The sequence below is a fragment of the Streptococcus varani genome, from assembly GCF_001375655.1.
Classification (GTDB): Bacteria; Bacillota; Bacilli; order Lactobacillales; family Streptococcaceae; genus Streptococcus; species Streptococcus varani.
Window position 1 is genome coordinate 57,672 of sequence record NZ_CTEN01000001.1, and the last position, 57,671, is coordinate 115,342.

Below are 57,671 nucleotides of genomic sequence, written 5' to 3' on the forward strand. Positions count from 1 at the left end.
CCTGACAGAAATCACTCGTCTCGGTGTAAAAATGGGGGCCAACCCATTGACTTATTCCGGCCTATCAGGTGTAGGAGATTTGATTGTTACAGGAACATCTAGTCATTCTCGAAACTGGCGTGCTGGTGATGCACTGGGTCGCGGTGAAAAACTAGAAGACATCGAAAAGAATATGGGCATGGTCATTGAGGGCATTTCAACGACTCGTGCTGCCTACGAATTAGCTCAAGAATTGGGTGTTTATATGCCCATTACTCAGGCTATCTACAGTGTCATCTACCAAGGTGCTCGCATCGAAGATGCGATTAAAACGATCATGGCCGGGGAATTCCGCCAAGAAAATGAATGGTCATAAGCTAGGAGAATACCGATGAAAAAACAAGTTAGAAAAGCTGTTATTCCTGCTGCTGGTCTTGGTACACGCTTCCTACCAGCTACTAAGGCTCTCGCCAAAGAAATGTTACCTATCGTAGATAAACCAACTATTCAATTTATCGTTGAAGAAGCCCTTGCTTCTGGTATCGAAGATATCTTGGTGGTTACGGGCAAATCAAAACGATCCATTGAGGATCATTTCGATTCAAACTTTGAATTAGAACACAACCTGAAAGAAAAAGGAAAAACTGAACTCCTCAAACTAGTGGATGAGTCAACTGGCATCCGCCTCCACTTTATCCGTCAGAGTCATCCACGTGGCCTAGGCGATGCTGTCCTTCAGGCAAAAGCTTTTGTAGGAAATGAACCTTTCGTTGTTCTCTTGGGGGATGACCTCATGGATATCAACGGAACCAATCATCCTTTAACCAAGCAGTTGATTGAAGATTATGAAGCAACCCATGCTTCTACCATCGCTGTTATGCCCGTTCCGCATGAAGAAGTCTCTTCATACGGTGTCATCGCTCCTCAAGGAGAGGGCGTGAATGGACTATACAGTGTTGATACCTTTGTGGAAAAACCAAAGCCAGAAGATGCTCCATCTGATTTGGCCATTATCGGTCGCTATCTCTTAACACCAGAAATCTTCGCTATTTTGGAAAATCAAAAACCAGGTGCGGGTAATGAGATTCAATTGACGGATGCTATTGATACGCTCAATAAGACCCAACGTGTTTTTGCTCGTGAATTCAAGGGCAATCGCTATGATGTTGGTGATAAGTTTGGTTACATGAAAACATCCATTGAATACGGTCTCAACCATCCTCAAACCAAGGATGATTTAAAGAACTATATCATTCAATTGGGAAAAGACTTGGACAGCAAAACAAAAAAAGCTGACTAAAATAAAAAGCCTAGAAACCTTGATTTCTATGGCTTTTTCTATTTTATAGAGCAAGGAAGAGCATGCCCAGACTAAGGACTACATAGAGAGCCAGCGCTAAGAATCTCTTTTCTTTCTTAAACATATGTTTTTCACTAATGGTCGGCAAGAATACCGCTGCTAATAAACCGCCAACTAAGCCTCCCAGATGACCAACAAAGCTGACATTTGGCGTAAAGAGATTGAAAATCAAATTGACAACAATAATAGCTTGATAGGATTGGCCCATTTGCTTCAGATAAGGATTACGACCGAAATAGCCCACTACTGAGACAGCTGCAAAAACGCCAAAAATTGAAGTAGAGGCTCCAGCTGCTACAACGTCTGGTGTAAAGAAGAGAGTCACAGTATTTCCCATAACACCTGACAGAAGGTAGAGAAGCAGAAAACGCCAAGAACCCCAGATTTGCTCTGCTAGTTGTCCAACGATGTAGATAGCAAAAATATTAAAGAGAAAATGTTGCCAACCGATATGAACAAAAACCGGAGTAAGAAGACGCCAAATCTGGCTCGGATCATACTTTAGATAATGTCCGTACATGCCACCAAATTCAAAGATAGTTGGGCTACTCGTTGTGTCACCAAAACGAAAAATTTGAATGGCCATAAAAACCACCGTAGTAACTAACAAGAGGCTAAAGGTAACCGGTTGTCTTTTAATTTCATTAATCATCTACAAATCACCTCCTGAACTGGAATATCATGCTCTTCTTCTTTAAATGTTGCCTGCTGAAAATCATAGATGGTGCTAACAGTTACACCTTGATAATCAGCTAAATAACGGTCATAATAACCCCCACCGTGTCCGATGCGGTAACCTTCCGCATTAAAGGCCAGACCGGGTACATGAATCAAATCGATGGCTTCTTTTGAAAAAACCTGGCCATGAGAGGGCTCCAAGACGCCGAAGTATGATTCTTGCAGATGTTCAGGATCATAGGGCAAAAAAACCATTTGTCCAGGACCGATTACCTTAGGAACTAAGACTCGTTTCCCGTCTGCTTGAGCTTGGGCAATCAGGAAATAACTGTCAAACTCATGGTCCATAGGCAGATAAGTCGCAATGGTATGGGCAGACTGATAGACAGCTTTGTCAAGTAATTCCTCCGTCATAACACGATCTTTTTCAGACTTTTTTTGTCTATCTTGTTTATCTAATTGCTTTAAAACAGCTTGACGAATCGATTCTTTCATGCGTTCCCTTTCAAAGATGATTATTTGCTCATTCTACCATTTTCTGACAGTCCATTCAAGAAAAAGAAAGGGCTGATTATATTAACCCTTTCATCTTATAGTCCTTTAAAAATTAGTTTGCTCGAAACTGGAGAAAGGCAGAGATTTTTTCTACTGCAAAGGGGAGAACTTCTTCCTTAGGGCTCATCTTTGGATGATGAAGGGCATAAGGGGTATCCACTCCCAACCAAAACATAACGCCTGGGATCTTCTGCAATAGGTAACCAAAGTCTTCTCCCGTCATGGCAGGTGGACAAGCGATCAGATTGGTGGCTGCATCTTGTTCAAAGAAAGTCATTAGTTGACCTGCCAAGTCTGGATTGTTTTCTACAGGCAGATAGCCGCCTTGATTGAGGACCACTTCCACTTCCATATCAAAGGCCACCGCTACACCTTCCGCGATTTTTCTCAAGCGTTTTTGCATGAGAAGGCTATTGTCTTGGGTCAAACTGCGGATAGTCCCGTGCAGTTTCGCTGTGTCTGCAATGACATTGTTGGTGGTACCCGCATGCATCGACCCAAAGGTCACGACACCACCCTGAATAGGATCCACATTACGGCTGACAATGGTCTGCACCTGGGTCACGAAGTGGGCAGCCGCCACCAAGGCATCATTAGCCTCATGTGGAAAAGCGGCATGACCGCCCTTGCCTTTGAAGGTCACCCATACTTCACAAGTTCCGGCAAAAAGAGTCCCTGTATTGGTCGCAATGTCTCCCACCTTGAGGTCAGGTCTCACGTGTAGGCCGTAAAATTCATCCGGTTTCCACTCACCAAAAGCCCCATCTTCATAGAGCAGCATCCCACCTGCCAAGTTTTCTTCAGCTGGTTGGAAGAGAAACAGAATATTGTTTTTGGGTTGTACTTGCACCAGTTCATGGAGAAGACCGAGACCAATGGTCATATGGAAGTCATGCCCACAGGCATGCATGCGACCTTCATGTTGACTCTTGAAATCCAAACCTGTCTCTTCTGTCACTGGTAGGCCATCCATATCTGCCCGCCATCCAATGGTTTTTTCAGGGGCAAATCCCTTTACAAAGACTAGAATGCCCGTTTGCCAAGTCTTTTGCTCTACAAAGTCTTTGCCAGCTGTCAGCTTGGCAATTTTTTCCAAGAGGTAGACTTGTGTTTTAAACTCCTCCAAACCAATCTCTGGAATTTGGTGTAAATCACGGCGGATAGCAATTAGATCAAGTGTCATAAGAAGTTTTCCTTTTTATAATACATTAGTAGAAAAGCCTGTGTTGCCACAAGCCTTAATCTTTACAACTTCATATTTAAGATTTAGATTTTTGCCTTTAATCTAGGAAACGCAGTCTTAAATAGGACTGAGGGTCCATTAAGACAAGTTGACGACGAATAAAGACAAAAAGATAATCTTAAAGGTTTCTTAGTGCATCTTCCAAAGCTGTCTTCTGTTGGGTTTTTTCATCGATTTCCTTGATGATACGGGCTGGAACACCTGCAACGACAACATTTTCAGGAACATTTTGCGTCACGATGGCACCAGCAGCAACAACAGAGCCGCTACCGATTTGCACGCCTTCGATGACCACCGCGTTGGCACCGACCAAAACATTGTCCCCCACACGAACTGGATCCGCTGAAGCAGGCTCGATGACACCAGCCAGCACAGCACCCGCACCGATATGGCTGTTTTTCCCAACCGTTGCACGGCCACCCAGAATAGCACCCATGTCAATCATAGTTCCTGCACCGATTTCAGCACCGATATTGATGACGGCTCCCATCATGATGACTGCATTGTCTTCAATCGTCACCTGGTCACGGATGATAGCACCGGGCTCAATCCGAGCATTAATAGCCCGTTTATCCAGCAATGGTACAGCAGAATTGCGACCATCTTGCTCCACCACATAATCCTTGTTCTCTGTCAGGTTAGCAAGCAAGGGCTGGATGTCTTTCCAGTCACCAAAGAGAACGTTGCTCAATTTGACAACCGAAGCTGGAAGAGCTCCTGCCAATTCCCCTTCAAAAGTCACCTTAACATTGGTTTTCTTCTCCGCGTTGCCGATAAATGCGATAATTTCTTGTGCAGTCATTTTTTGTGCAGTCATTTTTTGTGCAGTCATAATGATGATACCAAGAGCGTTGACAAGGTTCGGGGAACCTTGTCAATCGGGAAATGAGATCAAGCAAAGCTTTCTACTCACGCCAAGCAAGTTTTCCCTTTTAACTCGGGTTCAGTTCTTCAAAACTCCCCTTGCTAATACTCAAATCCTTCCAATTCAAATTCTATTTTTCCTATTATATCAAATTTTCAGACAATTTGGAAAAGATAGGGTTAAAAAAAGACCTCACTAGGAGATCTTATCTATAAAATTTTGTATCGTAAATTTAAATCTTATCTCTTTGTCAATTTTAGCTTTGCGGGTTCTGGAATTTCTACAAACCTCCCATTAAGTACTTCTATACTATCTTTCTTTCCGACTTCAATTCGTCTTGTATTATCACTATTTATGTCATCATCATAGCCAGATTCTCGAATTCTTGTGAAAAAACCCGGAAAATCCCAGGTTTTATTTTTTTATTATAGTAACGATTTGAATTGGATATTGGAATCTTCTAAGAAGTGATCATCGAAGCCTCGTGGGTGATGGTATTCGATTTTTTCTTTGTCCATTGGATAGGTGTATTTGCCACCAACTTCCCAAATGAATGGATGGAAGTCGTACTGGAGGCGTTCTTTTCTCATCTTCCAGAGTTGAATGATTTCATCTGTTGAAGCCATGAAGTTAGACCAGATGTCATAGTGAACTGGAATGATGACTTTGGCACGTAGGTTTTCAGCCATACGAAGGAGATCGATAGAAGTCATCTTATCTTGGATACCGATCGGGTTATCGCCGTAATTGTTAATGGCAACATCGATATTGAAGTCACGGCCATGTTTTGCAAAGTAGTTTGAGAAGTGAGAATCTGCCCCGTGGTAAATGGTTCCGCCAGGTGTTTCAAATACATAGTTAACCGCCTTGCTGGCCATGAGTTTATCTGTTATTGGAAGACCTTTGAGACTATTTCCATTTTCTTCATAACCTTCAATCGGAAGAGTAACTAAGCAGGTTCGGTCAAAGGATTCAACAGCATGAATTTTGATGTCTTTAAATTCAAAGCTATCTCCTGGTGCAATGGTGATGATGCGATCTTTTGGTACTCCCCAACCTTCCCAAATCTTTCCACAACCTACTGGACCAACAAATTTCACATGGTCCAATTTTGGATTGTTAAGAATAGCTGCAGCAGTAGAAATGTCAATATGGTCAGAATGAACATGTGAGACTAAATAGTAATCCAATTCATTAATGGCGAATGGATCAATAACCATCGGTTGCACGCGCAAGTTTGGTTGCAATTTGCGGACACCAGCCATATTCGCCATTTGGTGACCCCAAACCATATCCTTGACTTTCTTAGTTGATTTTCCACGAGAGGACCAAAGATCCATGACCACATTGGCCCCACCAGGAGTTTTAATCCAAACACCACAGTTACCAAGCCACCACATGGCAAAGTTGCCTTCTGGCACCACTTCTTCTTCGATTTCTTCATTGAGCCATGTTCCCCACTCTGGGAATGTGCTCAAAATCCATGATTCACGCGTAATATCTTTTACATTTGCCATAGTTGATTGCCTCCGATAAGTTTTTTATATTTTATACTCAAAGAAAATCAAAAATAGATGCGGCAAAGCGACACAGACATACCAAATGGTCAGCATGGAGCTTTAATAAACTATACTGTTGATTTTCAAAGAGTATTATTTCATTATCAGTATAAACCCAATCATCTATTCCGGAAAGACCAAGATATACACAGCCATGTGTACAAAAATAGGCTGAAATAGAACTCGACTAGATACAAAAACACCCTATAATATCTTTACAGGATGTTCTATCTGATTTACCGATTAATCTTCAATCAATTCTTGTCGCACTAAGTGTTCAATTTTGGCCACTAATGCATGCCTTTCCTGACATTCAGGAACGTAGGCTTGAAGGTATTTCACCAATTCTTGGCTAAAATTCGATTCCACTTGTCCACTATTTGTTTTTGAAAAACGAAGCAAGCGTACCATGTCATTGATACTAAGAATGGGATGAATAAGGATACTTGGAAACTTGGTTTCAAGTGCATCACCAGTAGTGACAACCATATCCGTTTCTAAAATGTCACTGACACTATAAAATTGTTCGGATGTAAAAATATTGATATCACAGTTGGGCAGGCATTGTTTGCACTGACTAAGCAATAGTTTCTGAACACCGACACCTTCATCACAAACAAGAGTAACGCTTTTTTTGCTGTAACTGCTCTTAGAATTTTCTAATTCTCCACCTAAATGAATCGCAATGTAGGCGATATCGCTATCCGACATCTTAATTCTCCAGGCTTGTTCAAGGATATAGATACTTTTCTGAGTTGCTGTGTAGAGTTCTGGATACTTTCCTATGATATGGTTCGTAAGGGGATTAATAGACAGGATACCGTAGGTCTTGCGATAAATCATAGCCTTACAATGCATGAGTAGCTGATCCAGCAAACCACTATAGTTGTTAAAAGCAAAACCAAAATTTACTTGCAGATGCTGTAAAAATAGCTTTAAGTTTTCTTTCATCTCTGCGTAGTCTTTACTGTCCAGATGCACATCTTGGTCCTTGCGAAAAGACAGCAATAACATGGCAACTAGACTGATTTCAATTGTATCTAATTGTAAATCAAATTGTGCTGTTAATTCTTCTGCAATCTCTGTTGCCAGCACAAATTCGATCCGTTGCCAGGTTGATGCAAATTCCTTGCGAACAAAATCTCTTTCCTGATCAGTCAAGTCAATGCTTTTATAACTTAAGAGCAGGTAAGGCAATATTTGAACCATAAATTGGCTATCATTGGGATTGATTTTTTTACCCATACGTTCTTGGGCAGATGAGATCTTAATACTTAAGTAATGATTCACTTCATCAGAAAAATAGCGTCCGAATTCTGTTAAATCAAGAATCTTCTCTTTAACGATCGCAATAAAGCCTCTATTGCCCTCTGTATAAATGGAGTAGAGCAAGCGATAGAGATATTGAATTTTAGACAAAGGGTGACATTCCAGATAGTAGCCACGTGCCTTTGTTACTCTGAGATGAATATCGTATTCCTCATTGGAGAGTTTGTTGCGAATATCATTGAGGTCATTGAGGATGGTATTTCGCGAAACATCATGCAAGGCCATCAGTTTCTCAATTGTCACTCGCTCCTTAGAAATGGCTATGTAGGTCAAAGTCAACTGTAGGCGTTCTCCCACGCTCATCACATAGGAATAATCGTCTAGTTCATCCAAGAGTTCCTGACAAATTTTCTTCTGTTCACCTGTCAGTAGAATACCGACTCGTGGATAAGAAACAATTTGTTCCACCTGCTCTGGTAAGACTTCGTTAATTTTTTCCAGATGATAATAAATCTTTCGACGAGACTGTCCAAGTTCTTTCGAGATAGTCATGACGGTCTCTGGTTCATTGAGATTCACCAAATAAGACAGAAGATGGTAACTTTTTTTATCTAGTAAAATCATAATGCCCCCTTAAATTAAATACTTCCTATTATAACACATTAATGCTGCATTTATCCTCTGACAAAAAAGCAGACTTCCCATTTGAAAGTCTGTCTTACCTTGACAATTAGTGGTTATCCCCTTTTTGACCATAATAGGCATTTGGTCCGTGTTTGCGGAGGTAGTGCTTGTCTAAGATATATTGTGGTGCCGGCTCAACCCGTGGGTTAATTTGCTCTGTAAAGCGGCTCATCTTGGCTACTTCTTCCAAGACAACGGAATGATAAACTGCCTGAGCCGGGTCCTTGCCCCAAGTAAATGGTCCATGATTGCGGACAACAATACCTGGTACCGCTACTGGATCTAGACCACGACGAGCAAATTCCTCGATGATGACCGTTCCAGTTTCCATCTCGTAGGCTAATTCCACCTCATCTTTGGTAAGAGAACGTGCACATGGCACCGGCCCGTAGAAATAATCCGCATGAGTGGTTCCGTAGAAGGGAATATCACGTCCTGCCTGCGCCCAGCCAACTGCTTCGGTTGAGTGAGTATGAACAATCCCACCAATAGCTGGCCATGCCTTGTAGAGTTCCACGTGGGTTGCTAGGTCAGATGATGGGTTGAGGTCTCCTTCGACCACCTGACCATCTAAGTCTGTCACCACCATGTTTTCAGGTGTTAATTTGTCATAGTCCACACCCGATGGTTTGATGACAATTCTGCCCAATTCACGGCAAATTTCAGATACATTGCCCCATGTGAATTTGACCAGGCCGTGTTCTGGCAAGGATTTGTTGGCTGCACAGACCCGTTGCCGCATTTCTTGTAAATCTTTTGGCATTAGCGTAAACCTGCTTTCTCAATGAATGGGTAAAGAAAGGCTTGTGCTTCCTGAATGGCTACACGTGTTTCTTCCACCGTTTCACAATTTTCAGACCACATTTCAATCAAGAATGGCCCCTTGTAATTGCTGCGTTTGATAACATCAAACATTTCTTCCCAATTGACACATCCCTGACCAAATGGCACATCACGGAACTGCCCCTTAGAGTTTTCTGTGACTGGATAGGTATCTTTCAAATGAAGAGCTGCAATAGAGCGGTGTCCATTGTAAAATTCACTCCAGAGGTCATTGTGCCAAGCAGAGACATTGCCTGTATCAGGATAAACGAAAAGATAAGGTGAATCAATTTCTTTTTCAATGGCTAAATATTTCTCAATCGAATTAACAAAAGGATCGTCCATAATTTCGATAGAGAGAATAACTTGAGCCTCTTCTGCCCAATCACAAGCTTTCCGAAGATTTTTGATAAAACGTGCTCTTGTTTGAGAAGACTTCTCCTCATAATAAACATCGTAACCCGCTAGTTGAATAGTGCGAACGCCTAAATCCTGAGCCAACTCGATGCATTTTTTCATCATGTCTAGCGACTTAGCTTCTTTTTCAGGATCATTTGACCCCATAGGATAGCGACGGTGACCAGAGAAACAGATACTTGGAATGCGGACACCTGTTTCATAGATAGCCTTGACAATATCCAAGCGCTCTTCCTTGGTCCATTCCAAGCGGGCGAGGCGGGCATCTGATTCATCCACAGACATTTCCACAAAGTCAAAACCGAGCTCTTTTGCAAATTGGAGCCGCTCCAACCAGGTAAAATGCTTGGGAGTCGCTTTTTCATAAATACCAATCGGACGTGTCATAAACTACCCCCAGATACGCTTGATTTCAGCCTTAAATTCACGCGCTGCAGCTGCTGGATCTGGTGCTTCGGTGATACCACGACCCGCGATAAAGGTAAAGACATCCACTCCTTCAAAGAGTTTAAGAGTATTTACATCCAAACCGCCTGTTACAGACACACGGAAGCCCATCTCAATCAATTTCTTGACTTTGTTTAAGTCTTTTTCGCCCCAAGTCTCGCCAGCAAGAAGAGCATCGCGCGATTGGTGATAGATAGCTTGAGAAATTCCTGCATCCAACCATTGTTGGGCATGATCATAGGTCCAATCTCCATAAAGTTCGACTTGGATTTCCCCCCGGTCACCACGTTCTTCTCGGATAGCCTTGAGAGCTGCCTTCATAGTTGGGATCGTTGCTGAACAGATACAGGTCATCCAGTCTGCACCGCGTTTCGCATTGTTGGCCGCAACCGTACCACCAGCATCCGCACATTTGGTATCCGCTACAATCAATTTATCAGGGAAGAGGCTGCGAAGAACTTCAACCAATTCTGAACCAACTTGGAGAAGACAGACCGTTCCAGCTTCGATAATATCAACTTCTGCACCTACAGATACAGCAGCTTTAATAGCTCCTTGTAAGTCAGAGTGGTCGAGGGCAACTTGTAAATTTGGGATATGTTTTGTCATATATTTTCCTACTTTCTAATTGATGGAACATCTTTCTGTTTAAATAATTTTTGCTAATTGAGAGAACCCCTTAGAATCACGGACTGTGCACTTTATTTTACCTCTAATACAAGGAACGAAACCGCAGATATATAATGGTCAGCAAGGTAAGGTGACAAAGTAGTTAAAGGTAATAATAAGTTACGCATCAGCCTTCCAAGTCAAGTCCTTCAAGATACGGGCTATTTTTTGACTCTTCTACCATCGCAAGCACTTGTTCTGGACTTTGGCAATCTACTAAACGCTGAATGGAATTTTCCAATTCAAACAGAGCGATAATTTGTGGAATGGCTACCGATGTGTGAATAGCTGCACTGGTTGCCGCCAAACAGAGAAGAACTGAAACTTCTTTCCCATCTGAGAAAGCAACCGGCTCTTTCAAAGTGACCAATGAAAAGGCATCACGGTTGACACCGTCACCAGCCATGGCATGAGGCATCGCCATTCCAGGCATGAGGACATAGTAAGGACCGTGTTCCTCTGTAGAAGCGATAATGTTTTCATAGTATTTTTCTACCACAGCTCCACTTTCAATGAGTGGTTCTACTGATAACTTGATAGCTTCTTGCCAAGTTGTGGCTTGTAGCCCCAGTCGAATAGAATTATTTTCTTTAAAGGCTTTTGTTAAATTCATAATCATTTCCTTCCCTTCAAGTCTCTTCCTTTTAAAGAGGGAGGTGCCTCCAAGCTATGAAAGCACCTCTATTTTCTAAAAGATTACAAAACAGCTTGTAATTTTGTTTTAATTTCATTGTCATCCATCAGGTTATCAAGACCAACCAGGTGGCCTTTTGTACGCCCTTCCAATTCCTTGATGAGGTGGTTTGAAGCAACGACAATATCATAGCTAGAAGCTAGACCTTTGGCTTCACCAACTGAGCAAGATGCTGATTGGATATCTGTTACGCCCAATTGACGCAAAGCGTTTTCAACTTTCATTTTGATAACCATGGATGAACCCATACCATTACCACATGCTGTAAGAACTTTAACCATATTATTTTCCTCCAATATTTATTTTCTATAAAGGAACCAAGGCTAGGATATGCTTATCCAGCCTAGGTTTTCTGTTTTTTTATTAGTCAGCTTGGACTTCGCCACGATAGTAAGCTTCTTTATCTTTTGCTTTTGCAAATTGTAATTGAGGGATAAGCAAGAAGAAGAGGCAGACAAGACCGTAGCCGATAACTCCAAGGGATTTGAAGATGTAACCGATTGGCAACCAAGGAAGAACGAGGTCGATATTTCCATGATAACCGCCTGTTAAACCAAGAAGGGTTACTGCAATCGCACCAAGGGCAACTTGGAGCACTCCTGAGATAAAGGACAAAGCAACCGCTGCTTTCCAACCACCCCGTTTGTCAGCATAAACAGCAATGGCTGCATTATCGAAGAATACTGGTACGAAACCGGTGATAATCAAGACTGGATTTTTAAAAATAACCAAGAGAGCAATAGTGATCAATTGACCAACTAAACCGAAAGCAAATCCTGACAAGACTGCATTTGACGAACCAAAGCCATAAGATGCTGCTACGTCAACCGCTGGGAACGAACCAGGAAGAAGTTTACTTGAGATACCTTGGAAGGCATTGGTCAATTCTGTTACAAACATCCGAACACCTTGCATCAAGATAAAGAGATAAACTGAGAAGGTAAAGGCTGTTTGAATAACATACATGAAGAAAGCTTGTTTAGCTGGGTTGTAAGCACCTGCACCAATCAATTCTGCATTAGACATCATTTCTGGTCCGAGGACAAGAAGGATACTACCGAAGAAAACGAGCATGAGAGTTGCAGATGCAACTACTGTATCATGGAAGACACTAAGGAAAGATGGTAATTTAAGATCGTCTAGGTTATCTTCTTTTTTACCTAAGAATGGAGCAATTTTATCTACAAACCAAATAGCAAATTGTTGTTGGTGACCGATAGCAAAACCACCACCGCCTGTTAAGCGTTGTGTTGGTTCCACCGTCATGTTTGAACTAACAGCCCAGTAGAGACCACAAATAATACCAACTGCCCAAGCACCCCAACTATTTTGCAATTGCGGAATGAGAATAAGAACAAATACCGAGATAGTGGCTGCTTGTTGCACCATGATGTGACCAGTGATGAAGAGAGTTCTCACTTTGGTCAATTTACGAAGAGCAACCAAGAGAATGTTGACCCCAAAACCAATCAAGAGGGCTATTGTAGCAACAGAGATAAAACCAATTCCCTCCAATTTAGCATTGGCAGCTGCCAAACCAAAGTAAGGGTCAATAACTGCAGCTTCAAGACTAAACTTTTTAGCAAGGGCAACCAAGATGGGACGGAAAGTATTTACCAATCCTCCAGCACCTACGTTAAGAATCAGATAACCAACGGTCGCTTTCACGAAACCTGCAAAAACATCATGCAGAGGCTTCTTCAATAGTAGGTATCCAATTAATACCAATAAACCTACGAAGAAGGCTGGGTTTTGCAAAATATTTTGCGAAAACCAATTTAATGGGGTTAGTAATGCATCCATGATAGAATCTCCTTTTAATATTGTTTTGATTTCCTATGGCTTTATTATAGTTTTTGTAAGCGTAAACAAAAAGACCAAGATACACACAACTTTGTGTGCAAAAATAGGCTGAATGAAGCAATGGAAGAACAAAGCCTGTCAAACTAGCGGGCTGAGCACTTCAAATGGGAACTTTTCACATGCAAAAAACCTGGATTGACCAGGTTTGGTTTTTTATTTAGCAATCATTTTCTTGAAGCCGAGGCTTAAATTGAATCCAAAGGTATAAGGAAATAAAGATGACCAGAGCTAAAAAGGCATAAAGCGCTAAGGTTAAATTGAAACCTAACCAACTTCCCAAGTAGCCACTGATAAGAGGAGTCAGTAGAGAAGAACCACCCATATAGATACTCATGGCTATCATCTGGCTACTACTTTGCAAATTAACTGGAACCAATTCCGCAATAAGAAATTTAGAAGTAATGAGGATAATAGGAGTCGTGAGGGCTTGGAGACTACTAAAAAGGACAATATAGAGACTCCCCTGAGCCAATGAAAAACCTAAGAATTGCAGAACAAAGATAGCAGAGGACAGAAGTAAGAGATGCTGATTACCATATTTATGAATTAGCTTCATACTATAGAAGTACATCGGAATTTCCAATAGTGATCCCATAGCCCATTTAAGAGAGATTTCAAATTGACTAGCTTCTAGAGCTAGCATTTTGTCAACCACAATTCCTGTGTTAGCCACTACCAAACCATAGAGTAGAAATAAAATGAAAACTAGAAAGAGATAGGGCTTGTTTTTGATCAGGTTAACAGCAGAAACTGTCTCTGGATCCTTTCTTCTTTGGTGACAACTATCAGGCAAACGGCGAGAAAATGATAGAATACCTAAAGTAAAAGTCAGAACCGCCAATGTAATACCCTTAAAACCAAAATAATTAATGAGGAGAGTAGAAGAAAGACTACCCAGAGTCCAACCAATAGAACCAAATACCTTTAGGCGCGAAAGGTTCTCAGCCATAGTCAAATTGACACCCATAATCCAGGTATCAATGAGGCTGCAGAGGCTATTCACCAGACCACCGCAAAAACCCACTAGGAGGACAACTAGGACAAGAGAATCCTGGTTGAGTCCAAAAAGAAGACTAGCAAAGAATCCCAAAAGAAAAAGGGAAACTAGAGAAATCCATTTGGAAGTTTGGAAGGCATTTGATAGAAAACCAAAAAATAGTTGCAATAGGATTGTCAAAACAGCGTAGGCCGACAGAGCATAACTTCTTTCTAGGCTGCTGTAGCCCATTTGTGCCATATAAGGAATAAAATTTGACATGCAAAGGCTGAAAGTAATGTAGGCTAGTAACTGCAGACCAGCAAATCCTATTTTTTCTTTTTTCATCATCGTCTTTATCCAAACAGAAAGAAGGCAGCAATATACACTATATCGCCACTCTTTCTTTTTTCTATTTTATTATTTCAATTCTGGCCAAAATTCCTTGTTGACTTCAATCATTTCATCCAAAATCTTTTTGGCCAACTTAGCACTCGGAACAGATTTGTTCATCATGAAGGACTGCCATAGCTTTTGGTAACTTCCTTCAATCCAAGCTTCAACAGCCAATTTCTCAGAAGAAATCTGTTGTTCCATGAGACCTTTTTGGAAGGAAGGAATGTTACCAATAGACATAGGTTCGTACTGATCCTTACCGACGATACATGGGATTTCAACCATGGCATCGTATGGGAAGTTGGCGATAGCACCATTATTTGGCACAATAAGGAGGAAGCGCTCTTGTGTATTGAAAGCCAGGGCACAAGCTAAGTCAACGATAAACTGGGCATGTTCATTGGAAGCAAACCAAGTATCCTTAGCGGTTCCAGCTGCAACGATACGCTCGCACTCTTCATTGGTATCTTTCTCACGGCGGTCCATAATTTCATTAGCACGAGTATAGTCGTGGTCTGAATGTTCGACTGTTTCTGGAGCCATAAGGTAATATTTCAGATAAGTGTTCCAGAGAACAGTTGGATCCATGGCATATAGGTCTTTAGCTGCCCGCATCGTTTCTAGCCAAGAAGACTCTTTATGCTGGCCTTGTGGTGTGTATTCTTCATAACCATGGTCTTTAACATAGTCCATTAGTTTAGGCATGAGGTCATTGCCTTCGTGATCGCGAATCTGTGTCCACCAACCAAAGTGGTTAAGACCGTAGTAGCGAACATCAAACTCTTTGCGCGACTTCATACCCAAGATACGAGCAAAGATCTCTTCCAAACAAACCGGCATGTCACAGATATTGATAACACGGGCTTCTGGGCGAAGAACGCGACAAGCTTCTGCTACGATAGCGGCTGGGTTAGAATAGTTGAGCATCCATGCGTTCGGAGAATATTTCTCCATATAGTCAATGAGCTCAATCAAAGGACCAATGGTTCGCAAGCCGTAGGCAATCCCACCAGGTCCGCAAGTTTCCTGGCCCACAACTCCATGTTTGAATGGAATTTTTTCATCCTGCTCCCGCATAGCAAAGAGTCCAACACGCAACTGAGCCATAACGAAGTCCACATCCGTGAAGGCTTCAACAGGATCTGTCGTGTAAGAAAACTTGATTTCTGGATAACGTTCACGAACGATAATTTCACAGGCCTTGGCCACACGAGTTTGTCTTTCTTCTAAGTTGTCATAGAGTTTAATAGACTCAATTGGAAAGGTAGCAAAATTGTCCAAGAGCATGGTGACAATTCCTGCTGTATAAGTACTACCACCACCGGCGATAACAATTTTTTGCTTTTTACGATTTTCTACTGATACTGACATAGTTTCTCCTCTGTTTCATCTTAATTTTCTAATAATGCTTCAAATTCTTCACGGACATAAGGTACTGATAAACCGACAATAACCTGAACTGCTCGCCCTTTAAGAACCAAGCCGTGGGCACCAAAGTCTTTGAAGTTTTCTTCTCTAGCAATCTTACTTTCATCTTTTACGGTGATACGTAAACGAGTGGCACAATTGGTTACATCCTGAATATTCTCCGCACCACCCAAGAGAGTTAGGTAGGCTTCTGCTTGTTCAACTGCTGGTGATTTAGCCTTAGTAGTCGTAACTACCTTGTCAGCTTTTTTCTCCATATATTCTGACTTGCTGTAGAGTTTGGTTTCTTCATCATCGTCCTCACGACCCGGTGTTTTAAAGTCAAACTTGCGAATCAAGAAGACAAAGAGGAAGTACCAGATTGCTCCGAAAACCAGACCCAGAATTACCTGAGTAACATAGGTCATATAGTGATTTTGACCAAGTGGCAACCAGTTGACGAAGAACCAGTTAATCAAACCACCACCAAAGTCACCAACAACACCGAGAGAGAAAGCCAAAGCTTGAAGAGTCGCATCCAAGATAGCATGGACCACAAAGAGCATAGGTGCCACAAACAAGAAGGTAAATTCAAGGGGTTCTGTTACACCAATCAGAACAGCTGTCAGGGTAGCTGGAATCATGAGACCAAGTACCTTCTTACGTTTTTCAGGTTTAGATGTTTTGAGAAAAGCTCCCATTACACCTATAGATCCAAAAACCTTACACATACCGGAAAGAGAGAAACCAATTGGGAAGAGTTCTTTCAAAGGCTGAGTAGATTGGGCAAATTCGTGCAAATGTGTTGCCCAGTAAGCGGATGTTCCACCCTGAACAATGGCATTATCATAGGTAAATGGCGCGTAGATGAAATGGTGCAATCCTGTTGGAATCAAAATCTTTTGCAGGAAACCGTAAACCCAGATTCCTACCGGACCACTGTTGATAAAGAAACCTTGCATCCCTCTAATACCCTCTTGAACATGTGGCCAAATAAGACAGGTCAACCATGCAACTGGTAACATGATGAAGAAGGAAATTGCAACAACAAAAGATGATCCTCTGAAAATGCCGACTGCATCAGGGAGTTCCGTATCGAAATAACGGTTGTGAGCCCAAACAACGATACCCGAGATCAAGAGAGCTCCCAACATACCTGTATCCAAAGTTTTGATCCCAGCAATCATGGTCAAACCAGAACCGGTGCTCACTTCAGCAGCAAAATCAACACCGAAGAAGGAACCCCAATAGGTCAACATGCCATTAATAAAGTAGTTGAAAGTGAGATAGGTTGCCAAAGCTTCTAAACAGGCCCGAGCTTGTTGTTTTTTGGCTAAGGCAATGGGTAGAGCCAGGGCAAAGAGGGCAGGCAACTGCATAAAGACCATCCAACCGCCGTTGGCTACGATTTGCCAGAATTGGTACCAGACATGGTCTGGATTGGCTAAGGAGCCAACAATGTTTGGATTCGTAAAGACGATGGACAGACCAACCATAATACCCGAGAAGGCAAAGAGCAGGGTCGGTGTGAACATAGCTCCACCAAATCTTTGGATTTTTTGCATCATAAGAGAAAATCCTTTCATTTTCTTTTTTTGTGGGATATCCGATAGTTTTAGTATATAGAAAGCGTTTTCTAATTACAATAGAATTTCCTCTTCTTGTACACTTGCACCGGCATAAAAAAAAATTCACATTAAGCGTGAATTTTTCACAGGATTATATTGAGTTTTCTTGACTCTTAAAAATACTATATTTAATAAAGAGTAATTCAACCAAAATATAGTAGAGCATGGTTAGTTTGTAATCTGGAAACCGATCAATAAAGTTGAGTTTGGCAGAAGAAATATAAAGGGATTCATCGCTCATATCGGCCAAGGGATTGTTTTTAAATTCTGTGACAGAAATAATGGTCACACCCTTAATCTTAAGGTGACGAGCAATATCCAAAACCTGAGGATTAGTACCACCTAAAGAGAGGAGAATCATAGTATCGCCAGCCTGTAAAAGATCAAAGAGGGAACAGTCGAAGGTAACTCCACCCACATCATAGACTAACTCATTGCAGGATAGAAACATGCGCTTCAACTGCTTAGCAACAGCATTTTGAACATCGCCAGAACCATAGATAAAGAGACGGTCTGCATCATGAATCAGCTGGCAGATCTCACTATAATCTTTACGTTGTAATTCCTCAATGTACTGAATCATGAGACTACAAGCATCGTCGAAGGCTCTCTGATCCAGCACCTTTTCAGAACTAGCATCCAGATTGAGCATGACCCGAAATTCACTAAAACCCGAGAAACCAATCTTCCGAACAAAACGAGAAATAGTCGTCCGTGAGACATTGGTCAAATCGGCCAGCTCATTGATAGTAGCCTTAAAAACTTTTGCTTGGTTAGACTTAATAAACGCCCATATTTGCAGATCTGTTTCATTGAGGGCTGCATAGTGCTTATAAACACACTCTTCTACTTTCATAATATACTCCTCTTTCTTTACATGTCTCTCTCTTCTATCATACCCTTTTCAGGTAATATATGCAAACCCTTTCAGAGAGGAAAAACCTGGGTTTTGACCAGGTTTCATTCCCTTTATGAAGTCAAAACCACCCGTGAAAACGGGTGGCTTGTACACCAGCTATAAGCCGTTAAACTCCAGCGGCGTCTAAAGACGCTCGCTGAACTTACGTTCAGGTTATGCTTTGATTACTTGACTAATGCCCGTAACAACGGGCTTTTATCTTATTCTAAAGCCTCTATCCGAGAATGGATCTTCATATTCTTTTACACTTAGCTTATCAAGTGCAATGTCATCCTTCTCTTGCTCACGAATATATTTCGCAACAGTTTTCTCGTTTAATCCAACCGTACTGACGTAGTATCCCCGTGCCCAAAATTTGCGATTTCCATATTTATACTTTAAATTGGCATGCTTATCGAATATCATTAGAGCACTTTTACTTTTTAGATATCCCATGAAATCGGAAATCGCAAGTTTTGGTGGAATCAGAACAAGCATGTGAACATGATCTGCCATCATATGACCTTCTACTATTTCAACACTTTTATAGTGACATAGATGACGGAAAATTTCGATTAAGTCCTGTCTAATTTTGTAGTAAATGGACTTGCGACGATACTTTGGTGTAAAAACAATGTGATATTTGCACATCCATCTGGTGTGTGATAAACTATAGCTGGTTTTAGCCATTTATTTTCCCTCCTTTATCTAACCTGAACAATTAGATTATACATGGAAAAATAAATGGAAGCTAGAAGCCTTGTTAGCCACCAGCATAGCTGGTGGTTTTTTCATTTTTCTCTACGAGAAAAACTGGCTGGAAGCCATAATAGAAAATGGCCCATAGGACCATTTCGACTCTAGTTTATTCACAATGAAATAAGCTCTGTATGAACAAAATAAATAGATTCCAGTTTTAAATAATATTAGTTAAATTCATTACGCCACTGATTCATGCCAGCTTCTCGATAAAGGCTAGCTTTCCCAACAGAATTAAATAGTTCCATTTTGTGCTTGATAACTGCTTTGCCAGCTTCAATACACTCAGGATTTATAACATTCGCATCCCACAATTCTGTAGTGGATAAAATCTCTCTACACTTTTTATAGTAGGCATACTTATAGTCTGAAGAAATATTAACTTTCTGAATACCAATTTGGACTGCCTCCGCAATTTCTTCATCTGGATTAGCAGAACCGCCATGAAGAACTAGCGGAAGATCGACTTTTTCTTTAATAGCTTTTAAAACATCCATTTTTAATTCTGGTTTAACATCTTTTGGATAAATACCATGAGCTGTACCAATCGCCACTGCTAAAGTATTAATTCCCGTTTTTTCCACAAATTCTAGAGCATCTTCTGGATTGGTATAGATGATTTTACTAACTCCTCCTTCAACACTATTACCTGTATTCCCAATAGTTCCTAACTCTGCTTCTACTGAAACGCCGATGGTTTTACAAACATCAACTATTTCTTTTGTCAAAGCAATATTTTCCTCGAAAGGCAGCAGTGAACCATCAATCATAACTGAACTAAACCCAGCATGGATCGCTCTCATAACTGATTTTAGACTATCTCCATGATCTAAATGCAAAACAAATGGCACTGGACTATTTTTAACACGAGAAAGTACGTATTGAAAAAAATCATCCTTAGCGTACTCCAATTCAGTTGGATGAACTGCGATAATTGCTGGCGAATCATTTTCTTCAGCTGCTTCAACAACTGTTCTTAAAAAATTACTATCTGCAATATTAAAAGCACCAACCGCAAATTTATTTTCTTTTGCCACTTCAAGTAACTGTGTCATATTAATCAACATAATAAAACCTCTCAAAAAACTTTCTATTTAGCTAAAACTCAATCCAGACAAATCAATTTCTTCTTCAATATCCTCGACTATACCATTTGCTTCTTCCTCACTAATTTCTTTTTTTAGTACAACTAGTAACAGCGCTGTTACTAGTGAACCAACCAGCAGTGCAATAATTGCAACAATAGGTCTAGTCATTGCTGGAATAACAAATACGCCACCCGATGGAACCGGTGAACCATTTCCAAAATAATATGAAATCATGCCAGTAATGCCACATCCAATTGAGGTAGCTGTTACCGTTCTCAGCAAATCATTCATTGCAATTGGAATCACACCTTCACTAATCATACACAGTCCCATGGGAAAAGCAACTTTAATATTTTCAACTTCCTGATTTGTAAAAATGCGTTTCTTTGCTATTTTTGAAATAATCAGTCCAAATGTAACACCAATCGGGGGGACCATAGCAGCTAAAACCTTAATTCCCTCAGGTTCTAGAATTCCTTCTAAGAGCAAACCATCTGCAATCAAGTTCGGAACTTTAGAGATTGCTCCACCATAATCAATACAACCAATGAATCCAATAATAAATCCATACAATGCTTTTTGTGATTGGTCCAGACCCGTAATAAAGTTTGTCAAACCACTTGTCATCGCAACTAGTGGAGTTCCTAAAACAAAGAACATAATCAAGCCACCTAACATTGCTGTAAGAGTCGGAATGATCATCATTGGCATCAAGGCATCAGCCCAACTAGGAACTTTAAGTGATTTTCGAATAAATTTAGCTATATAACCTGCAATGAAACCACCAATGACACCTCCTAAAAATCCTGCCCCTAAAAAACTAGCAATCTGCCCCATTAGAAATCCTGGCGCAATTCCTGGTCGGTCAGCAATCGAATAAGCAATATAGCCTGCAATGAAGGAAGGCAATAACCCCATACCAAATACACCTAAGGTTGTCAAAGAACTTGCAAATGTCATTTCAGAAAAATCAGTAATATATGCCCCACCCATAAGATTCCCAATTGCAATTAACAAACCTGAAGCTACAACAAGGGGCAACATATATGATATAGCTGTTAACAAATGTTGCTTTATTTCGTTTATAACTTTCTTCATTATAAATTCTCCTATCATCTTCTTAATTCTTCTTCAACCTTGAGAATAAGTTGTTTTGGTGCTTTGGTTACAATTGATGTACCAACTTTTATAGTTTTTTTACCTTTAAATCGTTCCATTCCTGTTATAGCAATATCAATAGCTAAAATTACTACATCAGCTTCTCTAATTTGCTCCTGCGTCAATTCATTTTCAGTCCCAATTGTTCCTTGGGTTTCCAAATGAATTGTATGACCAAGCGATTCAGCTGCACGAATCAGCTTTTCTTTTGCAATATACGTGTGTGCTATCCCAGACGTACATGCAGCAACACCAACAATTTTCATTTAAACTCCTCCTTATTTGAGTTTTTATTTTGAAAATAAATCTAATAATTCCTCACTACTACTTACCTTTTGAATGGTTTCTATAAATTCATCATCTGCTAATTTAATAGCAACCTGTTGCAATAATTTGATATGTTTCGTATTAGCTTCTGTGTTTTTTACTGCAAATAAAATAATGAAGTTAACCGGATTCTCGTCCAAAGTTTCCCATTCGATTGATTTCTTTGTTCTTCCAATTGCAATAGAAGTATGGCATACACTTTCTGATTTCCCATGTGGAATTGCAATACCTTGACCAATTCCGGTTACTCCTTCAGTCTCCCTTAGATACACATCTTCTATAAAGGAATGTTTGTCTGAAATAGCTCCGTTCTCAAATAACAATTCTGACAAAGATTCAATCACTTCTTCTTTTGTTGTTGCTTCTAGTTCAAGATTAATTAAGTCCTCATTGATGACTGCAAAAAAATTGATATCATCTTCAATATGCTCATTCCTCATATTTGTTACCTCCTAAAAAACTTCTGACCCTATTTGCGTCACGTTCATTGAATAGAACACTTACCAAAATTGATGGAATTGCATCAAATTCATTGTAATTGACGGTAGTCAAAATTAAGTCAATATTTTTATAATTATTTTTCTTTTTTTCATAAAGGTGTACAGATAAGACATCCACAATTTCTATGTCAGGGATTGATTTTAAAACCCGTGTTTTTAGCAATTCTGAAGTTCCGACACCGGATGAACACATAATTAAAATACGTTTTGGTCTCTCCATCTCTACTTTGTATTTCACAAAATATAAAGTTAAAAAACCTATCTCATCATCTGATAAACCAACATATCCGTAAGACTCTAGAATTTCACTTGTTTTTTGTCCAACTATCATGAACTCTTCGGGATACTCAAGTTTTATCTCTTCTAGCAATTCATTCTTAACTACAAATCTTTTAGTCAATCTATATGTTAATGCTCTAAGGTGAGTGATAAGGTCTGAGATCGTTTCGGGATTAATTAGTTTTACATCAAACGCTAAGCCTATGACTTCTAAGAGCTGACTTGCAATTTGTTTTATCAATCCGTCCTTCTCATCCTCTAAAAATTCTTTCTGATCAAACCTAGACGATAACAAATGAAAGAACAAGTAAAAATTTTCGAAGGTAGAAATTGTGATATTAAGATAATTTCTGATAGAATTGATTGTTTCTTCAGCTACAGAATATAGTTGTCTATTTTTATCAATCAGCATTCTCTCGTCAGTTGTAAAATCCTCTTTAATTATATTTCCATTAATAAAACCATGACGTCCCCTTTGAATTAAAATGTATAAATGAGAAAAAATATTTACATTATAAGGATAGTTTAGGTGTGCACCAATCTTCCCTTCCATCTTTTTAAAAAGTCTTGTAACATAATCAACATCCGAAGAATTACGTCTATTATTGTTTTCGAGAAAAATCTGCTTATAGATTCCAAGTTTTTGATTAATATCATCAATTGCACTTCTAATTGATATCTCCTCTCCGCTAATTGATAATCTACTAGACTTCTTGTTCAAGATTAGATTATAATTTGTTAATACATCATACATCTTACCAATATCATTTATCACCACGGCTTCACTCAAGTAATAACTTTGAAAAAGATAATCAATATCAACTGTTTTTGGTGATAAATAAAGTAACTTAAGTAGTATTTCAAATCGTCTTTTCTCAGCATCGGAATGTTGATATGATTGGTGATTTATTTTTAGATAGGAATCATAATTCAAAGAAATTCCCTTTCCTGTATAGGAAACCAGCACTTCCTCTCCTGCTATCTTATTAATTCTTTTCATCATCCTGTAAATGGTTTTAGTAGATACCTCCAAGATTTCCGAGAGTTCCCCAGCAGGTAGAGGAGAATGATAGGCACTCAGACTTGACATTAACAACAGTTCTTTTGAAGTAAACTCCATCTTTTCCCCTCCTTCTATTTTTATTATAACAGCAAAAAATGTAAGCGATTGTTTTTGTTTGTCCATAATAATGGACAGCATCTTTTCTTTATGGGCAATTTCTTACTAGTACAGAATATTTAATTTGTAAAAATTAAAAAAGAAGAGAACTGTTCTAGTTCTCTTCGGATTTTTTTCTTATAATAATTGAGCAAATGTGGAGTATTTTCTTACAAACTCTTCACAACTGCTTTGACATTTTCTACGGTGAAGCCGTAGTTGTCGATAACTGTTTGAGCTGGTGCTGAAGCACCGAATTTGTCGATACCGATGACTTTACCGTCAAGACCGACATATTTGTACCAGCTTTGTGTCGCTGCCATTTCGATTGCGACACGGCGACGAACTGCATTTGGTAAAATTTCTTCCTTATAGGCTGCATCTTGAGCGTCAAAGAGTTCAGTGGATGGCACGGATACGACGCGTACTTTTGCACCTTCAGCTACCAATTCTTTGGCTGCTTTGACTGCCAAGTTCACTTCTGAACCAGAAGCAAGGAGGATAGTGTCAAAGCCTTCTGTATCAAAGACCACATAGGCACCTTTTGCCACTTTTGCAAAATCAGTTCCTTCTTCAACCGTCAAGTTTTGACGTGTCAAGACAAGAGCTGTTGGAGTAGAAGTGCTGTTCACTGCTAAGTTCCAAGCTGCTTGTGTTTCACGCGCATCTGCTGGACGAAGAACGTTCAAGTTTGGCATTGCACGAAGACCAGCTAAGTGCTCGATTGGCTCATGGGTTGGACCATCTTCACCAACAGCGATAGAATCATGTGTGAAGACATAAGTCACTGGCAATCCTTGAAGAGCGGACAAGCGAACGGCCGCTTTTACATAATCAGAGAAGACAAAGAATGTTCCACCAAATACGCGAAGTCCACCATGAAGGGCCATACCATTTAGAATAGTTCCCATTGCAAATTCACGGACACCAAATTGGATGTTGCGGTTAAGCGGGTGAGTAGCATCCTGAAGCCCTTCACCCTTGATGATGGTCATATTTGAATGCGCCAAGTCAGCCGAACCACCCAAAAATGTTGGGAGTTTTTCAGCAATAACATTGAGAGCATCTTGTGACGAATTACGCGTTGCTTGTGAGAAGCCGGCTTCAAGAGCAGGGAAGTCTTCAGCAGTAATAGCAACTGGATCTTTACCAGCAAGGATCGCTTCGACTTCTGCACCTTCAGCTGGGTAAGCAGCCTTGTAGTCCTCTACTAATTTAGTCCAAGCCTCGTATGCTGCTGCACCACGATCTGCAACATTCATCTTAAAGTCTGCGTAAACAGATGATGGAATATCAAATGCTTCATATTCCCAGCCAAGGTTTTGGCGAGCCGCAGCTGTCTCTTCAGCACCCAATGGAGCACCATGAGCGGCATTCGTACCACCTTTAGTTGGGGCACCATGTCCGATGACTGTTTTAATCTCAATAAGAGATGGCTTACCGGAAGCCTTAGCCGCTTCAATAGCAATATTGATAGCCTCAATGTCTGTTCCATCTTCTACAAGAGCTGTGTACCAACCATAGGCATCGTAACGAGCACGGACATTTTCAGTCATGGCATCGTCCAATTCACCATCCAAACAGATGTTGTTTGAATCGTAAAGAACAATCAGTTTGTCCAGTTTTTGATGGCCTGCGTATGAAGCTGATTCAGAAGCAACACCTTCCATAAAGTCACCATCACCAGCGATAGCATAAGTGTAATGATCGAAGATTGGGAAACCTTCTTTGTTGTATTTCGCTGCTAGGAAACGCTCTGCTTGTGCAAAACCGACAGCAGTTGAAATACCTTGTCCAAGAGGACCTGATGTCGCATCTACACCCGCTGTGTGGCCAAATTCTGGGTGACCAGGTGTTTTTGAATCCCATTGGCGAAAGGCTTGTAGTTCTTCCATTGGTGTATCTTCAAAACCAGTTAGGTGAAGAAGAGCATACAACAACATGGACCCATGGCCAGCAGACAAAACAAAACGGTCACGGTTGATCCAGTTTGGATGTGCTGGAGTGATGTTCATTTGCTTTGTAAAGAGAGCATAAGCCATTGGCGCTGCACCCATAACCACTCCTGGATGACCTGAGTTTGCTTTATTGATAGCATCTACACCCAAAAAGCGGATAGCGTTTACTGATAAGTTTGACATAGTTTCCTCCTGTCTTGTGATGGTCCTATTATAGCATAAAAGAGAACATTAAAAAAGCGTTTTCGGTATTTGAACATAGCTTAATTTTCAATGTGGATTTAGTAAAATACACTACTGTATTATACTCAAGGCAAATCTCCCATGTCTTCTGTAAGAGCAATAATCATATCCTCTAACATTTTTGGGGGATTTTTAGCCGTTGTGATACCACTGGTACAACCTACACCATCTGCTCCCAATTCCATCACTTCATATACATCTTGCGGACTTGTAATTCCAGCGGCTTGCATCACTAATGTCTTTGGAGAGACTGATTTTATAGCTTGATTTGTACTTTTAATATACGAAGCTGTACTAGTTTGCCCAGTTCCAATGAGCGCTGTCGGTTCACAAAGGATAATGGACGGTTTTAAGGTAGCAATGGCAATCGCCTCTTTTAGGGAATTGGCACAGACAATTGTCTCCAATCCCAAATCCTCGGCTCTCTCCATCGCTCGAATAATCGCATCCATTGTCATAGGGTGTTCCGCATGGTTTAATAAGACCACTTGAGCTCCTGCATCTCTTATGCCTTCTGGCAAAATGGCACCCATCCCTCTTCCTGGGACAATCGCATCCATATGTTGTGCAACTATTTTTACATGTTTTACACGAGGAGCTACTAAACGCATATCCACATGTTGACATGTCAGTAAAACTGTTATGGAAGGATATTTTTTTGCTATTTCTTCCGCAACATCAGCCATTTCAGTTATTTTCTCTCCATATAAATATGATTTTGGATTAAACATAAAAAACGGAGTCTGAATCTTTTTTCCCATAAGTTTCCCTCTAAGCGACATTATACAATATCACAAAACACTAATTATCAACCTCTGCTAATAATAATGTTTTTATCTAAAGAAAGAGAAGATCAATGACCTTCTCTAAATTTTACATTACTTTCGTCAAGTAAGGAATTATAAGAAGCATGACAAAACAAATCCTGCAAGAACCCCTCCAACCAGAGCAGCTACTATATTAGGAATAGCTTTGTTTATTTTTCCTCCCCGAACCGCAGAAGCAACAAATACTCCCACACCGGCAGCAAGCCCCATATCAATCCATACATCACCTGACTGAGTAATCATTGGTTTTGGTATACCGTGATTCATTGCCCATACTGTCCCAACAATCATGGCAGCAGCTACCCAGCCACCAATCGGCCCCCAATTATCTACCATTTTCCCCCATATCATGCGAATCACGAAAGGAAAAACAAATCCACCCACGAGTGTTGCAATTACTTGTGTTGTACTCATAGTCACACCTCTCCTAATCCTTTTCCATATCTTCTTCAATTTTTGCTGCAACGAATCCACCAATCGCAGCACCGATTGCAACCAAAGCCAAAGTTGGAAAAGAAGTAGCAACTTTATCTAATCCCAGTAAAAAACCATCTCTAAATATTCCTGCGATGGCTATTCCTAGCCCCATATCAACGAATGCAGCATCATTATCTTGTTTAATCAACCCAACATAGTGATTCATAAACCACATTGGACCAATTATGATAAATGCGGCGAAATAACCACCGATAATCCCATAAGCATTTCCGAATGCCCCCCAAACACTCATAACAATCATACCGGCAATCATATAACCAATTGTTGAACGTAAAAATTTCATATCAAATCCTCTTATTTCAAAGCTTTAAGAAAACATTCAAATAATTTCCATGAAGATTCCGAGCCTGGATCACGATGTCCTATTGCACGTTCCCCTAAACGCATTGCACGACCTTTCTTGGCAATCAACGGTTCCGTACTCTCAGCACCTTTTTTCATGATAGCAATTGTTTCTTCTAGAGTCTTCTTAATATCTTTTGAAGTCTTTTGTTGGTTTAAATAATCTTTCGCAGGAAGTAAAGCGTCTAACATAGTTTTATCACCAAGTTCTGCTTTTCCTCTCATTTGAATAGCCTCTACACCAGTAGAAAACATCTCAACAAATGTACAAAAGTCAACATCTCTTGCAGAGTTAGCTGGAACCCCAAATTTCATAAAGAAACTACCATATAGTGGTCCCGAGGCTCCCCCAACTTTCCCAAGCAAGGCCATACCGACCTTTTTAAATAAGGTCGTTAGATTCTCATTTTCAAAGTCAAATGTTTCAAATTGCTTTGTAACCTCTCGAAAACCGATACTGAGATTAATTCCATGATCACCATCACCAATGTCCGAATCTAAGGATGTCAGATAATCGCGTTCTGCTTCCACCATACTCGCCATCTTTATAATGGATAATTTGAAATACTCCATATCAAATTGATTCATATTTCTCTCCCTATTGCTTGTAGTACGGTGTGTCACAATGTGAATCCAATAACTCCTTCAGCTCATCATTCACACGCATCAAAGTAATAGACATTCCCACCATGTCCATTGAGGTTGCGTAATTTCCAACTAGTGATTTATGTACTTTGATATGGTCAGCAACTAACAATTCATCCAATTTACGGTAGCAGACATATTGGTCCATAACAGGTAAGCCACCCAGACCATTTACCAACACTGCAACTTCGTCTCCAGAAGTAAGATCTGTATGCTCTTTTAAGTAATTATAGATTTCAGCGACTACTTCATCAGCTGGACGAATTTTTTCACGACGAATGCCTGGTTCACCATGAATACCCATACCAACTTCCATATCGCCATCTTTCATTTCGAAAATTTCTTTTCCAGTTACTGGCAAAGTAGCAGATGATAATGCAACTCCCATGGAGAATGTATTTGCATTTGCAAACTCTGCAATTTCTTTAACTTTTTCTAGATCATATCCCTTAGCTGCCGCACTAGCTGCCACTTTAAAGACAAAAACATCTCCCGCAACTCCTCGGCGATCTTCAAAATTCTCTGAAGAAATAACATCATCCTTGACAGTCACAGTTTCAACGCGAATACCTTCATCAGCAGCCAGTTCCGCACCCATATCAAAATTTAAGACATCTCCTGCATAGTTACCATAAAGGTATAGGCAACCTTTCCCACTATCGACAGCTTTTACAGCTTTGTAACATGGCTCTGGAGATGGAGAGGTATTAATATTGCCAATAACTGCTGCATCCGCAAAATTTTCACCAACATATCCTAAGAATAATGGCTCATGCCCTGAACCACCACCAATAATGATACGTACTCTTGGTTCTTCGCTAATTTTCTTGCTAATAACCACTCTCCCTTCATCAGGAAGCAAAGTAGCATATTCAGAATTTGCCGCCACATAGCCAGCCAACATCTCTTCAACTACATCGTAGCCATCATTAATTAAACGTCGCATTATTTTTTCCTCCGAAAAATTATTTATTTAAAGATATTTCTTCCAAAATTTCATTTGTACTGGCACCTATTGATGCCTGCACAACTCCAATGAATGCTCCCTCAATCAACGGAGCATCAAATAAGGTAACTTTTGCCCTAAGCTCATCCGAATCTAACATATCCATCGCTGTTTCCGAACTTAATATTGAACTACCTATATCTGCAAAGATATAAATATCTTCACACGCTTCTAATGTATTAATTGAATCATAGATCATAACCGCATTCGTTCCTAGTCGACCATCTCCAGTTCCTCCTGCAGAAATAATGTCAACTACTGATGAATCCACCATTTCCTCTAACATCTCTTTTAATCCTAATGAGATTTTTTCTGAATGAGAAACTAAAATAATCCCTTTCATTTACCTACCTCCAAGACTATTCGTCTAAATTCATCACTTGTTTAATCTTTTCACCGGACGGGCTATCCACATATTTTTGAGATAAAAATTCTAAAACTAATTCTCCAGCTAATGCTTCTCCCACAACTTTAGAACCAATTGTGATAATATGTGCATTATTGCTCAGTTCCGCTCGTTGTGCAGAATACATATCGTGTACTTGTGCCGCACGAATTCCCTTAATTTTATTTGCAGCCATGGCCATCCCAATGCCTGTTCCGCAAAATAAAATCCCTTTCTCTATTTTTTTCTCTAGAATTGCATGAGATACCTGAGCAGCTACTTCTGGATAATCAACAGTATCCTTGGAGTAACAGCCAAAATCTACAATTTCATGACCAGCATCAAGGAGTCTAGTATTGATGTATTCTTTGAGATCATAGGCATTATGATCAGAACCGATTCCAATTTTCATTTTTTCTTATCCTTTCTTTTGTTGTCTTTATTTTATCGTTTGCTTTCTTTTTTGTCAAGTTGTTTTTTTAAAAAAAGCAAAAAGAATAACTATACAAATGATAGTTATTCTTTTTTAAATAAGAGTAAAACTAAATCACTACTAAACCCCTTTGTTTATATGATTCTAAAATAGTTGAAGGAATCTGATTATCTGTAATTAATAAATCAATATTATCAAAATCTAGAAATGTAGCTACAGATTTCGTCTCAATTTTAGTCGAGTCTACTAGGGCAATCACACGTTTCGATTGTTCCACCATAATCTTTTTCAATTCAACTTCATACAAATTAAAATCAGACATGCCGTCCTCAAAATTTAAAGATTGAGCTGATATAAATAGCTGAGTTATATTCATATTCTTTAAAAGAGCTGCACCTAATGTACTTTCAATTGCATTCGAACGTCCTTTTAAAATACCGCCTAATAAAATAGTTGTTATATTAGGATTATCTTTTAAAAGTTCTGCTGTCATTATCCCATTGGTAATAACTGTAAGGCGAAGATTCCGTTCATTAATCAGCCTTGCTAACTCGTAAGCAGTAGAGCTTGCGTCAATTATAATACATTCATTGTCAACGACGGTTTCAATTGCTTTTTTAGCAATAATCTTCTTTAATTCAGAATTTTTTTTGCTTCTAAAGTCGTAAGATATAGTAGTGGAAATTAGACCAGTTTCTATCAAACTTGCACCACCGTGTAAACGATGAATTAACTTTTTATCAGAAAGAAAATTCAAATCATTTCGTATGGTTACAACCGAAACGGACAAGGCTTTACTTAATTCATTAACAGTAGCATTTTTTTGTTGAGAGAGGATATCTAGTATCTTTCTATGACGTTCTTCAGGATACATAATTTCTCCTTTTCTCCATTAATTATTTTCTTCATTGATTAGATATGTAAATCAATTCTAGCACTATTTCTCCCTTTTTTCAAATGTTTCCCAATCTTTCATAAATTGTTCAATTCCTTGAGTTGTCAAAATGTGACTTGACATTTTTTCAAAAAGACTATCTGGAATAGTGGCAATATGAGCACCGAGTTTTGTAACTTTTTCTAGCTGTTGTACACTTCGGATACTAGCTGCAATTATCTCCGTCTCATATCCATAAAAGTCAATAATATGCCTTAAGTCAGCTATTAATTGGTATGCATCTACCCCAATATCTTCCAAACGACCCACAAACGGACTAATGATAGTCGCACCTGCTTTCATAGCCATCAAGCCTTGGGAAACGGAAAATATAAGAGTTACATTTGTCTTGATTCCCTCTTTAGATAAAATCTTTACAGCTTTTAAACCCTCCATGGTCATGGGGATCTTAATCACTACATTATTAGACCATTTAGAAATCGAGCGTGCTTCAGTAACCATATCATGTGCAGTTAATCCAGTTACTTCTGCTGAAACAGGCCCATCCACAATACTACATATTTCCTTAATGACAGTTTCAAAATCTCTGCCTTCCCTAGCGACAATTGTTGGATTCGTAGTAACTCCATCTACAATACCCATTTCATTTATTCTACGAATCTCTGCAACATTTGCAGTATCTACGAAAAATTTCATAATGTTACCTCATTTCTTATATCTAAATAGATATATTTTTTTCATGTTTAATATTACTTCTTTTTATTTCTTTTGTCAACTTTTAATTTCTTTTTGTTTTCTTTTGTTGTTTTATTTTTTCGTTTATAGACATATATCTTTTTCCCATGAGGATGGGAAAACCCGAACCCCAGCCTATCCTTTGACCAACGAATATTCCAAAAAGGTATAAAATCAACTTGTTTGATAAACTAATTCTATGCTTCTTCTCTGTGTTCTGAACTTTTTGTCAGACTCAATTATTTTATTAGTAAAATTCGAGAGCTCATTTTAAGCTTTTTACTATCCTCACACAAAAGAATGTCCAAGCGGATAAAGAAAAAGCCATTTCTGTATTTCACAGAAATAAGCTTTCAAATAATACAAAATATTTTTGAACAACATTGTTCATCAAAAAATTTCCTATTAAAATTCTCCTGGATTGGATTCAATCATGACCTTGAATTCTTTACCACCCATAACTGATTCGAAGGCTTCACGCCATTCTTCCAATGGGAATTTTTTAGTAATCATTTTATTAATATTGATAGCACCACTATCCAGAAGATGGATCGCGATTGGCCAATCAAATGGGTTTTGTGAACGACAACCTACGTATTCGATTTCCCGTTGGATGATGGACTCTGTATCCAGTTCTACATATTTTTTAGCAAAGAGTCCAACCTGAACAAAACGGCCGCGTTTTTTAATTAGAGGTAAAACTTGATTGACGGCTGGTGCTGCACCAGATGCGTCGTAAGCTTTATCCACTCCGTAACCATCTGTGTACTTATGGACGATTTCAGCCAAATCTTCCTTCATGGTATCCACTACAACATCCGCACCCAACTCTTTGGCAAAGGCCAAGCGATCCGCATCTTGAGTGATACCTGTCATAATAACGAAAGCACCGATATGTTTGGCAATTTGCAGGAGGAAAAGACCAATCGGGCCAGGGCCCATGATGATGATTTTGTCATGTAGCGTCAACTGACTCTTTTGGTACATAGCGTGGACACAGCAAGCCAATGGCTCTGTCATAGCTGCCCCCTCATAGCTGAGACTATCTGGCAAATGATGAATGCTTTCTTCACGCGCCAAGACATATTTGGCCATGGAACCATTTTGCTGGGTACCAATCCCCTTGCGCCATAGTGCTAAGTTGTACTGCTTAGCATGAGTGTAGATATCTGTACTTGTCTCGAAAGTTGTTTCACTAGTGACACGATCTCCAACTTTAACTTTAGTTACATTGTCACCAACAGCCACTACTTGACCAGCAAACTCATGCCCAAGGACAACTGGGGTCGACGGATTATTGTACTCACCTTTAAAGGTATGGATATCTGAGCCACAGATACCGGTGAAAGCCACCTTAATCAAGACCTTGTCATCTTCTGCTTTTGGAACATCCAATTCAAGGAAGTCCATCTTGTCATAGCCAGGTTCTGTTTTAAAGACACCCTTCATTTTTTCTGGAATCGTCATATTTCACTCCTAAGTACTACTATTCGTTAGGAAAAACCATTACTTTATTATAAGATTCTTCTCTATTTACGGTTAAATTAAATGCTTTCTGAATATCTTCTAGTTTAAATCTATGCGAAATCATATCTTTCAGGTTTATTTTTCCTGATTCAATAAAGTCCACTGAATGTGTCCATTCTTTGCCCGGAAAAGGAGCTGAATAAGAATTCCAGAAGCCCTTCAGTGTATATTCTCTTCTGAAAATATTCTCAAATGCTTTTTGTCTAAGCAAGACATCTGAATAGGCAATACCTTGATAACCTATTTTTCCACCTTTACGTGTGATGAGGAGGCATTGTTCTTCCGTAATTTTTGAACCGGCACATTCAAGAGCTATATCAACACCGATTCCATTTGTCAGTTCAAATACCCGCTTTTCAAGGTCTTCTTCAAGTGGGTTAATTGTGTCTGTAACACCATATCTTTTTGATTCTTCCAATTTAAATGGATCGATATCAATGCCGATAATTCTCTTAACGCCAGCTATTCGTAACCATTGGATACTTAATATTCCAATCGTTCCTAATCCAAAAACAGCCACTTGGTCACCTGTTTGTGGAGCCAAACCCATGACTCCATGTGCAGATACAGCTAGAGGTTCAATCATCGCCGCTTCTTCAAAGGAAATTTTCTCGCCAATATTTATAATATTTTCTTCTGGTACGACACAGTATTCTTCAAAACCACCGTATTGATGAGAACCAATCATCGTATACTGATCACACAATTGGTATTTCCCAGATTTGCAATAGACACAGTCTTTACAAGGTATAAGTGGTGCAATAGCCACTCGATCCCCGACAGTAATGTCTTTTGTCTCCGGACCAACCATTTCCACTACACCCGCAAATTCATGGCCCATTACCATTGGCAGTTGGTATTTCCATTCACTCTGCATCTTATGAATATCAGAGCCGCAGATACCTGCGGCTTTGACTTTCACGAGAACCTCATCTCCTTTTGGAGTTGGTTTTTCAATATTCTCTATTTCAAAATGATTTAAACTTTTTAGTAACGCTGCTTTCATACAAGCGGCACCTTTCTGTTATCGCTTACAAATTATAATGGAGCACCAGCAAACAATTGAGAAAGTTTGAGGATGAGCCAGTTAAGAACGTTACCACCCATATCCAAGCTTGATACTTGAGATGCGCCTGCTGGGAATTCATAAACTCCTCTCATCATTTCTGTATGGACTGGTGCAAAGTTTGTAGCCATCCACAATGCAAAGGCAATGACAATCGCGCCTGTAATAACAGATTGAACGATATTTCCTTTTCTATGTGCTACAATGAATGAAACATAGAATGGGATAGTAGCCAAGTCACCAAATGGAAGTACTCGGTTACCAGGAAGGATGATCGCAATGAGAAGTGTAATTGGAACGAGCAACAAACCAGTTGCAAGGTTAGCAGGGTGACCTGTTGTCAAAGCAGCATCCATACCAAGGTAAATAGTACGATCACTATCGCCATTTCGTTTTTGCAAGAAATCACGGGCTGCTTCAGAAATAGGAATCAAACCTTCCATTAAGATTTTAACCATACGTGGTAGAAGGAACATAACGGCACCCAAATTGATACCCATCGTAATAATTCCACCTACATCATAACCACCAAGAGCTGCAATAACCGCACCGATAATGATACCCATCATCATTGGCTCACCAAAGATACCAAATTTTTCTTGAATAGTATCTGCACTAACATCAATTTTGTTAAGTCCAGGAATTTTTCCAACCAAGATACCAACAGGAATACCAATCAAACCAAAGGCATTAGTTGAACCAGTTGGAAGACTTACACCTTCTAGCCCATAGAAATCTTCAACCATCGGAGCTGTCCAGTCTGCAATAAGAAGACAAGCGATTTCGTACAAGATACCACATAGAATTGCAAACCACCAGTTACCACCTGTTACGATATAACCAGTTGATGCGGCTGCAATAAAATGCCAGTAGTTCCAAAGGTCAATATCCAATGTTTTGGTCGTTTTAGTGAACAACATAATCAAGTTAACAGCCACACAGATTGGAATCATGATCGCAGAAACTGGTGCAGCCCAAGATGCTGCAGCAGCTGACGGCCAACCAGTATCAATGACAGTTAAAGAAACACCAAAGTTCTTAACCATCGCTTGTGCGGCAGGGCCCAAGTTGTTAGACAAAACACCAATAACTAAGTTAATACCAATGAAACCAATCCCTACTGTTAGACCTGATTTGAGGGATTTACCAAATGGTAGGCGGAAAATCAAACCTACAATGGTAAGCATGATAGGAAGCATAACAGATGCTCCTAATCCTAGAATATACTGAACAACATCATTTACTGCATTCATTGTTCGTTCTCCTTTTTTTAATTTTTTATCCTAAAATTTCACGCGCAGTAGACAAAACTTGCTCATCTACCTTGTCTGCATTAATACCAGTTAAATATGCCATTGCCTTAATAGCAGGGATTTTAAATTCTCCTGGTAAGATTGTGGTTGTAATCAACATATGTGCATCAGCTTCTCTTGATTTTGCTTCGGAAATCTTAATTTGAATAATGTCAACATCGATATTATTTTTCTTAAATAAATCCTCCACTCGTTTCATCACAACTGTTGAGGTTGCAATTCCTGCTCCACATGCAACTAAAACTTTTAGTTTAGCCATAACATTTCTCCTTTTATAAATTGTTATTTTTTACGATTGTTAAAACATCTTGAGTAGATGTTGCTGCTTGGATTTCTGACAAAATAGTCTCATTTTGTAGTAATCCCATCAATGATTGAAGCATTTCCAGTTGAGCATGGGGTTGATTGAGACCAAGTACAAAGACAATACTTGCCTCGACCGACTGATTGATATCTTCCATGCTCTTGAAGCCAACAGGTTCTTTGTTGACAACAACTGCGACAAACTCATCTAGGACACATTCGGCATCCGTATGAGGAATGGCGACGCCAATTTCTTCCAGTTGAATACCGGTTGGGAAAGTTTTTTCTCTTTCCTTAACCCTAGGAAGAAAATCTTCTCGAACCTTACCAAGTTCGAAAGCTTTGGCGGAAACAGCATCGAATAAATCATCGCTTGTTTTAAAAGCCTTATCTATAAAAATTAAGTCTTCACTAATATAGTTCAGCAATTTAATTGAGTCTGTCATTCTCTTCAAACTCCTTTCTTTTTTCTAAATCTATTAAAGGGAACCTTAAAGTTCCTCTATAAATTTCACTTTTTTATCTGCTTTCCATAAACTGTCAATATAGTCATGTTTATCAATCTTAGAATATAGACTAACTAGAGCTTTCTTATATAGCTCCTCATCTTTTTCAGCAATGGCTATCAACATAATCACCTTGATGGTATTACTACCCCATTTAATAGGTTTCTTTAAGGTCATCATAATCAGTTGAGACTCATTGACAAAAGTTGGATCAGCATGAGGTAAAGCGATCCCAGTGTAGACACTGGTTGGTCCCATCTTTTCACGAGCCAGGATTGAAGTTAGTAACTTTTCATCCTTACGATTCTTTTTAGAAGCCTTGGAGACCATAAGCTCAATGCATTCCTCCACCGTTTTACAACTTTGACCCAGCAATATATTCTCTTGTAGTAAGTCTAGAACAACTGACTTTGCAAATACTCCATCCTCATGGATGACTGACAACATATTTCGATTCCCGGTTGTTAATTCTGAGTAGGTCCGTTGGATCAACTCCAGTTCCGAAGCTGTCATAATAGGATTGACATGGATGTAGTCAAAATTGACTTTTTCTAAGCGAACTGAACTAACGACCAAATCTGCTCTAGACAGCATTTCTTTCTTAGACACTAAATCACGCAAATCAATTTGAATGATATGATCAAAACTTGAAATGATTCTTTTGAGAGAACTCATAATTAGCTCAGAGGTTGCCAAACCATGTGGGCAAATGACGCAAATGGTTAGTGGCTTGATTAACTTTTCAACTGCTACTTCAAAGTAGATTGTCAGAAAAGCAATCTCAGCATCCAGAAAATCTACTTTGTATTCTTCAGATAAAGTCTTGGAAGCCAGCCAGACAACATAGTACAAAACACTATATTTTGTTTTAATTTCTTCTGTTGTTTGATTTTTTATATTGATACCACTTTTTAATCTATAAATCATTGGTTGAACATGATTGACCAACATGTTATAGAGATGACTATCTTCAGTAAAATCTACTCCTGATAGTTTGCTGACCCTTTTTATAAAAATCTCTACAGATTTCTTCATATCTGGATGTTCAGCTAACTTGGGTTCATAACCAACAGACAACAAGGTATAAGAAATATTGCGAATCTCAGAATCTGGAATTAGATTCATCAGCACACCTGTCGTCTTACTGATGAGTTCGCTAGCAATAACATAAACTTCATACTGTGGTAAATCTTCGACCAGTATAAGGGGGGAGACATTTTCCAGTATAAGATTATTTTGTAAGTAACGGTGAGCACTAATCAAGAGATCCAAAACCAGATAAATACTATAAGACTCTGCCAACCGAAAGTTGTAAGCGTTTGCACAATTTTGGACAATATTAACAACTGTTTCAATCTTGTCCAAGGGAAAGAAGATCGTTAGTCCAGAATCTTGTGGTAGTTGATTGTTCTCCAAATCGAAATTTTGAATGATGTAGTTGCGTAAAAACTTACGAATATCATCCTCTCTTCCTTCTATGGAAACGCAACCACCTCCCCTAATCATTTGAAGTTGATAGGGTTTTAGTCGAGGTTCGATTTTATCCAAATCCCTACGAATAGAGGCTTCACTAATGAAGTGCTCGACTGACCAGTCCATAATATCAATCGACTTGCCATCTAGAACCAACTCTTTAATGAGCTCGTACTCTCTTAAAATTTGGGAACCTTCATCCGCTACCTCTAAACTACTCTGTTCCAGAAAATCTAGAATTTTGCGTCGTTTGGCTGGAGTCAAAGTGAGTTGCACACCCAAGCGAGGTTTCTTTTCTATCTCAACTCGGAAAGCTGTTAGCTTTTCGTTGATGATGGCGATATCACTATAGATCGTCTTGGTAGACACTCCATATTTTTCAGACAATGCTTGTCCTGTGATGTAGTCACTAGCGGAGACTAGATCTTGTAATACGCTAAATTGTCTTGTATTCAAATCAATCCCGCCTCCGTTCTTTCTTACATGTCCCATTATAGACCAAATCCTCCCTATACTTAAATCAACTTTCTTCCACATTAATCTGGAAGTTTTGAAATCGGTTACAAATATTATTTTTCCTTCTTATATAGTAACATAGTTTTTTGTCTCGAATTTTTGTGGTTTTTTATCCATTTTTTTCTTTTCAAAAGAAGTATTTCTCTCTCAAAATGGGGACTTTTGAGTAAATTTTCGTAAAATCTTTTTTGACTTATAAAGAGTAAAGTGATATATTTTTCTTGTGAAAACAAACACAATAAAAGGAGTATTCATATGAACACGAACTTTGATTCGACAGACTATTTGAAAAAAGTAGATGCCTGGTGGCGTGCTTCCAACTACATCTCTGCTGCTCAGATGTATTTGAAAGATAACCCTCTATTGAAACGGGAAATTGTTGAGAACGACTTGAAAACGCATCCAATCGGTCACTGGGGAACAGTACCTGGTCAAAACTTTATCTATGCACACCTCAACCGTGCTATTAACAAGTATGATGCAGATATCTTCTACATTGAAGGTCCTGGCCACGGTGGACAGGTGATGGTTTCCAACTCTTACCTTGATGGTTCTTACACAGAGTTGAATCCACACATTCCACAAACCGAAGAAGGCTTCAAGGAGCTCTGTAAAATCTTCTCTTTCCCAGGCGGTATCGCATCCCATGCTGCACCTGAAACACCAGGCTCTATCCATGAAGGTGGGGAATTGGGTTATGCCCTTTCCCATGCTACTGGTGCAATCTTAGATAATCCAGATACCATCGCCGCAACCGTTATCGGGGACGGCGAAGCAGAAACAGGCCCTCTCATGGCAGGTTGGTTTGCCAATACCTTTATCAATCCAGTCAATGACGGTGCTGTTCTTCCCATCCTCTACCTCAATGGTGGTAAAATCCACAATCCAACTATTCTAGAACGCAAAACCGATGAGGAATTGGAACTCTTCTTCAAAGGGCTAGGTTGGAACCCAATTTTTGCCAATGTGACCGCAATCAGTAACGATTTCGAAGCATCTCATGCTCTCTTTGCAGAGAAATTGGACCAAGCTATCGAAGAAATCAAAGCTATCCAAACTGAAGCTCGTAAAGGATCTGCCGAAGAAGCGAAAATGCCGGCATGGCCTGTTTTGGTGGCCCGCATTCCAAAAGGTTGGACTGGTCCTGAAAGCTGGCAAGGTACTCCAATCGCAGGCGGCTGGCGTGCTCACCAAGTCCCAATCCCAGTGGATGCCCACCACATGGAACATATTGATGCTCTCCTTGATTGGTTAAAAGGCTATCGTCCGGAAGAACTTTTTGATGAAGAAGGTCGTCTTCTTCCTGAAATCGCTGAAATCGCACCAAAAGGTGAGCGCCGCATGGCCATGAATCCTATCACAAATGCTGGTGTCATCAAACCAATGGATACCGCTGATTGGAAAAAACATGCTTTTGACATTGAGACACCTGGCGCTATTATTGCCCAAGATATGATTGAATTCGGGAAGTACGCAGCTGACTTGGTTGAGGCTAATCCAGATAACTTCCGTATCTTCGGCCCTGACGAAACAAAATCCAACCGCCTACAAGAAGTCTTCACTAAGACTAACCGTCAATGGATGGGCCGTCGTGATGCTTCTTATGATGAATGGATTGCCCCAGTCGGTCGCGTCATCGACTCGCAATTGTCTGAACACCAGGCGGAAGGCCTCTTAGAAGGGTATGTCTTGACGGGTCGTCACGGTTTCTTCGCATCCTACGAATCCTTCCTGCGTGTCGTTGATACCATGGTGACCCAACACTTCAAATGGTTGCGAAAGTCTAAAACCCATACAACCTGGCGTAAAAACTACCCAGCTCTTAACTTGATTGCTACTTCAACCGTCTTCCAGCAAGACCACAACGGCTACACTCACCAAGATCCAGGTATCTTAACCCACTTGTCAGAAAAAACACCTGAGTTTATCCGTGAGTACCTGCCAGCCGATAGCAACACTCTCTTGGCTGTTATGGATAAAGCTTTCAAGGCAGAAGACAAGATCAACTTGATTGTCACTTCTAAGCATCCACGTCCACAATTTTACTCAGTAGATGAGGCAGAAGAATTAGTGGAAAAAGGCTACAAGGTCATCGACTGGGCTTCAACTGTTTCCGCAGATGAGGAGCCAGATGTGGTCTTTGCGGCAGCTGGTACCGAGCCAAACTTGGAAGCCTTGGCAGCCATCTCTATCTTGCACCAAGCTTTCCCAGACTTGAGGATTCGCTTTGTCAACGTAGTGGACATTCTCAAATTACGCCACCCAAGTGTCGATGCACGAGGCTTGTCTGATGAAGAATTCGATAAAGTATTCACCAAAGACAAACCGGTTATCTTTGCCTTCCATGCTTACGAAGGAATGATCCGTGACATCTTCTTCACGCGTCACAACCATAACTTGCGTGTTCATGGCTACCGTGAAAACGGAGATATCACTACTCCATTCGATATGCGTGTTATGTCTGAGCTCGACCGCTTCCACCTCGCTCAAGATGCAGCCCAGGCTGCCCTTGGTGAAGAAGCAAGTAGCTTCGCAGCTAAAATGGATGAAACCATTGCCTACCACAAAGCCTTCATCCGCGAGCATGGAGATGATATCCCTGAAGTTCAAAACTGGAAATGGGAAAACATTACTAAATAAGGGTTTTGCCACCAAAATAGCTTGAGAAAAATTCTCAAGCTATTTTTTGCTCAAAAAAAAACAGCCTAGGGTTGGCTGCTTGTGTATCTATCCAAAGAAAGCGATGTACTGTAACATCAAAACCATACTTTCTTACCACAACTTGATAAACTTTCATTCTAGCTGCGGTTTAATCGCTTAGCCTTGATTGATTTTTTCTGGTTATTAAATACCAAATACAGTTACTTGACACTTCCTTGTTCGCGCCCGAGTCTGATCATAATCCACAAAATAGAAGTAGCCGGTGCTACCCACACCTAAATCTCCATTTGTTACATCGACTAACTGACTGGAACCAATCAGGGTCGCCTTAAGGTGAGCATCTCCATTCCAAAGAGCTTTGCGATCCCCCTCAGGCAGGTACTCTGCTGCATTGGGCCAAGCTTCAACAGCTCGGTAGTGAGCCTCCCCCGGATAGATGTAAGTATCGGCACTGGTGTGGTCGGGTACAATTTTCTTTAAGATATGGTTAAGATCGGCTTGAAGAGATTCATCCCCATCATCGGTATAGTCATGAGCAAATTCCTCAAAAAATACAGCACAAGTGGTATGAGGGGAAATCATAGCCAAGAGGCCATCTTGGATGCCACTTTCTGTAACAATTTGTCGCAGTTGAGGCGTAATGTCCACATAGGTAGCCTTCCCAGCTTGAGTTTCCACTGTAAACGTCGCCTTGTGTAATTTCATATTCCAGCCTCCTATTCTTTTTCTTTATGGGCTTTGGCTGCTGCTGCCACCATATCTCTAAACATCTCTTTGGGATTGACAGCATTGGTAATCCCACTGGTACAACCCGTTCCGTCTGCACCCAGTTTGATGACATCATAGACATCCTGGCTACTAGAAATACCTGCAGCCTGCATGACTAAGGTTTTTGGTGAGATAGCCTTAATGGCTTCATTGGTGCTAGTCACGTAGGAAACATCACTGGTATTGCCTGTTCCAATCAACTCAGTCGGCTCACAAAGAATGATATCCGGCTCCAAGGTAGCAATGGCTCTTGCTTCCTTGAGGGAATTGGCACAGACTATCGTCACAATCCCCAATTCGTCTGCCCGTTCGACTGCCTTAATAATTTCATCAAAGGTCAAGGGACGCTCCGCATGGTTGATGAAACTGGCTTGGGCTCCAGCATGCTTGAGAGCTTCTGGTAGAACATGTCCCATGCCCCGTCCCGGTTTGATTCCATCCAAATGTTGGGCAGAGACGATGGCTTTATCAGTGACGGCTGCTACCTGACTAATATTGGCAAAAGGACAGGTAATAAAGACGGATACCTGTGGATATTTTACCGCCATTTCTTCTGCCACTTTAGCCATCTCAAGGATATCTTCCCCATAAAGATAGGACTTAGGGTTGAACATGAAAAAGGGCGATTGAATAGTAACTTTGTTCATTCTTTCCTCCTAGATTTTTTGAGTTCCGAAAACATCATAATAATGGTCTAAAACATCTTCCATGGCTTTTTCAGCTGTTCGTCTGGATACAATGTAATCATCTGTTTGGATTGACTGGGTTGCTTCTAGGGCTGCCACGATAAAGTCTGTATAAATATTTATTTTAGTAATCCCCTCACGCGCACAACGACCTAAATTTTCATCCCCTGATGAAGATCCACCATGCAAGACCAAAGGTACATCCGTTAAGTCGGCGATCTCACGCAAACGATCAAAATTTATTTTAGGAATTCCCTTATAAACACCGTGAGCAGTACCAATGGAAACCGCCAAGGAATCCACATGGGTTGCTTTCATAAAGGCTTGAACATCCGCCACTTCCGTGTAAACAGAGTCCGTAACCTCATCTGCTTCTGAAGTATCATTGGCCCCGACATGGCCCAATTCCGCTTCCACCACAATTCCTCTTTCATGAGCGTATGCTACTACTTTTTTGGTGATGGCAATATTGTCCTCAAATGATTCCTGAGAAGCATCTATCATGACCGAGGTAAAGCCCAAATCAATAGCTTTTTTGATGAAATCAAAGTCCGCACCGTGATCCAAGTGTAGAACAATAGGAACCTCCACCGAATCTGCATAATAGTTTCCGATAGCTGCCGCTTCTTCTAAGGATAAAATAGAAGAGTGTGATTGAGCATAGGCCAAAAGTAAGGGTAACCCACGTCTCTGTGCCACGGTCACATAAGCCCTGGCTGAGTCCGAATCAATAAAATTAGCATGAGGAATCGCGAAATGTTGACCTTTTGCTACTTGGTAGAGATGTTTTGAAGAAACTTTCATAGACTGTCCTTTCAAACTGTAAGCGCTTAATATAATTATAGCATCAAGTTTTTTCTCTGTACAATGATTGACAAATTAGGAATTAAAATCTAAGCTTCTTGTTCTACAATGTTTAGTTAGATAGTCATTCCCAAAATCCATGGTAAAGAAATGTACCTTTGATGTTTTAATACATTCCAATACTGAAGACCCAACCGATAACAACAGCTAAAGTACCAGTGATAACACGACTATAGAGGATTGCTGGTACACCAACAGAGACTGTTTCTGGTTTCGCTTCACCTAGAGAAAGACCAACTGGGATAAAATCACAACCAACTTGTGCATTGATAGCAAAGAGAGCTGGTAATGCGTAAGTAACCGGAATAGTTCCTTGCGCAATCTGCGTACCAATCAGAACTCCAATAACTTGTGCGATAACAGCACCCGGCCCGATGACTGGTGAAATAAATGGAATACTACAGATAAAAGCTATGATAATAAAACCAACAATGGAGCCTGAAAGTGGTTCAAGTAGGTTAGCAATCATATTGCCGACACCAGTATAATTAATAATTCCGATAATGGTACTCATAAAGGCCATAAAGGGGATAATATTTTTAATCAACATGTCCACTGTATCACGGCCAGATTGATAGAAGATCCCCATGATATTGCCGATGCCACGAGAGAAGCGGACGAGAAAACTGTCACTGGCTTCCTGATTGGCTTTGTGTTCTGCCTTAACTTCAGCATATCTTTCTTGGAAGGCTGTTTTATTCTCCATTTCTGAACCTTGAAGGGACGACTCAGGAGAAGCACCCTCTTGTTGTAGCTCCACACATTCTGGCTTAACACCAGAAACAAAGTTATTTGCATTGATGTGCTTAGAAAGCGGACCGGATGGTGATGATGGAAGAACGTCTAAAGTCAATATTCCCTTCATTGGGTAAACACCGATACGGGCAGTACCGCCGCAATTGATAACAGCTGCTGCAATTTCCTCATCTGGAACGGCATTTTTAAAGCCATCTACTGCCTGAGCACCTGTTAACTCAGCTACTCGTTGTGCTACCGGATGAATCCCCCCACCTGTCACAGATACGATTTTATTTTTACTAGCAGTTGGATGAACCAAAAGACCATCGCCCCAACCATTATCTCCACGTTTGACAAATACCGCTTTAAATTCTGACATATTCTATACCTCTTGTTCACTTTCTACTAGGCTGCGCGGTTCATCAAGAATTTTGTAATTCTTTCTGTCACAACACCACGAATACAGATAACAACTATACCTGCTAGGAAATAGCGAACAGCCAGACTTCCTTGTGAATATCCAGCCTCAACGACCCCGTTTGCAATCCCCAAGAAGACAAAGAGTTCCCCTGCATTGGCATATGGAAAGAGACCCGTTACCGGATGGACCATACTAACCGCCGCATCATAAAAGGCTGGTTTTTCCTCTTCTTTCAAGAACTGACCGAATGTGTAAGCCATTGGGTTTGTCAGGACTAATACAGCTAATAGCGGCATTACTGTATAACGTAAGAGCGTATATTTGGCACTAGCCTTCATAAAACGGTCCACACGTTCACGACCAATCAAGGCAATGACAGCATTGGTGAAGGTCAGAAGTGCTACTAGAAGTGGTACGATTCCTGTGATGTAACCAACAAATTGCTGTCCACCAGCTTGGAATACACCGATAAAGTTTTCACCAAACCATTCGATAATTTTCATATGATATTCCCCTTTTATAACCACTCACTTTAACAAGTAAGCGGTTGCATTTCTTGTGTAAGAATAAACTATTTCGTTCGGGAGGAAATAGTTTATCCTTGATTATTCCGATAAAATTGCTTGGGCCGTTTCATCCGTTGTAATGAGGATGTTAGCCATCTTATTTTTTAGACCAACCCGAATTGCTGATGCCTTGGCCATTCCGTACGCTGTCACAATTTTTGTGGGAATCCCTTTGACAGCATCTAAGCTGACTCCCATAACATGTTCATTAATCCCAAGAATAGAATTTCCATCTTGGTCAAAGAATTGCGAATTGATATCGCCAATGACTCCTAATTTTTCCTTGAATTGCTTGGCTTCTTCTAGACTAATATAGCCTGTTTTTGTCATGGTTGAATTTTCTTCCAAGGAAGCAATTCCAAAAAGACCAACGTCCACTGTCTTCCCTTCTTCAAGAACTCTTGAAATGGTCGAATCCAGCTCCAATTCTTTCTTGAGAGCGATACTGGAAACCATAGCTGGAACATAAAGATAGTGAGCTGTTCCCCGCATCTTTTGTGCCATAGTTTGAACTAATTGATTCGAGTGAAGATAGAAATGCTCATTCCCCATTCCACCAATCAAGGGATAAATATGAAAATTTGGGTGATTGACATAAGGTAAGTAATTGACCAATTGACGCAAAGTTTCTCCCCAGGAAATCCCAATCCGTTTGATATCAGGATTTTTCCTCAGATGAGCTTCGAGATAATTAGCAGCAATACGACTCAATTTTCGTTTAGTCTCTGTTGGTGTCAAACCAACTGTATCAACTACTACCACGTCCTGAAGATCAAAGCGTTGCTCTAGTTCGCGCTCTAACTTTGTCGTAAAAACTGACTGACTGTTGATAAAGATTTCAACAATCTTAGCTTCTCGAGCATCAATCAACATTTTAGAAATCAATGAGCGAGATACTCCTAATTTTCGAGCAATCTCTGCTTGAGTCATTCCTTCGTCATAATACATGACAGCGACTTTTACATAATCTTTTTCTGTATAATTTTCCATGCGACCTATCCTAACTTTTATTCAATTTTGCTAAAGGAATTATACCATAGATTAGACCTAGTCGTTGATGATTCTCAATGGATCCCCTGGTTTTAACTGCGGAAAGATGGCTGGTTCTACCAAAATGGAACCTGGTAAAAGAGCTTCATCTCCTTTTTTCATATAGATTGCTACATGTCCTAATTCCTGAAAGTTGGCGTTTGCTGCATTCCCAGCTTCCAAAATAGTATACTCGGTATTTCCCAATTGAAGCTTGGTCCCAACTCTCAAAACAACTTCATCCAGATTTTTTGCTTTATAATCATGAACCACAGAGATTGCTCTCAACTCTGGCGGAGCTGTTTCTCCAAAGAGAATAACAATCATCTCCTCCGCAAAAGCTGGAACTATTTCCCCAATTTCAATTAAAGATACTAAATTTCTTGATTTTTGATACTGACTTGACATGCGCCTTCACCTCCTTTATACGCTTGACTAATTCATAGGCTAATTGGTAGCTATTTAACTCATCATCAGCTAAAACTAGCTGCCAAGTTTTGAAAAATTGACCTCTGTACCTGGTATAAACTTTGCACCAGTGTTCTACACCATACTCAGAGTGTTCAATACGGTCTAATTTTATACGTTTAATTTTTATCATTTTGATTACCTCCTTACTTTTTTATTCGTAAAGGTTTTGTCAATCCCCAAAAATCCCCCTGATTTTCCCTCGTTTTTTATCAGAGCAAGCAAAAAAGCCCCTAGGTTGTTACACCTAAGGGCTTACTTTATCTTATGAAAAAGGTGCTTATCCTTTCTAAACTGGTTTCTTAGAGATTGTATAGGTTACACCATTGATAGAGATTTCAATCCCCTCAATATTGACCTCAATCTTATCCGTGCTACCGACATTATCGACGGTAGCAACATCAAACTTAGCTAGGGAGCCATTTTCAGCCTCAATAGCTTTCAGACGGCTTGACATACCTACAATGTAGTTATCATAGCCACTGGCTGCATAATCATAGACAGCACCACCGACTTTGAACATGCCCTTGACAGCCTCACTGAAGGTCTTAGCTCCCGATACTTTGTAAGAGCCACCAGCTCTTAGCAGATAGAACCAATCTGTCAGAAAGTCATTCACACTAGCATAATGCATATAATGACCGCCCTCATTTGAAGGACGTGCGGAACCTTGAGTGACAGTGACACCGCTTGGACGCTGTCCTTGACCAGTCCAGGTCATACCGCCCCAGTTATTGTCTGCCTTGCCTACGGCTGATGTGCCCCACAAGCCCTCAAAGTGTAGGCAAGTGATGGCATAGCTAGGCAAGATGTTATGCTTCTTACAGTTGGCCAGAATCTTGTCCAGCACCGCTTTTTTCAGGATTGCCCCATTGAAAGAGAGGTCTCCTTCTTCTTTGGTGGCTGTAGCTTGTCCAGTTGGCTCAGTTTGGATTGTTTTGGTTCCGTGGGCTTGTTTTACTTCTTGTGCCTTGGACGGCTCAGAGGGCTGTTTTTTGAGCAATTCCGTCACTCGTTTTTGAACTGCATCATATTGACTACCAAGCGACTTTTTACGAGCTTCACCGTTGCCATACTTGCCAGCGATTACCTCCTGAGCCAGTTGGTCAACAGTCTTTTGATTAGCCGTAGCCTTGCCATTGATGACTGCCATGACAGCCTCATATTGATTGCCAAGAGCTGCCTTGCGGGTATCTCCGTTACCGTAAACACCTGCCAGGGTTTCTTTAACCAAGGTATCAAGGCTTTTTCCAGCCGTTGAGGTTGATGACTGATTAGATAAACGGTAAACATAGCAATACATCCAGCCACTAGCTGCCGCTGTCTGATTGTAGTTGTCAATAGTTATTCCATTGCGGGCATAGTTACAATGGATAATGTTGTCAGGGTCTACAAAGATACCAGTATGACCACCAGCACCGCTAGACTGTCCACGGCGACCCCAAATAAAGACATCACCACGCTTAGCGTCCCAGTCTTTGTTTTCTGCAATGAGCTTATAACCATTCTTGATGAGCCAATCATGCTGATACTCAGTATTTACTGCCCAGCCTGCTGTAATTGCTCCAGCTGACATCAAGGCATAGTAAACAGAGCTAGAGCAATCATAAGAACCTGGTCCGTTTCTGTAGTCCATTGAATAGGTCACTTTTCCAGCTCGTGATGTCATCCAGGCAATAGATACTTCAATATTTACTGCCATTGTCTTCCTCCTTTAGAAATAATTGAATAAAAGGGGAAAGCATGAGGAGTAAAAAAGAAAGAGGTACTAGCGATAGTACCCCTGCAATTATCAAGATAATTTTCCCTAATTTCCTCATGCTATGCCTCCTATTTAGGTTCAGTGTAGGTCATTGCTCTGTCTGAGTCTGATACCCCAGCTGTAGTAGGGTCAGACACAACTCCAAGCAAGACAAGCAATGTAAGAGCTGTATTGGCTACGTCATTGATATTGTCAGGCAACTTCAAGCCTAGCTGTTGGGCTAGTAAAAGAGCTGTTGCGACAATGGCCGTCAAAGTCGCCTTGTTCTTAAAGCGTAGTTTCCAATTAAGTTTCATGAATTTAATTCCTTTCCTTAATCATTGTTTTTAGTTCTCTGACATCTTCTGTCAGGTTCTTCATCTGTTCAGTCATAGCTACTAACGCCTGATTTTGTTTATCATGGTCATCTAGCCGCCGTGTATGGTCTTTGATGGTCTGCTCCAAAAATGAGATTTTAAGCTCAAGAGTATTGATTTTTGTAGCTTGCTCAATACTTTTAGCTTTCAGCACATTATAAAAGCCATAAACTGTAATGATGAACCCTACGAGAGTAATCAGCGCTTGGTATTCAGGTCTCAAATATTACTCCCCCTTTGGCTCAGTGGTCTGCTCTGATAACACCTCGATTACTACATCACGTAAGTTGAAAAGTTTTGGTACCTGTTCAACTGTGTAAGTGCCAGCAACAACAAGGGCTACCCATGATTTAACGATTTGATGTTTTTTAGTGAATTTCATTGTAAAATTTCCTTTCTTGATTAAAGCTGTACCTAAAACAAGGTTACTCAGTAGGTCCTTCATCTTCTACCTCCTCCACATTATCGACTGGTGCAAAATTAGCAAGAACCCCCATCACAAGCTCTGTCAGTTCAGATACAGCGTTGTTTACTGCCTGCTCATTCTTGATAGTTCCTTGTTTAGCTTCTCTTGTCGCTTGCTCCAAGTCTTCAATTGCCTTTTGTGACTTCTCAATCAGTTCATCATACTTGGCGATTTTTGCACCAATCTCATTGAACTTCTCATTTTCAGCACGCTGTGGGAAATTCTCTTGATAGATAACCTCAAGAGCAAGTTCAAAAAGCTCCGTATTGGATAAAGCAATCTTATCAGGAGATAAAAAAATAGGGACTATTGCCCCATCTGCATTGATTAACGTAACTTTGGTGGTGGACGCTGAACCACTAGCGTCATATTCTTGTGATTTTGAACCATATTCAAATTTCATAGCATTTCCTTTCTATGGATAAGGGTCATTGGTAACATAGGTAATAGTACCAGTCCATACCTTGTTACCTGTGATATTGTTAGTCAGCCTGATTTGTCCATCAGGGGCTAGATGGACAACTGATGTACCAGATATAGTTGGACCCGAGTTAGCTTGGATGATAAGATGTGCCTCTTTGATTGGCCTATATCCTGCTGGTATAGTCTCACTCATCAAACCATATTCGACTGTTGAATTTATGTTTTTGATAGCTCTATCAACTGTTAGGGTTACTAAGTTCCCTTTTCTCATTGCACTAATACCAACACCCCACATAATGGTAAAGTTAAAGGTGGCTGTATCTGTAATGTTTAACCTCGAAAAAGAGGATGATGTGTTCTGTACCGCTAACTGTGACCAACTTCCCCACGCTCCATTGGTCATTCTTCGTGTATAAATATCAGTTGAGTTATAGGGCATGAACATCTGAGAAATAAAGTTATCTGAATTATACCAAACGGTAAGATAACCATACTGATTACCTGGACTGTTTTCTCTCGCACCGACCATGTAATAAAAACCAGCAGATGTAACTAGATTAGCATTGCTAACCGTTATAATCCTGCCGTTGTTTTCAGTCAGTTTATGTTGCTGAATAGGATTTCCGTTAGCGTAAATATCTCCATTGACATCTAACGCTCCACGTTCTCTAATCTTATTGACACCCACCCCAGAACGGTCATAGGAAAAAACCACGCTTTCCGTCGCTACATTTATTGCAAACTCAGTCTGAGTAAATCTATCGGCAAGAGTGCCAATAACAACCCATGACTGATTAGCTGCATAGGTACCTGAGAGATTAGCTTGAGAGTTAATCAGACTAGATAAGCTAGTCCATGAGCCAGCAGCTGTCCCAGTGTCAGCCGTGTAGGTTGTTGTTCCTAGCCTTGCAACCTTAAAGGATAGTGTCATGATATTCTTTTGAGCACCGCCAATCGCCAAAGGTGCTACTCTAGCATTTCTTGTGACGGTAAAAGTACTGGAAGTTGAGCCAGTCCTAGCAATACTAAAGCTCAGAGCTGGTGCAAAGTACTCAAGAACCGTTACTGAGACATCTCTAGTATCTGACCAACGCCCACGACTGTCAGAGACGCTTGCTCTGATTGTGATAGCACCGTTGTAGTTCATAATTCCCAAGGTGCCACCATTCACATTGGTTGTTTGGTTCTTGCCCACAATCTCAGCTTTATAGCCCGTAATAGATGAGCCATAAGAGCCAGCACCGCCGTTAAATGTAACCTTAATATTAGATACTATCTGAATAAAGGTAGTGGTACTAGATACCAAGTTTTGAGCTGCTGTGTTGAAATCAGATAAAGAAACGCCTGTAAAGGTTGGTTTCATGTTGGTTGGAACGCTAGCCGTTAGAGTTGTTGACTGCGTTCCTGTCTTGGTTGAACCTGAGTAGGTATCGACATAGATTATCCCTGTCCCACTGGTTGAGTTGGGAATATCATTAGCAAAATCAAGAGGGATAGTCCACGTTGTGGAGGTATCTACATTACTTGCTATTGTCCCTTGTTTGCTACCCCAGTGATAGCGGACAGTGTGCTTAAAGCTAGAACTCTGACGGCTGATGTTGATAGTAACGGCACTACCAATAACGCCAGTGCCAACACTCACAGAGCTTGACCGTGGGATAGTGGTAAGTGTGAATGAGTTACCACCGATTGAGAGCGTACCAGGCGACCAACCACCGCTACCGCTAAAGCTAGCAGACAAGCTAAATGATTTCTTACCGTCTGCATTGTGCCCAACTGTGATAGTTTTGTCAATCAGCATGATTGTCTGATTATAACTAAGCATAGAGGGGCGACCTGACCAGCTCAGTGTCTGACCGTTGACGGTAGCTGAGGCGGTACAGTTGTACTCTGCAAAGGTAGTAGTCGTATTCAGCAAGGCAAGCCTTACCCTAACCTGACTACTATTGCCTGCGATATTCTGAGAGGTTTGGTCTATCCATAGGCGGATACGATAACCTCTATCATTATTTGACCAAAATTCAGCCATTTTATCCTCCTACATACCTAATAACGTTCATGTCAGCGTTGAGATGATACTGTTCTTCTCTGAACCGTCCAATTTGGATTGTCTTTGAGAAAATACCATTTTCAATGTGGATAACACCTTGAGAGATATACATAACCTCTACCCCTGCTGAGTACATGGAAATCCTACCGTTAGGGTTAAACATCAAGCTTGAACTGCCATCATTCTTACCAATGACCAGGCCCTCATTTGATGAACTCATGTAAGTATCAATGAAATTCCAGCGGTCTGAGAGCTCTCCAAGGTCTTTAGCAATGGTAGAAACACGTTGGCTAGCTGAAATTAAATCTTTTTCAGCCTGTGCCCTCGCCGTGTCATTAGCTTTGACAAAGTCCTGATAAGCCTTAATCCAGTTGTCCAATGTGTCAGCACTAGCCTTAGCCTCTAGCTCTGCTTGGATAATACCAGCTTTCTCATTGAGGGCGTTTAGCTGCTCTTGGGTCAGTACTTGGTCAGCCTTAGAATTAAGGTCAGCTTCAATATCCTCTGGTGCTGGTGTCCAATCCGTGGCGATATTTCCGCTTTCTAGTTTCATTCCACAAATTTCGACTACTCCACCACTATTTTGACCAAATTGGATAGAGTTATAAACTGCGTCAGCTACAAAAGTAATGCTATATCTCTTCCAATCTGTATGATTGATAGATTTTAATAAAACCTTCCTAGTGTCACTAGTTGTCCATGACCTCATCAAGAGATTAACACTATTTTGTGAACTGGTAGATGACACCCTTGCCCAGCAAGAAATAGTATAGGTATCCCCCACAATTAGATTGACACCTTGTGCCAAGTCCTTGTTACCACCATTGGTATTATTGACTACACGAACGGCTTTTTTTAGATTAGATGACGGCAGTTCATCTACATCAACGACCGTAGCAGTACCATTACCGCCAGACACAGACAACCACGTTCCATTTAGACGATTTCCCAATGGTAATGTTGCTGTATTCAGCAAAAGATTACGCCCGCCGACCTGAACATTGTCAAACAACGCCGTCCACTTATACTTAGTGTAGTCTTGACTATCTGCCTCAACAAAGTCAGTTAAAGTACCTAGATAACGCTTATTGTTGCTATCTGATGTGCTGAAACCGTCACGGCCATCAGCAGAGTTAGCCCATGCACGGTGAAAGTAGGGCGTTTTTCCGTCAGCACCAGCCTTTCCTGGTATGCCCTGGGCTCCGTCCTTACCATTTTTACCATCTGTACCTCTCCATTTAGTCCAGCGGTAATCAGCAGGATTGGTGCTATCAGTTGCATTAAAGTCTACATAAACCCCAATATAAGCCTTGTCTGCGTTGGTTTGGTTAAAGCCTCCGCCTGAGATAGTATCAGCGTAAGCAATATGGGTGTACTGAGTTCTTCCATCAGCTCCTTTAGCTCCTGGGATACCTTGCTCACCTTTGGGCCCTTGGAGACCTTGCAAACCTTGTAGTCCACGCTCCCCTTGAGGTCCTTGGGGTCCAGTATCACCTTTGTCACCCTTAGCTCCAGTTTCCCCCATTTTGGCCACAGAAAAACCTGTCTCGCTAGTATTATCCGTGTAGCTCCATGTAGTTTTGGTCCAGAGGTACTGACCAGGGGACACGCTAGGAATTTGAGAAGACCAACCGCTTGTGGGTGGGACGGTTCCTGATGTAGAACCAGCATAGACTACCGTAGTTGTTCTGATACCCACACCGTCTTTACCAGCGATACCGTCACGCCCAGTATTTCCGTCTTGACCAATTCTAGCCACTGAGTAACCAGTCTCTGAGGTACTGTCTGTGTAATTCCAGACCGTCTTAGTCCATAAATACTGCCCAGCTGGTACCGTAGGGACAGAGTTTGTCCAACCTGTGCCAGGGGCACTTGTCCCTGATGTTGAGGAGGCGTAAGTAATAACGGTAGACCTCAAGCCTACACCATTCTTACCAGCGATACCATCACGCCCTGGGTCTCCTTTTTCGCCTTTGAGACCGTCAGAGGCATTCAAGAAAGTAATCTGTTCAGAGGCTACTTCCTGATTATCGACCCATGCAGCGATTGTCAGAACCATTGTCTGATTGATGTCAGCAGCTTTGACAATGTAGGTAGAGCTTGTAGCCTTAATCTCACCGTCAACAACCCAACGCCAGCCACTATTGATGACCCTGTTCCCTTTCATCAAGGTAGGGGTCACAACTGACTGACCTTGACCATTCTTAAACGCTGTACCGTTGTCTGTAGAGACTTTCACGGTGTAAGGTTTAGCGTCTTCTATCATACGGTCTAGGCGTTCCTGAATACCGTTTGACAAGAGATTTTCAAGAGCCTTAGCGTTTGAGAAAGTGGTCTTGTTGTTCTTTGGATTGGTAAAGCTGATTGTCTGCTCTGATACCCTCATTTCAAGCAAGAGTACAGGGCTAAAGCCATCATCATAAACCTTTACGGTATCCCCTATTTCAAGGTCAGCAAAACCCTCAGCCTCATAGGTTACGGCAGGATAACAATTCTTTTTGAGTTCACGGTACGCTGCTGAACGGATAACCTCAGGATTTGAACTTTCTACCTGCATATCCTTTCTTATCCACTGGTCATTAGTGGTGGAGCTAGTAAACGCTGATGGATACATCTGCATAGAAAGAGGAGCATACAGCCCCTCTCCTGCTTGATAAAATTCACGTTCTCCCTTATCGTTATTAACAGACCAAGCACTGAGCCCAGAAATGGTGACAATATCGCCATTTTCTGTTCTACCAGTAGGCCTAACCATGTTGTAGATGTTTGTTTTATCTACTGTTCTAGTTAAGGTTTTTAGGTTCTTTCCGTATGTCAAAACAGTTGGGCTAATACGCCCTACGCCTTGGTGGGTGTCGTCGTTTTCGTGGTAGACATTGACTACAAAGGACTTGATAGAGCTATCAGCGTTGAGGTGGGTGTCAAATTCAATCTCTGCCCCAAACTTCTTAGCTAAGCTAAGCAGACGGTTCAGCTTGGTATCTGCTCCCTCCCACTCAGCAGAAATTTTCTGAGTAGAAACCTCATTGACACCAATTTTCAAGAATGTAAAGTTTAGCAAGTCCATAGCGTCACAATATTCTTTGAAAGTCATTGCTTTTGGCGCTTTGTATGGATTAGAATACTCATTGATAAGCTCAAGGTTCAAGTTGATACCGTAACATTTGATAATCTGCTCATTCTCCTCAACTTTTCGGATAGTATGTAGATAAGTCTTACCCTTGTACTGAAATGATACAAAGGCTTTTTCATTCAGATAGTTGTAGGCACGCTTACGCCCCACATCTGAAATGATGGCCTTTTTGAATACTGTGAAATCAAATGTACTAGAACCTGTTTCAAGGTACCTAGTCCATGTATCGTTAAAGTAATTCAACGTAGCCTGTTTATCGTTATCGATAAAAGCAACTTTTCTCAAACTTGCGTCATGAATTGTCAATAACATAAGCTATAAGTACCTTTCTTCAAATTCTACCTTGATTGTTGGCTTGGTCTTAACCCAGCTTGAGGAATAGACCTCAAGGGTAGAGTTACCAGGTGGAATAGTCAGGAATGTTGAGCCGTGGACAATGTCCACAATACGCTCCAAACCGTCCACAGTAACCGTGTCATTTTCGCTATTAAGTACCACATTCGAACCGATAGGGTAACGGTTAGGAATGTCTTTAGTAACTGCCACAAAATCCTTGCGGTAGAAAATGCTATCCAAGTACATACGGGTTACTAGTGGTTTGTTCCCCAGTGCACCAAATGCCACATGGATTTTGGCTGATTTTCTACCCTTTATTTCAGGAATGGTAAAGGTGTTGTAAGATCCCCACCAAAAGACCGTTACCTTGTCATCATTACGTTTGAGGTCTGACCAACCTCTAGGCTCGTTAAATGGGTTTTGGCTGTCTAAGTGGGTTCCTGTAAAAGTCCACTTTTTGAGCATGTTATAGCCACCTTTTCCGTCAGCAGCCATAAAGTTATACTCACAGCCTAAACCGTTGTAGCGTTTGAATGTCTCGACACCATACAAAAACCGTCCCTGTTCGTCAGAAACGGTCAACTTGATAAAGCCATACTGGTTGGCTGCACCAAGCCAAAAGACTTGTCGCCACCAAATATAGTCATTCAGTGAGCCAGTAGCCCCTGAGCTATCTGCTGGAATGTTCCAAGTCAAACTCCCTGCGTTGTTTCCAGTAGTGCCTCCTGGGCTTTGTAGAAACAAGTGAGGGCGACCTTGCCAATTCACACTCCCTATGGTTCCTTTGAGGTTCTGTGTTGTATCGTTCAAGATAGCAACGTTCTTAGTAGCGGCACTCAGACCAGTTGTGATTTTACTGTCACGATAATCAAAGAGTAGCTCAGACTGTTTCACTTTCTCAGTGTCAGCCTCCTCACGGTCACCAACTTCAAGAGCACCGCTAGTGTTGACTATACCAATATAGCCATTCTCAGCATTGTTTCTTACTGTGACCACAGGAAAAGCTGGGATATTACCATCATTGATAAGATTAAAGGTCACTTTATCAGATGATACCGTACCATTGTCAAATAATCGGTATGTGGTACTGTGAGCCACACCGTCAGGAATAAGGAGCTCAAACTCTCCCTTTTGAAACCATCTTGTCACGTTATCCATGTCAACTGAGCCAGTCACAAGCCCCATATAGTACTTGTCAGGCTCATCAGAGATAATGACCTTGACAGCCTCAGAGGTATTAAAGACCCCTGCCAGCGTATGCTTAGCCTGCTCAAGCGTCATGCCGTTTCTTTCTTGCATGGCAAACTTAACTTTAATGATTTTAGCCCCTGTTCTTACTTCTTGTAAGTTCACTCCTAAGAGTGGAGCGTCATTAGTTGTAATGTTACGCTCATTACCAACAGGGCGGATAATTTCAATAATTCGGATAACCTCAGAGAGGTCAAATCCATTGATAGTGATAGTGTCATTACTCATCAGACAATCCCCCTCATCATGTTATCTATTTTGATTTTGTCGTTTTGATAGTTAGTCATTGGTTGTCCAATCTTAGCAACTAGAGCGCCGTCATCAAGTACCATATTCACAGGACGCTTGACAGCTTGCTCAGCCACTTCTAACGCTTTAGTAAGAGCTTTGTCCGCTTGGTCTCTGATAATCTCAATTTGGCTCATTTCAGCACGTTCTGTGATGGATTTGAGCTTGAACTGACTAGACAGAGAACCGTTACCAAGACCTAGCAACTCCTCAGCACCAAACTTAAAGGCAGACATCTCTTTCTGCACATAGGCTAAGCTATCAGTCACATCAGAGGTATTCTTTTCAATACCTACAGCGATACCTTGGGCAATGTAGCGCCCTACGTTATCCCTGAATAGGCGTGACGGTGAGTGAATTTTAGCCTTAGCTTGTGCTGCACGTTCTGCTTGAGCCACAAGGGCATTAGCTGCCGCTGTAACTGCTCCAAGCGCTGAATACATACCTTGAGCCAAACCTTGGCCAATCATAGCCCCTACGCTACGCATAGCACCAGCTCCTGACATACCAGTAGAACGGATTGCACTTACCATAGCAGACATGGCAGCTGTCGCTGAACTAATCCCGCTACGGATACCGTTAGTAACTCCATCTGAGACACCTTTACCAGCTTGTCGCCCTGCTTGTGTCATTTGACTTGCTGACTGCCTTACCACTGACACCATTTGCTGCATACTTGAGCGCATAGTTGAGACTGCCTGTGTCATGGCAGAGCGTACAGTAGAGTTAAGCTGACTCATTGCTGATGTTGCAGCCCTTGAAATATTAGCAAAACCTGAGGCAACCATTGGCGCTGATGTGGCTAGTTGCATGATTGAGGTTCTTGCCGTCATTGCTGAGGCTGTAATAGCCGTAAATCGACCAGGAACCGAACCAAGTACACCTCCAAGGGCACCAAGTACAGCAGATACCGCTGAGAAACCTGCTGACATAGCTGAGGCTCTAGCTTGTGCCATAACCATTGAGGCTGACAAGGCTGTAATTCTGCTTTGTAGTGCCGTAATGCTAGCCGTTGAACCAGCAAGACCTACAAAAGAAGTCATGACAGCACTAGCAAA

At 40.8% G+C, this 57,671-nt stretch carries 58 protein-coding genes (2 of these 58 cut by a window edge); 3 read left to right on the forward strand and 55 right to left on the reverse strand.

The genetic code is table 11. The features are described 5' to 3' along the window. Both BN1356_RS00335 and galU read left to right on the forward strand, forming a co-directional pair. A protein-coding gene (locus BN1356_RS00335) for an NAD(P)H-dependent glycerol-3-phosphate dehydrogenase (protein ID WP_093649456.1) crosses the window boundary here: on the forward strand, positions 1–355 show its 3' end. The gene continues 662 nt to the left of window position 1, outside the view; only the last 355 of its 1,017 coding nucleotides appear in the window; the start codon falls outside the window, past its left edge; it ends in the stop codon at positions 353–355. Between the two features lie 15 nt (positions 356–370). After that, the gene (galU, locus tag BN1356_RS00340) at positions 371–1,279 is read left to right on the forward strand and encodes a UTP--glucose-1-phosphate uridylyltransferase GalU (protein ID WP_093649457.1); all 909 of its coding nucleotides are present in this window, start codon (positions 371–373) and stop codon (positions 1,277–1,279) included. Between the two features lie 43 nt (positions 1,280–1,322). Here the strand turns inward: galU and BN1356_RS00345 are convergent, their stop codons facing one another. The 38 genes from BN1356_RS00345 to BN1356_RS00530 form a co-directional block, all read right to left on the reverse strand. Beyond that, positions 1,323–1,991: a rhomboid family intramembrane serine protease gene (locus BN1356_RS00345; RefSeq protein WP_093649459.1), complete on the reverse strand. Its 669-nt coding sequence runs from the start codon at positions 1,989–1,991 to the stop codon at positions 1,323–1,325. Then, on the reverse strand, positions 1,988–2,512 hold the full coding sequence (locus tag BN1356_RS00350; RefSeq protein ID WP_093649460.1) for a 5-formyltetrahydrofolate cyclo-ligase: 525 nt from the start codon (positions 2,510–2,512) through the stop codon (positions 1,988–1,990). The genes BN1356_RS00345 and BN1356_RS00350 overlap by 4 nt, the downstream gene beginning before the upstream one ends. 112 nt (positions 2,513–2,624) lie before the next feature. Continuing rightward, a complete protein-coding gene (locus BN1356_RS00355) occupies positions 2,625–3,755 on the reverse strand; it encodes an N-acetyldiaminopimelate deacetylase (protein ID WP_093649461.1) in 1,131 nt (376 codons plus the stop codon). Positions 3,756–3,933: 178 nt separating this feature from the next. Then, complete coding sequence (dapD, locus tag BN1356_RS00360) at positions 3,934–4,632, reverse strand: 2,3,4,5-tetrahydropyridine-2,6-dicarboxylate N-acetyltransferase (RefSeq protein WP_093650025.1); 699 nt, start codon at positions 4,630–4,632, stop codon at positions 3,934–3,936. Between the two features lie 473 nt (positions 4,633–5,105). Next, a complete protein-coding gene (ulaG, locus tag BN1356_RS00365) occupies positions 5,106–6,197 on the reverse strand; it encodes an L-ascorbate 6-phosphate lactonase (protein ID WP_093649462.1) in 1,092 nt (363 codons plus the stop codon). Positions 6,198–6,482: 285 nt separating this feature from the next. Further along, positions 6,483–8,132 (reverse strand): BglG family transcription antiterminator, encoded by a 1,650-nt coding sequence (locus tag BN1356_RS00370; RefSeq protein ID WP_093649463.1) that lies wholly within the window; start codon positions 8,130–8,132, stop codon positions 6,483–6,485. Positions 8,133–8,238: 106 nt separating this feature from the next. After that, positions 8,239–8,955, reverse strand: coding sequence for an L-ribulose-5-phosphate 4-epimerase (locus BN1356_RS00375; RefSeq protein WP_093649464.1), 717 nt, complete (start codon positions 8,953–8,955; stop codon positions 8,239–8,241). Continuing rightward, positions 8,955–9,818 (reverse strand): L-ribulose-5-phosphate 3-epimerase, encoded by an 864-nt coding sequence (locus BN1356_RS00380; RefSeq protein ID WP_093649465.1) that lies wholly within the window; start codon positions 9,816–9,818, stop codon positions 8,955–8,957. Before BN1356_RS00380 ends, BN1356_RS00375 begins: the two co-directional genes overlap by 1 nt. Before the next feature lie 3 nt (positions 9,819–9,821). Beyond that, entirely contained in the window at positions 9,822–10,487 is a 666-nt protein-coding gene (locus tag BN1356_RS00385; RefSeq protein ID WP_093649466.1) for a 3-keto-L-gulonate-6-phosphate decarboxylase UlaD, read from the reverse strand. A gap of 187 nt (positions 10,488–10,674) precedes the next feature. Then, positions 10,675–11,160 (reverse strand): PTS sugar transporter subunit IIA, encoded by a 486-nt coding sequence (locus tag BN1356_RS00390; protein WP_093649467.1) that lies wholly within the window; start codon positions 11,158–11,160, stop codon positions 10,675–10,677. An 83-nt stretch (positions 11,161–11,243) separates the two neighbouring features. Beyond that, positions 11,244–11,522, reverse strand: a complete 279-nt coding sequence (locus BN1356_RS00395) for a PTS sugar transporter subunit IIB (protein WP_093649468.1) — start codon at positions 11,520–11,522, stop codon at positions 11,244–11,246. 82 nt (positions 11,523–11,604) lie between these two features. After that, positions 11,605–13,044 carry a PTS sugar transporter subunit IIC gene (locus tag BN1356_RS00400; protein WP_093649469.1) on the reverse strand — a complete coding sequence of 480 codons (1,440 nt, stop codon included), beginning with the start codon at positions 13,042–13,044 and terminating at the stop codon, positions 11,605–11,607. Between the two features lie 217 nt (positions 13,045–13,261). Next, the gene (locus BN1356_RS00405; RefSeq protein WP_093649470.1) at positions 13,262–14,431 is read right to left on the reverse strand and encodes an MFS transporter; all 1,170 of its coding nucleotides are present in this window, start codon (positions 14,429–14,431) and stop codon (positions 13,262–13,264) included. 69 nt (positions 14,432–14,500) lie between these two features. Further along, positions 14,501–15,847: a 6-phospho-alpha-glucosidase gene (locus BN1356_RS00410; RefSeq protein ID WP_093649471.1), complete on the reverse strand. Its 1,347-nt coding sequence runs from the start codon at positions 15,845–15,847 to the stop codon at positions 14,501–14,503. 20 nt (positions 15,848–15,867) lie between these two features. Beyond that, the gene (locus BN1356_RS00415) at positions 15,868–17,451 is read right to left on the reverse strand and encodes an alpha-glucoside-specific PTS transporter subunit IIBC (RefSeq protein WP_093650026.1); all 1,584 of its coding nucleotides are present in this window, start codon (positions 17,449–17,451) and stop codon (positions 15,868–15,870) included. 151 nt (positions 17,452–17,602) lie between these two features. After that, positions 17,603–18,367, reverse strand: coding sequence for a MurR/RpiR family transcriptional regulator (locus tag BN1356_RS00420; protein WP_093649472.1), 765 nt, complete (start codon positions 18,365–18,367; stop codon positions 17,603–17,605). Between the two features lie 258 nt (positions 18,368–18,625). Continuing rightward, positions 18,626–19,099, reverse strand: a complete 474-nt coding sequence (gene tnpA, locus BN1356_RS00425; RefSeq protein ID WP_093649473.1) for an IS200/IS605 family transposase — start codon at positions 19,097–19,099, stop codon at positions 18,626–18,628. Positions 19,100–19,335: 236 nt separating this feature from the next. Continuing rightward, positions 19,336–20,235: a ketose-bisphosphate aldolase gene (locus tag BN1356_RS00430; RefSeq protein WP_093649474.1), complete on the reverse strand. Its 900-nt coding sequence runs from the start codon at positions 20,233–20,235 to the stop codon at positions 19,336–19,338. Between the two features lie 27 nt (positions 20,236–20,262). Then, positions 20,263–21,354: a PTS fructose transporter subunit IIC gene (locus BN1356_RS00435; protein ID WP_093649475.1), complete on the reverse strand. Its 1,092-nt coding sequence runs from the start codon at positions 21,352–21,354 to the stop codon at positions 20,263–20,265. Between the two features lie 14 nt (positions 21,355–21,368). Then, entirely contained in the window at positions 21,369–21,680 is a 312-nt protein-coding gene (locus BN1356_RS00440) for a PTS fructose transporter subunit IIB (protein WP_093649476.1), read from the reverse strand. Positions 21,681–21,704: 24 nt separating this feature from the next. Next, entirely contained in the window at positions 21,705–22,181 is a 477-nt protein-coding gene (locus tag BN1356_RS00445; RefSeq protein WP_093649477.1) for a PTS sugar transporter subunit IIA, read from the reverse strand. Continuing rightward, positions 22,171–23,706 (reverse strand): BglG family transcription antiterminator, encoded by a 1,536-nt coding sequence (locus BN1356_RS00450; RefSeq protein WP_176694193.1) that lies wholly within the window; start codon positions 23,704–23,706, stop codon positions 22,171–22,173. Before BN1356_RS00450 ends, BN1356_RS00445 begins: the two co-directional genes overlap by 11 nt. Before the next feature lie 143 nt (positions 23,707–23,849). Continuing rightward, complete coding sequence (gene tkt / locus BN1356_RS00455) at positions 23,850–25,820, reverse strand: transketolase (RefSeq protein WP_093649479.1); 1,971 nt, start codon at positions 25,818–25,820, stop codon at positions 23,850–23,852. Positions 25,821–25,945: 125 nt separating this feature from the next. After that, the gene (locus tag BN1356_RS00460) at positions 25,946–26,662 is read right to left on the reverse strand and encodes a triose-phosphate isomerase (RefSeq protein ID WP_342666749.1); all 717 of its coding nucleotides are present in this window, start codon (positions 26,660–26,662) and stop codon (positions 25,946–25,948) included. Positions 26,663–26,779: 117 nt separating this feature from the next. Further along, complete coding sequence (locus BN1356_RS00465; RefSeq protein WP_093649481.1) at positions 26,780–27,121, reverse strand: Lin0368 family putative glycerol transporter subunit; 342 nt, start codon at positions 27,119–27,121, stop codon at positions 26,780–26,782. A gap of 13 nt (positions 27,122–27,134) precedes the next feature. After that, positions 27,135–27,488 carry a Lin0368 family putative glycerol transporter subunit gene (locus BN1356_RS00470; RefSeq protein ID WP_093649482.1) on the reverse strand — a complete coding sequence of 118 codons (354 nt, stop codon included), beginning with the start codon at positions 27,486–27,488 and terminating at the stop codon, positions 27,135–27,137. Positions 27,489–27,499: 11 nt separating this feature from the next. After that, positions 27,500–28,135: a dihydroxyacetone kinase subunit DhaL gene (gene dhaL / locus BN1356_RS00475; RefSeq protein WP_093649483.1), complete on the reverse strand. Its 636-nt coding sequence runs from the start codon at positions 28,133–28,135 to the stop codon at positions 27,500–27,502. A 10-nt stretch (positions 28,136–28,145) separates the two neighbouring features. Next, positions 28,146–29,138, reverse strand: coding sequence for a dihydroxyacetone kinase subunit DhaK (locus BN1356_RS00480; protein WP_093649484.1), 993 nt, complete (start codon positions 29,136–29,138; stop codon positions 28,146–28,148). 19 nt (positions 29,139–29,157) lie between these two features. Continuing rightward, positions 29,158–29,541, reverse strand: coding sequence for a dihydroxyacetone kinase phosphoryl donor subunit DhaM (gene dhaM / locus BN1356_RS00485; RefSeq protein ID WP_093649485.1), 384 nt, complete (start codon positions 29,539–29,541; stop codon positions 29,158–29,160). A gap of 16 nt (positions 29,542–29,557) precedes the next feature. Next, positions 29,558–29,995: an RpiB/LacA/LacB family sugar-phosphate isomerase gene (locus BN1356_RS00490; RefSeq protein ID WP_093649486.1), complete on the reverse strand. Its 438-nt coding sequence runs from the start codon at positions 29,993–29,995 to the stop codon at positions 29,558–29,560. 130 nt (positions 29,996–30,125) lie between these two features. Continuing rightward, entirely contained in the window at positions 30,126–30,890 is a 765-nt protein-coding gene (locus BN1356_RS00495) for a DeoR/GlpR family DNA-binding transcription regulator (protein WP_093649487.1), read from the reverse strand. A gap of 63 nt (positions 30,891–30,953) precedes the next feature. Then, a complete protein-coding gene (gene fsa / locus BN1356_RS00500) occupies positions 30,954–31,607 on the reverse strand; it encodes a fructose-6-phosphate aldolase (RefSeq protein WP_093649488.1) in 654 nt (217 codons plus the stop codon). Between the two features lie 444 nt (positions 31,608–32,051). Then, positions 32,052–33,113: a zinc-binding dehydrogenase gene (locus tag BN1356_RS00505; RefSeq protein WP_093649489.1), complete on the reverse strand. Its 1,062-nt coding sequence runs from the start codon at positions 33,111–33,113 to the stop codon at positions 32,052–32,054. Between the two features lie 19 nt (positions 33,114–33,132). Continuing rightward, entirely contained in the window at positions 33,133–34,179 is a 1,047-nt protein-coding gene (locus BN1356_RS00510) for a galactitol-1-phosphate 5-dehydrogenase (protein ID WP_093649490.1), read from the reverse strand. A 32-nt stretch (positions 34,180–34,211) separates the two neighbouring features. After that, entirely contained in the window at positions 34,212–35,492 is a 1,281-nt protein-coding gene (locus BN1356_RS00515; protein WP_093649491.1) for a PTS galactitol transporter subunit IIC, read from the reverse strand. Positions 35,493–35,517: 25 nt separating this feature from the next. Next, positions 35,518–35,811 carry a PTS sugar transporter subunit IIB gene (locus BN1356_RS00520; protein ID WP_093649492.1) on the reverse strand — a complete coding sequence of 98 codons (294 nt, stop codon included), beginning with the start codon at positions 35,809–35,811 and terminating at the stop codon, positions 35,518–35,520. Between the two features lie 13 nt (positions 35,812–35,824). Further along, entirely contained in the window at positions 35,825–36,301 is a 477-nt protein-coding gene (locus tag BN1356_RS00525) for a PTS sugar transporter subunit IIA (RefSeq protein WP_093649493.1), read from the reverse strand. A 45-nt stretch (positions 36,302–36,346) separates the two neighbouring features. Beyond that, entirely contained in the window at positions 36,347–38,326 is a 1,980-nt protein-coding gene (locus BN1356_RS00530) for a BglG family transcription antiterminator (RefSeq protein WP_245620270.1), read from the reverse strand. Positions 38,327–38,605: 279 nt separating this feature from the next. On the opposite strand from BN1356_RS00530, the gene BN1356_RS00535 reads away from it, so the two are divergent. After that, positions 38,606–40,990, forward strand: coding sequence for a phosphoketolase family protein (locus BN1356_RS00535; protein ID WP_093649494.1), 2,385 nt, complete (start codon positions 38,606–38,608; stop codon positions 40,988–40,990). Between the two features lie 204 nt (positions 40,991–41,194). Here the strand turns inward: BN1356_RS00535 and BN1356_RS00540 are convergent, their stop codons facing one another. From BN1356_RS00540 to BN1356_RS00620, 17 genes are all read right to left on the reverse strand, one after another. After that, the gene (locus BN1356_RS00540) at positions 41,195–41,716 is read right to left on the reverse strand and encodes a YjbQ family protein (protein ID WP_093649495.1); all 522 of its coding nucleotides are present in this window, start codon (positions 41,714–41,716) and stop codon (positions 41,195–41,197) included. Positions 41,717–41,727: 11 nt separating this feature from the next. After that, the gene (locus BN1356_RS00545) at positions 41,728–42,426 is read right to left on the reverse strand and encodes a triose-phosphate isomerase (RefSeq protein ID WP_093649496.1); all 699 of its coding nucleotides are present in this window, start codon (positions 42,424–42,426) and stop codon (positions 41,728–41,730) included. 9 nt (positions 42,427–42,435) lie between these two features. Then, positions 42,436–43,269 (reverse strand): class II fructose-bisphosphate aldolase, encoded by an 834-nt coding sequence (locus BN1356_RS00550; protein WP_093649497.1) that lies wholly within the window; start codon positions 43,267–43,269, stop codon positions 42,436–42,438. A gap of 166 nt (positions 43,270–43,435) precedes the next feature. Then, positions 43,436–44,446, reverse strand: a complete 1,011-nt coding sequence (gene srlE / locus BN1356_RS00555) for a PTS glucitol/sorbitol transporter subunit IIB (RefSeq protein WP_093649498.1) — start codon at positions 44,444–44,446, stop codon at positions 43,436–43,438. 26 nt (positions 44,447–44,472) lie between these two features. After that, positions 44,473–44,991 (reverse strand): PTS glucitol/sorbitol transporter subunit IIC, encoded by a 519-nt coding sequence (gene srlA / locus BN1356_RS00560; protein WP_093649499.1) that lies wholly within the window; start codon positions 44,989–44,991, stop codon positions 44,473–44,475. A 102-nt stretch (positions 44,992–45,093) separates the two neighbouring features. Beyond that, a complete protein-coding gene (locus tag BN1356_RS00565) occupies positions 45,094–46,044 on the reverse strand; it encodes a sugar-binding transcriptional regulator (protein ID WP_093649500.1) in 951 nt (316 codons plus the stop codon). Positions 46,045–46,101: 57 nt separating this feature from the next. Then, positions 46,102–46,491: a PTS glucitol/sorbitol transporter subunit IIA gene (locus BN1356_RS00570; RefSeq protein WP_093649501.1), complete on the reverse strand. Its 390-nt coding sequence runs from the start codon at positions 46,489–46,491 to the stop codon at positions 46,102–46,104. Then, entirely contained in the window at positions 46,445–46,684 is a 240-nt protein-coding gene (locus tag BN1356_RS00575) for a hypothetical protein (protein WP_093649502.1), read from the reverse strand. The genes BN1356_RS00570 and BN1356_RS00575 overlap by 47 nt, the downstream gene beginning before the upstream one ends. Before the next feature lie 156 nt (positions 46,685–46,840). Next, positions 46,841–48,253, reverse strand: coding sequence for a peptidoglycan amidohydrolase family protein (locus tag BN1356_RS00580; protein WP_093649504.1), 1,413 nt, complete (start codon positions 48,251–48,253; stop codon positions 46,841–46,843). Positions 48,254–48,381: 128 nt separating this feature from the next. Beyond that, positions 48,382–48,609, reverse strand: coding sequence for a phage holin (locus BN1356_RS00585; RefSeq protein ID WP_077323270.1), 228 nt, complete (start codon positions 48,607–48,609; stop codon positions 48,382–48,384). Positions 48,610–48,613: 4 nt separating this feature from the next. Next, positions 48,614–48,892 carry a DUF7365 family protein gene (locus BN1356_RS00590; protein ID WP_077323269.1) on the reverse strand — a complete coding sequence of 93 codons (279 nt, stop codon included), beginning with the start codon at positions 48,890–48,892 and terminating at the stop codon, positions 48,614–48,616. A 3-nt stretch (positions 48,893–48,895) separates the two neighbouring features. Then, positions 48,896–49,114 (reverse strand): hypothetical protein, encoded by a 219-nt coding sequence (locus tag BN1356_RS00595; protein WP_093649506.1) that lies wholly within the window; start codon positions 49,112–49,114, stop codon positions 48,896–48,898. Then, positions 49,095–49,538 carry a DUF1366 domain-containing protein gene (locus BN1356_RS00600; protein ID WP_093649508.1) on the reverse strand — a complete coding sequence of 148 codons (444 nt, stop codon included), beginning with the start codon at positions 49,536–49,538 and terminating at the stop codon, positions 49,095–49,097. The genes BN1356_RS00595 and BN1356_RS00600 overlap by 20 nt, the downstream gene beginning before the upstream one ends. A 12-nt stretch (positions 49,539–49,550) precedes the next feature. Next, positions 49,551–51,587, reverse strand: a complete 2,037-nt coding sequence (locus BN1356_RS00605; RefSeq protein ID WP_093649510.1) for a DUF859 domain-containing protein — start codon at positions 51,585–51,587, stop codon at positions 49,551–49,553. Position 51,588: 1 nt separating this feature from the next. Next, complete coding sequence (locus BN1356_RS00610; protein WP_093649511.1) at positions 51,589–55,053, reverse strand: phage tail spike protein; 3,465 nt, start codon at positions 55,051–55,053, stop codon at positions 51,589–51,591. A 3-nt stretch (positions 55,054–55,056) separates the two neighbouring features. Next, on the reverse strand, positions 55,057–56,553 hold the full coding sequence (locus BN1356_RS00615; protein ID WP_093649512.1) for a distal tail protein Dit: 1,497 nt from the start codon (positions 56,551–56,553) through the stop codon (positions 55,057–55,059). Next, a protein-coding gene (locus tag BN1356_RS00620) for a tape measure protein (protein ID WP_093649513.1) crosses the window boundary here: on the reverse strand, positions 56,553–57,671 show its end. It continues 2,457 nt past the right edge of the window; 1,119 of the gene's 3,576 nt are visible here — the last part of the coding sequence; its start codon lies beyond the right edge, outside the window; it ends in the stop codon at positions 56,553–56,555. The genes BN1356_RS00615 and BN1356_RS00620 overlap by 1 nt, the downstream gene beginning before the upstream one ends.

Excerpts from the sequence above, each read along its gene's own strand:
- BN1356_RS00465 (WP_093649481.1), bottom strand. The coding sequence starts at position 27,121 with ATGAGTACAACACAAGTAATTGCAACACTCGTGGGTGGATTTGTTTTT.
- BN1356_RS00445 (WP_093649477.1), bottom strand. The coding sequence starts at position 22,181 with ATGAGGAATGAGCATATTGAAGATGATATCAATTTTTTTGCAGTCATC.
- BN1356_RS00545 (WP_093649496.1), bottom strand. The coding sequence starts at position 42,426 with ATGAACAAAGTTACTATTCAATCGCCCTTTTTCATGTTCAACCCTAAG.
- BN1356_RS00420 (WP_093649472.1), bottom strand. The coding sequence starts at position 18,367 with ATGAAAGTAGAAGAGTGTGTTTATAAGCACTATGCAGCCCTCAATGAA.
- BN1356_RS00495 (WP_093649487.1), bottom strand. The coding sequence starts at position 30,890 with ATGTATCCTGAAGAACGTCATAGAAAGATACTAGATATCCTCTCTCAA.
- BN1356_RS00385 (WP_093649466.1), bottom strand. The coding sequence starts at position 10,487 with ATGACAAAACATATCCCAAATTTACAAGTTGCCCTCGACCACTCTGAC.
- BN1356_RS00580 (WP_093649504.1), bottom strand. The coding sequence starts at position 48,253 with ATGGCAGTAAATATTGAAGTATCTATTGCCTGGATGACATCACGAGCT.
- BN1356_RS00450 (WP_176694193.1), bottom strand. The coding sequence starts at position 23,706 with ATGGACAAACAAAAACAATCGCTTACATTTTTTGCTGTTATAATAAAA.
- BN1356_RS00525 (WP_093649493.1), bottom strand. The coding sequence starts at position 36,301 with ATGACAGACTCAATTAAATTGCTGAACTATATTAGTGAAGACTTAATT.
- BN1356_RS00535 (WP_093649494.1), top strand. The coding sequence starts at position 38,606 with ATGAACACGAACTTTGATTCGACAGACTATTTGAAAAAAGTAGATGCC.
- ulaG (WP_093649462.1), bottom strand. The coding sequence starts at position 6,197 with ATGGCAAATGTAAAAGATATTACGCGTGAATCATGGATTTTGAGCACA.
- BN1356_RS00380 (WP_093649465.1), bottom strand. The coding sequence starts at position 9,818 with ATGACACGTCCGATTGGTATTTATGAAAAAGCGACTCCCAAGCATTTT.
- dhaM (WP_093649485.1), bottom strand. The coding sequence starts at position 29,541 with ATGAAAGGGATTATTTTAGTTTCTCATTCAGAAAAAATCTCATTAGGA.
- BN1356_RS00405 (WP_093649470.1), bottom strand. The coding sequence starts at position 14,431 with ATGATGAAAAAAGAAAAAATAGGATTTGCTGGTCTGCAGTTACTAGCC.
- BN1356_RS00600 (WP_093649508.1), bottom strand. The coding sequence starts at position 49,538 with ATGAAATTTGAATATGGTTCAAAATCACAAGAATATGACGCTAGTGGT.
- BN1356_RS00575 (WP_093649502.1), bottom strand. The coding sequence starts at position 46,684 with ATGATAAAAATTAAACGTATAAAATTAGACCGTATTGAACACTCTGAG.
- BN1356_RS00610 (WP_093649511.1), bottom strand. The coding sequence starts at position 55,053 with ATGTTATTGACAATTCATGACGCAAGTTTGAGAAAAGTTGCTTTTATC.
- BN1356_RS00480 (WP_093649484.1), bottom strand. The coding sequence starts at position 29,138 with ATGCGACGTTTAATTAATGATGGCTACGATGTAGTTGAAGAGATGTTG.
- BN1356_RS00540 (WP_093649495.1), bottom strand. The coding sequence starts at position 41,716 with ATGAAATTACACAAGGCGACGTTTACAGTGGAAACTCAAGCTGGGAAG.
- BN1356_RS00570 (WP_093649501.1), bottom strand. The coding sequence starts at position 46,491 with ATGTCAAGTCAGTATCAAAAATCAAGAAATTTAGTATCTTTAATTGAA.
- fsa (WP_093649488.1), bottom strand. The coding sequence starts at position 31,607 with ATGAAATTTTTCGTAGATACTGCAAATGTTGCAGAGATTCGTAGAATA.
- BN1356_RS00345 (WP_093649459.1), bottom strand. The coding sequence starts at position 1,991 with ATGATTAATGAAATTAAAAGACAACCGGTTACCTTTAGCCTCTTGTTA.
- srlE (WP_093649498.1), bottom strand. The coding sequence starts at position 44,446 with ATGTCAGAATTTAAAGCGGTATTTGTCAAACGTGGAGATAATGGTTGG.
- BN1356_RS00550 (WP_093649497.1), bottom strand. The coding sequence starts at position 43,269 with ATGAAAGTTTCTTCAAAACATCTCTACCAAGTAGCAAAAGGTCAACAT.
- BN1356_RS00370 (WP_093649463.1), bottom strand. The coding sequence starts at position 8,132 with ATGATTTTACTAGATAAAAAAAGTTACCATCTTCTGTCTTATTTGGTG.
- BN1356_RS00585 (WP_077323270.1), bottom strand. The coding sequence starts at position 48,609 with ATGAAACTTAATTGGAAACTACGCTTTAAGAACAAGGCGACTTTGACG.
- BN1356_RS00470 (WP_093649482.1), bottom strand. The coding sequence starts at position 27,488 with ATGAAATTTTTACGTTCAACAATTGGTTATATGATTGCCGGTATGATT.
- BN1356_RS00390 (WP_093649467.1), bottom strand. The coding sequence starts at position 11,160 with ATGAATTTAACAAAAGCCTTTAAAGAAAATAATTCTATTCGACTGGGG.
- BN1356_RS00435 (WP_093649475.1), bottom strand. The coding sequence starts at position 21,354 with ATGAAGAAAGTTATAAACGAAATAAAGCAACATTTGTTAACAGCTATA.
- BN1356_RS00515 (WP_093649491.1), bottom strand. The coding sequence starts at position 35,492 with ATGAATGCAGTAAATGATGTTGTTCAGTATATTCTAGGATTAGGAGCA.
- galU (WP_093649457.1), top strand. The coding sequence starts at position 371 with ATGAAAAAACAAGTTAGAAAAGCTGTTATTCCTGCTGCTGGTCTTGGT.
- BN1356_RS00505 (WP_093649489.1), bottom strand. The coding sequence starts at position 33,113 with ATGACGATTCCAGAAAAAATGAAGGGTGTCTTTAAAACAGAACCTGGC.
- BN1356_RS00440 (WP_093649476.1), bottom strand. The coding sequence starts at position 21,680 with ATGAAAATTGTTGGTGTTGCTGCATGTACGTCTGGGATAGCACACACG.
- BN1356_RS00460 (WP_342666749.1), bottom strand. The coding sequence starts at position 26,662 with ATGTCGCTTAGAGGGAAACTTATGGGAAAAAAGATTCAGACTCCGTTT.
- BN1356_RS00415 (WP_093650026.1), bottom strand. The coding sequence starts at position 17,451 with ATGATGCAAAAAATCCAAAGATTTGGTGGAGCTATGTTCACACCGACC.
- dapD (WP_093650025.1), bottom strand. The coding sequence starts at position 4,632 with ATGACTGCACAAAAAATGACTGCACAAGAAATTATCGCATTTATCGGC.
- BN1356_RS00615 (WP_093649512.1), bottom strand. The coding sequence starts at position 56,553 with ATGAGTAATGACACTATCACTATCAATGGATTTGACCTCTCTGAGGTT.
- BN1356_RS00565 (WP_093649500.1), bottom strand. The coding sequence starts at position 46,044 with ATGGAAAATTATACAGAAAAAGATTATGTAAAAGTCGCTGTCATGTAT.
- BN1356_RS00530 (WP_245620270.1), bottom strand. The coding sequence starts at position 38,326 with ATGGGACATGTAAGAAAGAACGGAGGCGGGATTGATTTGAATACAAGA.
- dhaL (WP_093649483.1), bottom strand. The coding sequence starts at position 28,135 with ATGAATCAATTTGATATGGAGTATTTCAAATTATCCATTATAAAGATG.
- BN1356_RS00395 (WP_093649468.1), bottom strand. The coding sequence starts at position 11,522 with ATGGTTAAAGTTCTTACAGCATGTGGTAATGGTATGGGTTCATCCATG.
- BN1356_RS00410 (WP_093649471.1), bottom strand. The coding sequence starts at position 15,847 with ATGTCAGTATCAGTAGAAAATCGTAAAAAGCAAAAAATTGTTATCGCC.
- tkt (WP_093649479.1), bottom strand. The coding sequence starts at position 25,820 with ATGTCAAACTTATCAGTAAACGCTATCCGCTTTTTGGGTGTAGATGCT.
- BN1356_RS00355 (WP_093649461.1), bottom strand. The coding sequence starts at position 3,755 with ATGACACTTGATCTAATTGCTATCCGCCGTGATTTACACCAAATTCCA.
- BN1356_RS00400 (WP_093649469.1), bottom strand. The coding sequence starts at position 13,044 with ATGGATGCATTACTAACCCCATTAAATTGGTTTTCGCAAAATATTTTG.
- BN1356_RS00605 (WP_093649510.1), bottom strand. The coding sequence starts at position 51,587 with ATGGCTGAATTTTGGTCAAATAATGATAGAGGTTATCGTATCCGCCTA.
- BN1356_RS00375 (WP_093649464.1), bottom strand. The coding sequence starts at position 8,955 with ATGCCAAAAGATTTACAAGAAATGCGGCAACGGGTCTGTGCAGCCAAC.
- BN1356_RS00510 (WP_093649490.1), bottom strand. The coding sequence starts at position 34,179 with ATGAAAGCAGCGTTACTAAAAAGTTTAAATCATTTTGAAATAGAGAAT.
- BN1356_RS00430 (WP_093649474.1), bottom strand. The coding sequence starts at position 20,235 with ATGTTGATTAATATGACACAGTTACTTGAAGTGGCAAAAGAAAATAAA.
- tnpA (WP_093649473.1), bottom strand. The coding sequence starts at position 19,099 with ATGGCTAAAACCAGCTATAGTTTATCACACACCAGATGGATGTGCAAA.
- BN1356_RS00350 (WP_093649460.1), bottom strand. The coding sequence starts at position 2,512 with ATGAAAGAATCGATTCGTCAAGCTGTTTTAAAGCAATTAGATAAACAA.
- BN1356_RS00595 (WP_093649506.1), bottom strand. The coding sequence starts at position 49,114 with ATGAAGGACCTACTGAGTAACCTTGTTTTAGGTACAGCTTTAATCAAG.
- BN1356_RS00520 (WP_093649492.1), bottom strand. The coding sequence starts at position 35,811 with ATGGCTAAACTAAAAGTTTTAGTTGCATGTGGAGCAGGAATTGCAACC.
- srlA (WP_093649499.1), bottom strand. The coding sequence starts at position 44,991 with ATGAAAATTATCGAATGGTTTGGTGAAAACTTTATCGGTGTATTCCAA.
- BN1356_RS00490 (WP_093649486.1), bottom strand. The coding sequence starts at position 29,995 with ATGAAAATTGGAATCGGTTCTGATCATAATGCCTATGATCTCAAAGAA.